We start from the raw sequence: 57671 nt of genomic DNA, 5'->3' as shown, positions 1-57671 counted from the left end.
GGTACCGTCTATAAACCATTTGCCAAAACAGATGCTTGGGTGCCGAATATCATTGCGACCGCACTATGTGTTGGGGGTTGGGGATACTTCCTATACCAGGGAGTAATCGATCCGTTAGGCGGAATCAACACGCTATGGCCGTTATTTGGTATAGCAAACCAGATGCTTGCTGGAATTGCCCTGTTGCTTGGAACGACAGTCCTGTTCAAAATGGGCAAAAAAGCTTATACATGGATCACTCTTCTGCCTACAACATTTATTTTAATCGCAACCATGACTGCTGGATGGCAAAAATTATTCCATGAAAATCCAAGAGTTGGTTTCTTATCCCATGCACAAGTTTTCAAGGATTCGATCGACAAGGGAGAGGTCCTAGCTCCAGCAGCAAACATGGGCCAAATGAAGCAAGTGTTATTTAATGATTATGTGGATGCAGCCCTTTGTGCTTTCTTCATGATAGTTGTTATTACCGTCTTCATATCGGCTGTCCGACTTTGGATAAAAATCTTCAAGAAACAGGAAGTAACGCTGCATGAAACACCATATGTATCCCGTACTTAACTGGAGGGAAATCATGATAAAAAAAATATCCGAAATATTAAGCTATCGAAAACAATTTATCAGCCTGCTGGTTGGTGTGCCGTCTTATGAAACCTATATGGATCATATGCAAGCGCATCACCCTAGTGAGCCCGTAAAGAGTCGTAAAGAATTTTTCTGTGAAGCACAGGAAGAAAGATTTAACGCAAAAGGCGGTAAAATTTCCCGATGTTGTTAAAATAATAATAAAGAAAGGGTTCCCATTTGTGACGGGAACCCTTTTTTTGGTGGAATGGATTTTGTTGAATTGCTTTCTCTATAGCAGGCAGAACAATGAAATGGCTATTATTTAACCCTTTATAGTTGAATCCCTTTTTTAATAAGTGTAAGGTGTATTATGAAGGCCGACAAATTCCTGTCGTTCAGGGATTTGTTGTGAGCCTGTTTTTTTATTTCTTCGGCATTAACCTACTGCAAGTATGCGGTCTGCTCCGCCCTTCAAATTAATAACTCTCGAAAATCGGCATGCCGTGCCATAAAGGAATAAAAACTTCCACTTTGAAAAACCCTTTTAATAAGAAAATCCCGATTTTCCATTTCGATGAATAAGTTGTTTCAATGAATTGATGAATAATTAATGGGGCTAAAAACTATCTGGGGGGAAAATAATGAAACCTAATGTAATCGTAAAGGATGTTACAAAGATCTTTGGGAAATCGCCAAAGGCTGCAATTGAATTATTGAAAAAAGGATATTCTAAGAAGGACATTTTAAAAGAAACTGGACAGACTGTTGGTGTGAATAAAGCTAATTTTGAGATTTACCCAGGAGAAATTTTTGTGATCATGGGGCTGTCAGGTAGCGGTAAATCTACTTTAATCCGTATGTTTAATCGACTGATCGCACCGACCTCAGGTGAGATTTTAATTGACGGGGAAGACCTGGTCAAAATGAATCCGGCCCGTTTGCGGGAAACCCGAAGAAAAAAAATCAGCATGGTCTTTCAGAATTTCGCTCTTTTTCCACATAGAACGATTCTGGAAAACACAGAGTACGGCCTTGAAGTCCAAAAACTGCCTGAAAATGAACGGAGAGAAAAGGCTCTTAAGTCTTTGGAAGTAGTAGGTTTGAAGGGTTATGAAAATCAATTTCCCTCTCAGTTGAGCGGTGGAATGCAACAACGGGTCGGACTTGCCAGGGCGCTTGCCAGTGATACGGACATTGTATTGATGGATGAAGCTTTCAGTGCTCTTGATCCGCTCATTCGAAAAGATATGCAAGATGAGTTGCTGGAAATCCAGGAGAACTTTAAAAAAACAATTATTTTCATTACTCATGATTTAGATGAAGCATTAAGAATAGGAGACAGGATCGCCTTGATGAAGGACGGCAGCATCATTCAACTGGGCACACCTGAAGAAATCATGATGAGTCCCGCAAATGAATACGTAGAACGATTCGTCGAGGATGTCGACCTATCAAGAGTGCTCACTGCTTCTCATGTTATGAAAAGAGCGGAGAGAATCTCGGTGGATAGAGGCCCGCGTGTGGCTCTGCAAATCATGAGAGAGCAAGGTTATTCCATGATATTCGTTGTGGACAGGAAGAAAAAGCTGCTTGGGGCTTTGACGGCTGAACAAGCATCAGACGCCATAAAAAATAACCAAACCATTGCTGAAGCGATGACAACAGATATCCCTACTGTCGGTGAGAACGTTATTATTTCTGAACTATTAGATGAAATTGCTACCTCGAATTTGCCGCTGTCAGTGGTAGACGATGAAAACAGACTAAAAGGAATCATTATTAGAGGTGCGGTTATTGGCGCTCTTGCTGGCAATAAGGTTTCTTTAAACGAAATGGGAAGTGATTAAATGAATTTACCAAAAATACCTCTTGGTTCCTGGATTGACAGGCTTGTCGATTGGATAACGGTGGCGTTCGGCGGTTTTTTTGACTTTTTAACAAATGCAATCGAGTGGACTTTGGATATCCTCGTTAAGGTTCTAGGAGCGGGACCGCCACTCATCCTGATCATCATTTTAACCCTTTTAACCTTATATACAAGCAGGTGGACACTGGGACTATTTACATTAATATCATTACTATTAATAGAAAATCTCGGTTATTGGGACGCGACAATAGACACGCTTGCGTTGGTGCTCTCATCGGGAATCATTACGATTTTGATCGGTATTCCGATCGGCATTTGGATATCCCAAAGTGATACAGCAAAGAAAATCGTCATGCCGATTCTGGACTTTATGCAGACCATGCCAGCGTTTGTGTACTTGATTCCGTCTATTTTATTCTTTGGAATCGGTGTCGTTCCGGGTATTATTGCTTCTGTTATTTTTGCAGTAGCGCCGACCATAAGACTAACCAACTTAGGGATTCGGGAGGTGCCGGGTGATTTAATTGAGGCTACCGAGGCTTTTGGATCGACAACAGGGCAAAGGCTCATCAAGGTTCAAATTCCATTGGCAGCACCGACCATTCTCGCAGGTGTTAACCAGAGCATTATGCTTTCCCTTTCCATGGTTGTTATTGCCTCTCTAGTAGGTGCTCCGGGATTGGGAGCAGAAGTGTATCGGGCGGTTACTCAAATTCAAGTCGGGCAAGGTTTTGAAGCAGGCTTATCCATCGTTATCATCGCGATTATCTTAGACCGTATCTCACAAAATCTAAGAAAACCAGCATATGCTGAAAAGGTCAGTCGAAAAATTGTTTTCGGAATAGTGGGGGCTGTTTTTATAGCTGCTTTCGTTTACTTTGGTATCGTAGAGGCAGATGCAGATACTGACAAAGCTTCTTCTGAAAATGTCGGTGATGCAGTTAATTATGAAATTACCGGAATAGACCCGGGCGCAGGGCTGATGAAAGCAACTGAAAAGGCCATGGAGGATTATGAATTATCTGATTGGACATTGAGGGAAGGTTCTTCAACTGCGATGACAGCTGAACTCCAGAAAGCGTACGAAGATAAAGAACCGATTATCATTACTGGCTGGACACCTCATTGGATGTACCAAAAATACGATTTGAAATATCTGGAGGATCCAAAAGGTTCCTATGGTGAAGATGAAGATATTCATACGGTTGTAAGAAAAGATTTTGAGGAAGAAACACCCGGTGCATATAAGGTGTTAGACCAGTTTTATTGGAAACCAAGCGATATGGAAGAAGTAATGGTGGATACCCAAGAAGGAATGGATCCAAAAGAGGCTGCAAAGAAATGGATAAAATCCCATTCCAAAGAGGTTCAGCAGTGGACAAAAGGAGCTGAGAGAGGGAACGGACAGGAAATTGTACTTGTCTATGTTGCCTGGGAATCTGAGATTGCCAGTACGAACGTCATCAGCGAAGCTTTGGAGCAGTACGGCTACAAAGTCAATATGAAACAAGTTGAGGCCGGCCCAATGTTTGCAGGGATAGCTGACGGAAGTGCTGATGCAATGGTTGCCGCCTGGCTTCCGACCACACATGCTGATTATTTCGAAAGATATAAAGATGAATTGGTCGACCTTGGAGCGAATCTGGAGGGGACCAAGCTGGGATTGAGTGTTCCTGAATATATGGAGATCGATTCTATAGAAGATCTAAAAAAATAATTTCTAAAAGGTACCCATTGTGGGTACCTTTTTATTTTGATGTAAGGAAAAGTAACATTATTTTTAATTTATTAAATATTTTACTTGAATTTTTACTTTTCAGAATATATGATAGTTTTAATAACATTTTTATGTTAGGAAATATAACATATTAAAATAACAGAAGGGTGGAATAAAGATGCAGATGGGTGATTCAGTTTTTATGTTTCTTGCAACATTATTGGTATGGCTAATGACACCGGGAATTGCATTATTTTACGGGGGGATGGTTAAAAGTAAAAATGTGCTGAGTACAGCCATGCACAGCTATATGCCGATGGCACTTGTCTCGATTCTTTGGGTTCTTGTAGGCTATTCACTTTCCTTCTCGACAGGAGGTAATGCTTTTATCGGAAATCTGGATTGGGCTGGGTTAAAAGGGGTTGGCTTTGAACCTAACGCTGACTACAGTGCGACCATTCCTCATAACATGTTCATGATGTTCCAAATGACTTTCGCTGTCTTAACTGTTGCGATCATCTCAGGCGGATTTGCCGAGCGGATGCGTTTTTCAGCCTTTATTATTTTTATTATCGCATGGTCCTTGCTCGCATATGCTCCGGTAGCGCACTGGGTATGGGGAGTTGGCGGCTGGTTAAGAGAGCTTGGTGCCCTGGATTTCGCGGGAGGCAATGTTGTGCATATCTCCTCCGGTGTGACAGGGTTGGTGCTGGCCATTATGTTAGGAAAACGAAAGGATATTGAATCCAGTTCTCCACATAATCTGCCACTGACGTTTTTAGGGGCAACACTGATTTGGTTCGGCTGGTATGGCTTTAACGTCGGAAGTGCCTTGACGATTAACGAAGTTGCGATGACGGTTTTTGTTAACACGGCCGTTGCTGCCTCTGCAGGTATTCTTGGCTGGTTGCTGGTCGAGTACTCAGTTAATAAAAAACCGACCATGCTTGGTGGTCTTTCAGGAGCGATATCAGGCCTGGTCGCCATCACACCGGCATGCGGATTTGTCACTCCTGCTTCATCCATTATTATCGGTCTTGTTGGAGGCATCGTATGCTTCTGGGGCGTCACGTTTTTAAAGAAAAAACTTGGGTACGACGATGCATTGGACGCATTCGGACTTCATGGTATCGGTGGTACATGGGGTGGAATTGCTACAGGTCTGTTTGCGACAACCTCTGTTAACTCAGCTGGTGCGGATGGTCTCATCTCAGGCGATTTCAGCTTATTATGGAAGCAAATTGTTGCCATTGTAGCTACTTTTATCTTTGTCGCGGTAATCACGTACGTCATTGCAAAAGTAATTAATCTATTCGTGCCGATTCGGGTCGATGAAGAACAAGAGTCATTGGGACTTGATATTACGCTTCATGGCGAAAAAGCATACCATGAAACGAACTTTTAAGGGGGAATCCACATGGGAGAGGTGTTAACAAAAATAGAAATCGTAACACGTCCGAATAAATTCGACCAATTTAAACAGGAGCTTGCTAAAATCGGAGTGAGCGGCATAACGGTTTCTGATGTAAAAGGAACCGGCCTTCAAAAAGGATTTGTTGAAACGTACAGAGGAGTAAAAAGAGAGATCTCCCTGCATGACCGGATTAAGATTGAGATAGTGGTCTGTGAAGTTCCTGTACAGGAAGTTGTCGATGTTGCCAGAAAATTTTTCAACACCGGAAAGCCGGGGGACGGGAAGATATTCATTTATGAATTATCCAATGTCATAAAAATCAGAACCGGGGAAGAAGGGCATGCTGCCTTAAAGAATGATAAGTAAGCATGATCCAGGGCGAATAGAGAATACGGAGGGGGACCATGGGGAAATTAGTGAAGCTGGTCTACGCGAAAAGACAAAAAATCATTAATACGCTCATCAGTGAAAAAATCTATCAGCCCGACGATCAAAATTATTTGAATAACCTGCCTTTGAAAGATCTGGAAGAACTTTTGAAATGCCGGGAAAAATCTATATAAAAAAGAAGAAAGTATAAAATTTTCAATATGTATTGATGTCTAGCTCCAGCGCCCAGCCCCTCGAGGTCATAAGTCACCCCTCTCCGGAGGGCAGGCCCTCCTACGAGGTCCGCCTTATGCTTGTCGGACTTGCCCAGGATGGGCTGGCGTCGACGTTTGCCACACGATGTGGCAGGTATTAGTCGACGTTCATTACTTGCAGGGCGCTTGCGCTTTTCTTATTGAAATCACAATGGAATTACTTTACAATATAAATTAAACAGTGGTCAATAAAAGGAGAAATTATTCATGACACCAAGAAAAGCCGTTGATAAAGAACTCTCCAGAGAAATAATTTTGGATACAGCAAGAAACCTCTTTGCAAAAGAAGGATATCAGAACGTCTCAATGAGAAAGATTGCAAAAGAACTCAATTATACACATGGTGCGATTTATTATCATTTTGAGAATAAAGCTGAACTTTTTTATGCATTGGTTAAAGAAGACTTTTCCCTTTTAGATGGAGTACTTGAAAAAATCATCGAGCAAGACATAGGGGACAGGGAAAAAATTATGCAAATTTTACTTGGCTTCATTAAGTTCGGGCTTACCTATCCCAATCATTATGAAATCATGTTCTTAATAAGGGATGAAGAAGTACAAATGCATCTTCAAAATGAACCTAATCTTAGCTATGAACGATTCGCGAAAGCTGTTTATGAACTAAGCGCGATGAAGGCAAACACTAAGATTATCTGGTCAATTTTTTTAAGCATTCATGGTTTTGTAGCCATTTATTGCAGAACAGGTCAAACTTATGAAGATGTAAAGGATATTGCGGAATCGCATGTCATGTTGCTTTTGAAGGCGATTGATATGTGAAAAATTTTTTAATTTTTTATTGACCACTGGATAATAAGAGGAGGAGCATTATGAAAAAGGCGTTGGTGTTAGGGGCATCAGGAAGTATGGGCAGTGCAATAGTAAATGAGTTGATCCAAAGAGACATTGATGTAACTGTTTTTGCAAGAAACAAAGAAAAATTGGAAAAACTTTTTAAACAGCATCCAGTCACTGTGTTTTCTGGGGATGTTTTTAATAAAAGAAATGTAGAAGAGGCTTCAAAAGGTGTCGATGTCATTTTTCATGCTATCAATATTCCTTACCAAGAATGGCGAGATAAACAGCCTAAGCTAATGAAAAATATTCTAGAAGCGGCAAAGGCATCTGGTGCAAAACTTGCTATCGTAGATAATATCTATGCTTATGGCAGGAGCAATGGTGCCCCCCCATTAAATGAGGAAGTGAGAAAGCATCCTCATACGAAAAAGGGTAAAATCCGATTGGACTTAGAAGAAATGGCTAAACAATCAGGCGTGCCGCAATTTATCGCTCACTTTCCAGACTTTTACGGACCAAACGCGGGTAATACTTTGTTAAATTATACTCTAGATAATATAGTGAAAAATAAAAAAGCAAGATTTATAGGAAATCAATCAATCGCCAGGGAATATATTTATACACCTGATGGAGCAAAAACAATGGTCGAGCTGGCTTTAAACGAAAAAGCATACGGGCACAATTGGAATATCCCGGGCGCAGGAACAATCACGGGAGAAGAAATTGTCCAACTAGCAAAGGGCATTACGGGATATAACAAAAGTGTTCCAACAGTTTCAAAGAAGATGATTCAGTTCATTGGTCTGTTTGATAAGTTTATGAAGGAATTTGTGGAGATGTATTATTTGACGGAAGAACCGGTCGTACTCGATGGTAGCAAGTATGAACGTGAAATTGGAATGCTTCCGCGCACTCCTTATCGAACTGGGATAGAACAAACGATAAATCATCTTCGAGGATAAATGGTGCAGGTGACACAGTCTTTCCATAGGTTCGGGCAGGAAGTAATACTCATGGGAATGACAATGTAAATAAAACAGATGGGAATCGGAGGTTCAACTTCGATTTCCATCTGTATTTAGCTTATTCTTTACCTTTTAATAAAAACGAATTTCCATCCTCATCTTTGAAGGTTGCAAAGGTGCCCCATTGCATTTCATTAAGCTCCCCTTCGAATACCACTCCGTTGTCTTTCATTGTTTGATATGTTTCTTTAATATCATCGGTTAAAAATACGATGGATGGCTTTAGTTCTGCCCAATTCGTCATCATGCTTTTCGGATAGATAACAAGCGCGGTCCCTGCACCCTTTGGCCCTACTTCAAGCCAGAAGCTTCCAGGGGGCCCCATTTGCTTTTCCGCGAAAATATCAAATCCGACTTTTTCAGTCCAGAAAGCCTTTGCTTTTTGCTGGTCCTCTACATAAACAGCTGTAGTTGCGATTTTCGTAATCATTATTAATAGCTCCTTCTGACAGGCATTTTTTAATTTATATAATCATGACTGAACATCATTCATTTTATCTTTTTTTTACATTATTAATCAAGCATGGTGATGTTTTCAAATTTTCAGAATGTTAAGGGTAAATATGGTACACTTTGGAGATTAAGGTGGGGAATAATATGAAAAAGGATTACTGGAATGCAAATCTATATGATGCAAAACACTCATTTGTTTCGAAGTTTGGAGAAGATGTAGTTAAAATGTTGGCACCAAGTGAAGGTGAGCATATTCTTGATCTTGGTTGCGGCACAGGAGATTTGGCCAATGCTCTTAAAAAAATGGGGGTACATATTATCGGTGTGGATAAGTCGGACAATATGATTCAACAAGCACAGATTAAGTATCCAGATATCAAGTTTGAAGTCGAGGATGCATTGAATTTAGATTATGATAATCAATTTGATGCCGTTTTTTCTAACGCTACACTCCATTGGGTGAAACCTCCTGAAAAAGCATTGGATCGTATTTATACATCCTTAAAGCAAGGTGGGCGGTTTGTTGCCGAGTTTGGTGGCAAAGGGAATGTCCAGATCATTACCGATGAGATCATCACTCAGTTTGGAAAGTTTGGGATTGGATATGATGTTGAAAAATTCCCGTGGTATTTTCCGAGTATTGGTGAATATTCATCGTTAATGGAAAATGAGGGTTTTAGAGTTAGATATGCACACCACTTTGACAGACCGACACCTTTAGAAGGGGATAACGGATTAAGAAATTGGATCGAAATGTTCGCCGACAGCATGTTTGATGGATTAGATGTTGAGACAAAGGATACAATCATTACAGAAGCTGAAAAAAGCTTAAGTGGAATTTCAAGGCGAAAAGGTGAATGGGTAGCGGATTATAAAAGAATTCAAGTGATTGGGATAAAGGAATAAAGAAAGAGAACCAGCCTGGCAAAATTGCAGGCTGGTTTTTAATTGAAAGACTACATGATTGGAACAATGAAAATGATTTAAGAGAAAACACCCTCCAATTAAGCGAAAATCCCTGTCATTTAAGCAAAACCAATTCTCAGCCCAGCAGTAAGCTGAAATTTATAATCCCAATGAAATATATTTCACTTCGAGGAATTCTTCAATCCCAAAGTGACCGCCTTCGCGACCCAACCCGCTTTGCTTGAAGCCGCCGAATGGGGCTTGCGGTGTTGATGGAAGTCCATCGTTTAAGCCGACAATTCCATATTCGAGAGCTTCAACAGTGCGAATGCCTTTTGAAATGTTTTCTGTGAAAACATAGGCGGCCAGGCCGTAAATGGAATCATTCGCACGCTGAATCGCTTCTTCGGTTGTTTTAAAAGGAGCAATCGGCATGACTGGCCCGAACGTTTCCTCATGCATGCAAAGCATACTGTCATCAATATTGGACAGAACGGTTGGTTCGACGAATAGATCTTTCGATTTGCCGCCAGCCTCGACCTTTGCCCCCAACTTGATTGCATCATCAATGTGGTTCTGTACTTTTTCTACTGCCCGTTCATTGATAAGCGGCCCGATATCGATTCCTTCTTCCAAACCGTTTCCTACTTTTAATTCTTTTACCTTTGGAATAAGACGGTCAATAAATTCCTGATAAATCGATTCATGGACATAGACTCGGTTTGAGCAAACACAGGTCTGCCCGGCGTTACGGAATTTAGAAGTGATGACTCCTTCCACGGCTTTATCCAGATCCGCATCTTCCAATACGATAACAGGGGCATGGCCACCAAGCTCAAGAGATACTTTTTTTACAGTATCAGCGGAGCCTTTCATCAACTGCTTTCCGACAGCGGTGGAACCGGTAAAGGTCAGTTTTCTTACACGATCGTCCTGAAGCCAGGCTTCCCCGATCTCCTTGGCATCCCCTGTTACAACATTGATTACTCCTTTAGGAATCCCTGCTTTTTCGGCAAGCTCGGCCATTTTTAAAGCGGTTAAAGGAGTTAATTCAGCTGGTTTGATTACGACCGTGCAGCCGGTTGCCAAGGCTGGCGCTACCTTGCGGGTAATCATCGCTGCCGGGAAATTCCATGGAGTGATGACCGCCACAACACCGACTGGCTGTTTAGAAACGAAGAGCCGTTTATTCCGTTGCGTCGCCGGAATCGTTTCGCCGTAGACCCGCTTCCCTTCCTCGGCATACCACGATAGGAACCCATTTGCATACGCCATTTCACCTTTTGCTTCTTTCAAAGGTTTTCCTTGTTCAGTAGTCATGATTTCTGCAAGTTCGTCAATGTTGTCATTGATTAAGTCGTACCATTTTCGAATAAGATCCGAGCGTTCGTACACTGAATAAGCGGACCATTCGCTAAATGCTTCATAAGCGGCATCTGCAGCTAGCTTGCCTTCACGTGAACCACCATTTGGAACCGTTGCGAAAACGTGACCTGTAGCAGGGTTTTTCACCTCGATTGTATCGAGGCCCCCGTCTGTCCACTCGCCATTAATAAACATTTTATACTGTTCCATGAAAAACCCTCCTTTATTTAATTGAAGTTATTTCCTTCTATTATAAATGATTCCTACCTGCCTCTATAAATATCTGCTTACAAAAAGAGTCCGATAGTGATCTTTTCCCTTGTTAATTAATTATATGACCGAAATTTAAAATATATGACCGAAAAATGAGATATATGCCCGAAATCTGAGATATATGCTCGGAATTTAAGATATATGCCCGAAACCGGGGATATGCCCGAAATCTAAAATATATGTCCGAAAAACGAGATATATGACCGAAATCTGAGATATATGCTCGAAATTCGAGATATATGCCCGAAACCGGTGATATGACCGTTTAAAATATATGCCCGAAAAATGAGATATATGCTCGAAATCTGAGATATATGTTCGAAATTTGAGATATATGCCCGAAACCGGTGATATGACCGAAATTTAAAATATATGCCCGAAAAATGAGATATATGCTCGAAATCTGAGATATATGCCCGAAATCGGGGATATGACCGAAATCTGAGAGATAGGCCTGCAATTTGGAATATATGCTCGAATTCCATCAATCTCAACATTTTGACAAAAATGTGTCCAAACGGAGGAAAGATAGGGGAATTTCCCCCCTCAGATGGGGAGTTTCCCCGATATGGAATTGAACGGGAATTTCATAGAATTAATTACAGATAAAGCTTACGAAACAGGGGGAAGGAAAAATGCAGGAAACAATAACCATCGATAAAAAGGCGGAACGCTCTATCAATCATGCCTTTGCGTCGCATTTTGCGAAATCAATGTTCTTGTCGGTACTGGGTCTGGCGATTCTAACGTTTATCGGTACCAGGATGCTTACTCATATTGATTTAAATTTATACGGTTATATGGTCGGGACCATCGTTTTTCTCGGAGGTTTCTTTTATCGATTCATCGCATGGGGAGAACGGCCGCCCACAAAAATAATCATAAAAAAAGGAATCAAACTCCTTTTTAGAAAATCGACGCCTAAAACGGCAACAACGCATTTGGTTACTTACAAGTTCATTTGGAATCGGGGTATTTACCGATGGGCCCAGCACGTATTGATGGGCGGGGGCTGCATGCTTGCATGCCTGGTGACTTTCCCGCTGGTCTTCGGATGGATGTATTTCACGATGGATGACAATGGGTATTACACAGTCGTGCTGCTTGGCCTGAACCTGGTTAACATCCCGGCAAACGGGATACTCGCCCAACTTTCCTACAATGCTCTTAATATATCAGCAATCATGGTCATAGCGGGTGTATCGATGGCGCTTTACCGCCGATTGAAGAATATGCAGGCCCGCGCGGAGCAAAAGTTCATTTACGATTTCTTACCGCTTTACCTGCTATTGCTGATTTCAATCACAGGTTTAATGCTGACTTTCCTGAACGTATTCTTACATGGCTGGGGACAGCCGGTGATGTCTCTGATTCATCAATACTCGGTAATCGTTACCTTGATTTACCTCCCGTTTGGGAAGCTTGCCCACATTCCTTTTAGGCCGATGAGCGTGTTTGCGAAGAACTACCGCGAGCATTACGGAGAAGCTTCAATGAAAGAATGCAAGGTTTGCGGCGAAGGTTTTGTTTCTACCGAACAAGCGGGCGATGTAATGGATGTATTAAGTGTAAATCATATGAATTTCAAAAAAGAGGATGGCTTTCATCTTGCAGAGCTTTGCCTTCCATGCCGGAGAAAATATAGAATTGCTCAATTTTCAGGAATACCTACCCACGAGATAAAAGTCAAGGAGGCTAACCAGAATGCAAAGGGATAAGTTTTTAAAAGAAATAGAGAACCTGAATCATCCAAATGAAACGCTTGTTCCAACACATTGCAGCTATTGTGCGATGCAGTGCGGAATGAACTTAAGGGTGAATACATCGACAAATAAAATCATCGGCGTTGAGCCTCGTTACGATTGGCCGGTAACGCTAGGGAAAATGTGTCCGAAAGGCGTTACCGCTTACCAGCAGACAAACCATAAAGACCGGCTTTTAAAGCCATTAATCCGCGACGATGCTTCTTTAAAAGGAACAAAAGAAGGTTTCCGTGAAGCGACTTGGGATGAGGCTTACGACCTAATCGTGAAAAGATTTAAAGAGCTTCAGCAAAACTATGGAAAAGATAGCCTCTCAGTATACGGCGGCGTTTCTATGACAAATGAAAAATGTTATTTAACAGGAAAATTTGCCCGTGTCGCGCTTCAAACGAGATACATCGATTATAACGGACGTTTTTGTATGGCTAGTGCAGCCGGCGGCATTAATCGTTCACTCGGTGTCGATAGAGGTTCAACCTTACCTTGGACTGATATTCATGAAACAGATTGCTTGTTTCTGGCTGGAAGCAATACGGCAGAATGCCATCCGACTTCGATGTTCCGTATCTGGGCTGTCCAGGAAAGAGGCGGATATTTGATTATTGCCGACCCGCGGGAAACACCGATTGCCAGAAGAGCAGATGTACATCTCGACCTAAGACCAGGGACTGATCTTGCCCTTGCTAACGGAATCTTACATTTACTTATTGAAAATGGTCATGTTGACGAAGAATTTGTAAAAAATCACACAAACGGCTTTGAAGAAACAAAGCAAGTTGTCAAAGAATTCACACCAGAATATACGAGTCAAATTACAGGCGTAGCTCCGGAAAAAATCATTCGCGCTGCTGAACTGTACGGCAAAGCGCCGAATGCCATCGTGTTGTTTGCAAGAGGAATCGAACAACAGGTGAAAGGGGTAGACAACGTTTCTGCCTATATCAATATGGCGCTCGTTACTGGTAACATTGGCCGTCCGAAAGCGGGAGTTGGTACGATCACAGGCCAAGGAAACGGACAAGGCGGGCGGGAGCACGGGCAAAAAGCTGATGCCCTGCCAGGATACCGAAAAATTACCAATCCTCAGCACGTAAAGGAAGTAGCCGAAGTGTGGGGCATCAAGCCGGAAGAAATGCCGGAAGCGGGAGTGTCCGCTTATGAAATGTTTGGCTTGATGGAGCAAAAGACGATTCGCTCTCTTTATCTTCTTTGTTCAAATCCAGTCGTTTCTGCACCTAACGCGAATTATGTGCGCAAAATGCTAAAACAGTTAGATTTCATGGTATGTGTCGACTTCTTCCTTTCTGAATCGGCTGAATATGCGGATGTAGTGCTTCCAACTACGAGTTGGGCAGAGGATGAAGGAACGACAACGAATGTAGAGGGCCGCGTCATCAAAATTAACAGGGCCCAGAAGCCGTTAGGGGAATCTAAGCCGGACTGGCAGATCCAAGTGGAACTAGCAGAACGCCTTGGCCGCGGAAAGTATTTTTCACACTTAAAAACATCCAAAGACATTTTTGATGAACTGCGAAGAGCTTCTAAAGGCGGAAATGCCGATTATTACGGAGTTACCTGGGAAAAAATCGAAAAGCAAAACGGCGTATTTTGGCCGTGTAAGAGCGAAGATGATCCAGGAACACCTCATATGTTCTTAGATAAAAAATTCTATCATCCGGACGGCAAGGCGAAAATTTTCGCCCTACCATACACACCGCCAGCTGAAGAACCAGACGAAGAGTATCCGCTCCGTCTAACAACAGGACGGGTGGTTTACCACTATCTATCAGGCAACCAGACTAGAAGAATTCAATTCTTGAATGATATGAGTCCTGAACCGTTTGTCGAAGTGCATCCGGAAACAGCGAAAAAGTATGATATTTCCCATGAAGAAAAAGTGCGGCTGTTTACCCGCAGAGGAGAAGTCATTTATAAAGTGAAAATAACAGAGGCCATTCGGAAAGATACGGTATTCGTTCCTTACCATTGGGACTTTGAGAAGGCCGCAAATATCTTGACGAACCCGGCGCTTGATCCGATCTCCAAAATGCCGGAATTCAAAGTGTGCGCGGCTGAGATCGAAAAAATAGAAATAAAGAAGGTGCAGTAGATGAAAAAGAGGCTCTATATCGAACTTGAAAATTGTATAGGCTGCCGGTCTTGTCTCGCTGCTTGCACACAGTGCGGAGGACATGAAGAGCGTAACCGTAACTATGTTTACGATGTAAATCCTCTCGTGAATACGCAAACGATGCCTCTTATGTGCCTTCACTGCGTAAACCCGGCCTGTGCAAGAAGCTGTCCGGCACAGGCGATCCAGATTCACGAAACAGGCGCCGTTTTATCCGCGCTTGTTGAAAAATGCATCGGCTGCCAGAACTGTACGATTGCTTGCCCATATGGCATTCCGAAGTTCGATACCGAACAAAACCTGATGTATAAATGTGACTTATGTATTGACCGTACGAAAGACGGAATCCCGCCAATGTGTGCCAGCGTTTGCCCGACAAACACACTGCAGTGGCTGACTGATGAAGAAATTGAAAACAAGAAACAACAATTTAACCTTGATAACGATAAATGGGTAACAAGCATGCCTTATCTGGAAAGTGAAACGAATGTAAAAGTAAATCTCCCTGGAATCTTGCAGGGAGTTACCAAACTATTTTAGGAGGGGAATCGAGTGAGTGGTGAAAACGATAAAATCCCGTTCAATGAAGATAATTACACCCATAATATCAACCGCAACAACGAAAGAAAGCTCGATCGCCGCGGCTTCATGAAAACGATGGTTGGTGCGGCCGGACTGTTTGCCGTATCGACCCTTCCTTGGGGAGGCGTTGCGGCCAAGGAATTGATGGGACTTGGCGATAAAGAATATCCGCATAAAAAGATTGCCGACGTGAAGTCGGTAAAAGTAGGAGACGCGGTTGAATTCGCGTTTCCCGGCGAGCATGACAGTGCGCTTTTAGTCAGGCTGTCAGAAAATAAATATGTCGCCTATCAAAACGCCTGTACCCATCTTCGCTGCCCGGTTTATTGGGTGAAGGAAGAAGGAGATCTGATTTGTCCTTGCCATCACGGCAAATTCGATGTAGAAACTGGTGCTCCTACGGCAGGACCACCGAGACGCCCGCTTCCTGAAATTGTCGTAAAAGTGGATAAAGATGCCATTTACGCAGTAAGGGTGAAGCGCTATGAATCCTAGATATGTAAGTGTAGCGATACTTTGTGGGATCTTGCTTCTGAATATTATTTTCACGCAATATGTCGTTCATCAATATTATCATGAAAATTATGTAAACGTCCTTATATTCTGCGGTTTGAACCTGATCTTGTTCCCGATTGCTTTCTTGATATATAAACGGGACCGAAAAAGCGAAGGTGGGAAGTAATTATGAACAATGAAACGTATCTTGATTTTTGTTTTATCAGAGGAGAAGCGGGTGGGTTTGCCGGTGAAATTGATGGCATCCTGCAGGAAGTGTTCAAAGGCAAGCGGCTAAACTGGTATCTGGAAGAGAAGATGGCCGATGGCGTGGAAATCGTGGTGGCTGAAGTAAAAGGGATGAGCAATTGGCATTCCGAGAATGAAACGCTCGGCTACCTTGAAGAGAATGCGGGAGTGCAGTTCTGGCAATACCTCCAAGGATATCAAATGTATATCTATCCCGCTAAAGGATGTGGCACACGTGGCAGTCTTTAATATCGAGGAATGGAAGCAGTTTGTTTCTCATGATGTTGAAACGGCCATTCTCGACCAGCAAGGAGAGATGGCGCCGTCTGTCAGGAAAAATATTCGAAAAGTCGAGATATGTCCTGATGGCACGCATCTTCGTCTGTATTTCGATAATGTGTATTTCCTGGCTATTCCATTAACAAGTGAAGTATCAAAAACGGGTAACAAGTGGGCGGCCTTCGATCAAGTAGCTGACCTTACTTATATTATAAAAAAGGTGGATGATTTCCATGAGTAGAATTACGCAATGGAACCCTGAAGACGAGAAGTTTTGGCAAGAAGAGGGAAAAAAGCACGCGAGAAGGAATCTTTGGATCTCTGTTCCAACATTAATGATGGCATTTATCGTATGGCAAATCTGGTCTGTTGTAGCAGTTAGGTTGAATGACGTCGGCTTTAATTTTTCAGACAGTGAATTATTTTCACTCGCAGCCATCCCGGGGCTTGTCGGAGCAACCCTGCGTTTCTTTTATACATTTGGCGTCGGTAAATTTGGAGGCAGGAACTGGGTTGTGTTTTCAACAGGTATTCTCTTAATTCCTTCCATTGGTATCGGGATGGCCGTCCAAAATCCTGACACGCCTTACTCTGTCATGGTATTGTTGGCTGCTCTTTGCGGTCTCGGCGGAGGTAACTTCTCTTCGGCTGTTGCGAATATCTCCTTCTTCTTTCCGAAAAAAGAAAAAGGAACAGCGCTCGGAATCAATGGCGGACTTGGAAACATGGGGGTTTCAGTCGTTCAGTTTGTTACTCCTTTAATCATCGCCGCAAGCACTTTCTCAATTGTAGGTGGCGGCGTTACATTAGATAATGGCCAGCAAATTTGGCTTCAAAACGCAGCGTTTATTTGGGTCATTCCGATTATCATTTTGACAATTGCCGCTTACTTCGGAATGGATAATCTTCCGGGTACAAAGCAATCAGTGTCAGATCAATTTGTCATTGTAAAACGCAAGCACACCTGGATCATGACTTGGCTGTATGTCGCGACTTTTGGTTCTTTTATCGGATATTCCGCGGCATTCCCGCTGCTTCTGAAATCTCAGTTTCCGGAACACTTAAACCTTGCTTTCTTAGGTGCGTTCCTTGCGGCGGCGGCACGTCCTGTCGGTGGCTGGATTTCTGATAAATTCGGAGGTGCCCGTATCACGAACATCGTTCTCGTAGCAATGAGTATTGGAGCACTTGGTGTCATTTACTTCTTGAATCTAGGTAACTTTGGCGGATTCCTGGCATCATTCCTTGTATTATTCATTGCCTCAGGTATGGGATCTGGATCTACTTTCCAGATGATCCCCTTCTTGTTTCCTGTAAAAGAAGCGGCGCCGGTTCTAGGCTTCACGGCAGCTTTCGCGGCTTACGGATCCTTCTTGATTCCTAAGCTTTTCGGATGGTCCGTATCTACAACAGGAACACCAGTAACGGCATTCTACTTCTTCATCGCTTTCTATGCGATTTCATTAGGATTAAACTGGTACTTCTATCAAAGAAAAACATCTGAAAAAACAGCTGAACTATATGTTCATTAAGAAAAATAACACATTTTATTAAAACTTTAGGATTCCACTTTTAAGCCACGCGCCCAAAAGTGGAATTCTATTGTTTTCTTAGACTATTGCTTTCATCAAAAAAATGAGCGCTAACAGTAAAACAAACAAAACTCTGCATGATTAACGAATGCAGTAAGGAGGATGGATATGGAACAAACAATGAAAAATAAAAATATCAGTTCATATATCATACAGTCCCAGGATGAAGAAATTAAAAGAATAGCGCTCGAGCTTCATGAAGGTGTTGGCCAGACCCTGTATAGTCTGTATACAGGGCTGCAGTTTATCGAAACAGGGATAGAGCAGCCTGCCATGAAAGCGTATATGAAGGAAATGTTCCAATTGATGGAGAAAACACTACAGGAAATACGCTTGCTGTCCCTGGAATTGCATCCGCCTACTTTGACTACATTCGGTTTATTGCCTGCGGTCAAAAGCTACTGTAAATTAATTACGTCCACATACGGTATAATGGTCCATGTAGAATCCACTGGTGAGGAAAAAGCTATCTTTGAGGCTAAGAATATTGCTATATTCAGAGTTTGCCAGGAGGCGCTTGCAAATATTGCAAAATATGCAGATGTTACAGAAGCAACGATTAGCTTTACCTGGGGACTTGATTTTGTGAAAATAATCGTTGAAGATAAAGGAAAGGGCTTTGATGTCGAAGAAAAATTGAACATCAATCATTCATCAGGACTTGAAGCGATGAAGGAAAGAATGGTTTTGGCTGGTGGGGAATGTTTGATTTCTTCTACATTAGGAATAGGGACCAGTATAGAAATATACCTGCGCACTTAATGTATGTGTGAAAAGGAGAGGTTGCTATGATTAGGATACTTCTGGTGGACGATCATGCGGTGGTAAGAATGGGCCTGACGATGCTCTTGGATGCACATCCTGATATGCAGGTGGTTGGCGAGGCTTCTGAAGGGAATGAAGGACTTCAAAAAGCGGTGGAACTGAATCCGAATGTGGTGGTGATGGATTTAAGCATGCCGCACGGCAAAGACGGCTTATCCGCAACATCTGAATTAAAAAAGCTAATGCCTGATGTACAAATATTAATCTTGACGATGCATGATGATGAAGAGTATTTATTCAGGGCCATCCAGGCAGGCGCGTCAGGCTGTATTTTAAAAAGCGCGCCGCATGATGAACTGGTGGGGGCGATCCGGTCGGTAGCAAGGGGGGAGGCTTATCTACACCCGTCAGCTACAAAGAAATTAATGGAGGAATACCTCGGCTCTGTTCAGAAAAACGGGATGGATACGTACAGCCAGCTATCAGACAGGGAACGGGAGGTTCTGACGCTGATTGCCAAGGGGTTTTCCAATAAAGAAATCGGAGAACAACTTGTTATCAGTGTAAAAACGGTCGAAACCCATAAAGGAAACCTTATGGAAAAGCTCCAAATGAGAACAAGACCTGAATTGGTCGCCTATGCTTTGAAAAAGGGGCTGCTTGGATATGGCGTATAAAGGAGTTAATCCGGCATGGCTGAATTAGGTGAAGTCCTTTCGGTTGTTGAAGCCTGTAACGAATTAATGGATACTCTTGCCTGCGATTTTGTCGGTCTGGCCTTCCAAAACAAGATTGGACCGGATATTAAATGGCATGTCGCTGTCGGGAACAGGAACGATAAGTATAAAAGAAGTACGGTGCGTTATGGAAAAGGCATAGCAGGAAAGGTAATTGCTTCGGGCAGGCCGTTAATGATCACTGATTTTCCAAATGATATTCACGGAAAAATTCTTGAACACCCGATCATGCTTGCAGAGCAGCTTGTTTCTGCCTATGCTGCTCCTATGTTTTTTAATGGTGTCCCTAAAGGGGTGCTGTTGGTCGGAAAAAGGAGCAGCTATTCATTCCCGGACAGTGAGCAGGCAATCGTCAAAAAGGCTGCAAAGAGTCTGGAAGAAATCGTAAAGTTAAGCATTACATTTTAAATCAGGAGGTCTGGGGATGAACAGGTATGATAAAGAAAAAAAACAGAATCTTAACGCTCCTGATTCTCGTAACAAAAAGATCCCACCGACTGAATCGAAAGGAACGTCTAAATTGAATGGTGATCCGTCAGTGTTGCACAATCAGATCGTCGAAAAACAAAAAAAGACCTTTGAGGAGCTGACTGATTTTAAGTTTGCTTTGGATGTCTCTTCCATTTTGGCAATCACCGACAACAAAGGGGTCATTACGTATGTAAATGATCAATTTTGTAAAATATCGAAATACACAAAGGAAGAACTGATTGGCCGGGATCACAGCATCATCAATTCCGGTTACCATTCCAAAGATTTTTTTAAAACGATGTGGAAAACGATTGGATCCGGTCAGGTGTGGAAGAGTGAAATCAGAAACAAAGCAAAAGACGGCACGATTTATTGGGTGGACACGACAATCGTTCCGTTTCTAAATGATAACGGAAAGCCTTATCAATATTTGGCGATTCGCTATGAGATAACGGAAAGAAAACGGGTTGAAGAAGAACTGAAAAAAATGATGATCCGGATTATTGATGTGCAGGAAGAAGAACGAAAGAGGTTGTCCCGGGAATTGCATGATGGGATAGGCCAAAACCTGTACAGCCACCTGATCACCATTAACCGCCTACAGGCAGAAATCACTAATCCCCTTTTGGAGCAAATGCAGCATGAAACGGCAGAGCTGATAAAAGAAGTCAGGGAGATATCATGGGAACTTCGGCCTTCCGTGCTGGATGATCTCGGTCTTGTCCCGGCGATTCGCTCGTTTCTAAGCCGCTATTCGGAATACTATAATATTAATGTGATGTTTGAATGTGTCCTGAATCGCCGGCTTGCTAACAATACCGAAATCACGATTTACCGGATCATCCAGGAAGCCTTAACAAATGTGCGGAAATATGCTGAAGTCAATGAAGCAATCGTAACAATCCGGGAGATAGATGATATCATCAGGGTCATGATTGAAGATCACGGCAAAGGATTCCTTCCAAAACAAGGTTCCGGTGGAGTAGGCTTATTTGGGATGGAAGAAAGAGCCCGCTCGGCAGGCGGATCCATTGAAATTCAATCCACCCCGGAAAAAGGGACGAAGATTATTTTGGAAGTGCCAAAGCATCAGAATGTTTAATGTACTTCATTGAATTTTATGAATGTAGATTTTCGATAAAGAATGATAATTTATGTTTGATCAAAAATCCTATTGTGTTATGTAGGATTTTTTTTGTTCAACAATGGGCCAGATTGTGGAACAACCTCTTAGATGATTGGAAATACAGATAAGATTGTGAAGGATTCTATTTAAACTACCAGCAGGTTACGGGTAAGAATAATTTTCTTCCCGTAGTCAAATATTATGGGAATCAAAGTAAATGAAGATAAACACTAGACAAAAAATGCAAAAAACTACCACCCAAGGTCGATTGTCGTTCTAAGCATATCAATTTGTTTCTAAACCGCTAATTGATACTATAGTGATATATCTTGATTAAGAAAGGAATTGAAATGACAAATATAAATATACCGGTTTCTGTCTTAAACCTTGCCCCAATTCGTCAAGGACAGGAACCTAAAGATGCGATTGATTCGATGGTTGATTTGGCACAAGCTGCGGAGGAAATGGGCTATAAACGGTATTGGATTGCAGAACATCATAATACCCCGACACTTGTAAGTTCAGCTACCTCCATTTTAATTAAACATACATTAGAGCACACCAAAACCATCCGTGTTGGATCTGGTGGGATTATGTTGCCTAATCATTCTCCATTAGTCGTGGCCGAACAATTTGGAACAATGGCAACCATTTACCCAAACCGTTTGGACTTAGGACTTGGTAGGGCACCTGGTACCGATATGATGACGGCAAGTGCGTTAAGACGTTCACAGAATGATTCTGTCTATACATTTCCTGACGACGTTAATTCCTTGCTTACTCACTTTGGACCTGAAGAAAAACAAGGTTATGTTAAGGCATATCCAGGTGTTGGTACTAATATTCCATTATATATTTTAGGGTCATCGACAGACTCCGCGTATTTAGCGGCTAAATTAGGGTTGCCGTATGTGTTTGCCTCACACTTTGCACCTAGATATATGGAGGAAGCGATCTCGATTTATCGCAATCGATTCCAACCTTCTGAATATCTGAATTCTCCATATATGATGGTTTGTTTAAATGTGGTTGCAGCGGAAACAGATGAAGAAGCGAAAAGAGAATCAACAACGATGCAACAATTTTTCCTAAATGTTGTCCGAGGTACACAATCATCATTGCAGCCTCCAGTGGATAGCATGGATAACATATGGAGCGGGCAGGAGAAAGAAATGGCTTCCTCGATGTCCAGTGTGACGTTTATGGGTAGTAAAGAGACAGTAAAAGCACAGTTAACAAATTTTCAAGAGAAGTATAATGTAGATGAAATCATGGCTGTTTCTTATATCTTTAATCCTGATATACAAAAGCGGTCTTATCAAATCTTTAAGGAAATTGTTGACGCAAAATAAATGGGTTGAGATAACAAACTTTGTAATGCAGCCAAGGTTTACCTCAGTAAAACAACATAAATGATCTTCCACAATCAGACGCATTTCTTTAAAAAGGAATGCGTCTTTTTTACAATCGGCCGGATTGTGGAACAACACCCAGAATATTAAATATTTATGTTGAAATATAGATAAGATTGTGAAGGATTCCACTTATACTAACTGGCAGGTTAGTTGAAGAGTAGAGTTTTATTTTAAATCCATGTTTGGGCCATTTAACTGAATAGCGGGTACTGCCATGGTATCTCTAAATGGTTTAGTTTTTTACATTCTCATCATGGCAATGGGGTAATTTAGGTCATCTGGTAGTACACCTTATTTAAATAATATAGATATCGATTACAAGAAATCGAACTTTCGTTATGGTGTATTACGAGATGTTGAATTTTATTAGTTGTATAACCTCGAGTAAGTATCGAAAATTGCGCCAAATGTTTAAAAGCCGGCCTAGTGACTGAATTTATCAGATAGGCTGTTTGATTACTCCCCGGCTTTCGAGTTTTATTCAGAGCTTGAATCATTTGTTCAGCGGTCCTTATACCTAATCCATGTCCAAAATACGTGCCATCTCCAAGAACTACGGCATTTTCTCCCCTCCACCAGTAGGTTTTTGGATCAAAGTCCGGATTATTAAAATAAACAACATCTCCAGGCAGGAAATGATCTGCATCAATGATATGTATCCCAAGATCAGGATCGGTATGCCAGCTGTATAAATAAAGGTTTTTGCATATTTGATTAAATAACTGTTCACCAATACTGTTTAGAACGGCATGGTAATAGATAATCACCTTTGCCGTTGCGCATTCAAACGCATACAGTGAACTGTTCCTGTAAATGTCTTGGATCGCATCAGATGGCATTACATCACGTCTCAGCAAAAATCCGCCGGCCTTTGTCAAATGCCAGTATTGGGCATTGCAACGAGATCTTGCAAAGATTTCAAACCGTGCATGACCTTGATTCATGGCCCTTGCACTTAATATAATGTTTTTGCGCAACTCGAGTTCAAACGATAATTCTTCAATGGAGTTATATGAATGAACTACCGGATCTTCTTGCATTCGTTGAATGATTACACTTTCATCACTTCCAGACGGCCACATGCCACTTTGTTGAAAAGGATTCCCCAATAGTTGTATCATACTATCCCTCATTCCAAGCTAAAGTATCTTTTGTGTTCTTGCCTAGCGTATTCAATTCTTCTGTTTAATGTGCATAAAGACAATACGCAAGGCTGTAAAGCTTCTTTTCGCAATAATGGAGCCAGATAGTTGAACACACCCAAAAGATTGGATATTTATGTTAAAATACAAATAAAAATGTGAAGGATTCTACTTAAACTAACTGGGGCAGTTTAGTTGAAGAAAATGCCGTTCCGTTTATGCTAGAATCTAATCATAAGATACTTTAAAAAGTGAGGATATACGATGGTTGCAAAAACAGAAGAAGATTTTAATGGTTTGAAGGAAATTGGCAAAATTGTTGCCTCCATTAGAGATGAATTGGTACAAAGAACAATTCCTGGCATAACGACCAAAGAACTTGATGATATAGCCGGAGAGTTTTTAGAGAAAGCAGGTGCAGTTTCAGCCCCAAAAGGTGAATATGATTTTCCTGGCTATACTTGCATTAGTGTTAATGAAGAAGTGGCACATGGTATTCCGGGTCATCGGGTTATTCATGAAGGGGATTTAGTAAATATAGATGTTTCTGGTTCCAAAAACGGGTATTTCGCAGATACAGGAATCTCGTTTGTAGTAGGCGAAGGAGAAGAAGTATTAACGAAAATATGCGACGTTGCTAAAAAGGCATTTGAAGCAGGGCTTAAGAAAGCAAAACCTGGTTCAAAAAAAAGTAGAATCGGAAAAGTAGTATTCCAAACAGCGAGAGAGAATGGATTAACTGTTATCAAAAACCTTACAGGACATGGTATTGGGCGTACAATACACGAAGCACCTGACCACATTTATAATTATAATGATACATGGGATGATGAATTATTAAAGGAGGGGATGGTTATCGCATTCGAACCATTTATCTCGACCTTTGAAGAAGAAGTATTCCAAAAAGAAGACGGCTGGACCTATGTTACAGAAAAAAGCTTTGTAGCTCAATACGAACATACGATTATTCTTACTAAAAATGGTCCGATTATTGTCACACTTTAATTCAAGCATAGACGGAAAAGACTCGTATAAATATAAGTAATTCGCTTACCGTGTAGGAAACTTAAATGGTGTAACATATAAATTCGTAACACTTTTAAAGAATGTTACTCGCATATAAAAAAAGAAGGGTTCGATTTATGTATCCCACATCAACCCACTTAAATAAGGGAGTTGATGTGGCAGCCCTTTTTCTTATGGAGCTAAAGGGGCAGTTTAGTATAAGAAGAAAACAGGTCAATCTAATTGTATAATCCTAGGTCGGAACGCATTCTAAAGGTATATTTAAACTGCCACCCATTCAATGAACATGACCGTTTAATGAAACAGGTCTGCACCAGGTAGCAGCTTACCCCTGAGAAGACAGAATTTAACGATATTGAGACTCTTTTCTCTTTAAGGGGTTTTTCCGTATAATCAGAATAAGAAATCCGTTCAAGAGATGAGGGATATATGGTGTTGATTGTAATTGAAAATGATTGGTTGCAGGTAGAGATAGTGAGCAACGGAGCAGAAGTACGTAAAGTGAAGCATAAGAAAAATGGGCTGGACTATATGTGGACAGGGGATAAAAATTACTGGGGACGCGTCTCTCCGGTCTTATTTCCGATAGTTGGCCGCTTAATGGACGATAAATATCAACACAATGGAGAAACCTACGAAATGTCACAGCATGGCTTTTTGCGTGATGCTGAATTTGATCTGGACAAGCAGACAACTACAAATGTTTCTTTTGTGGTGGAGTCTGCTGGACGCTACACTAATGTTTATCCTTATGAATTTAAAGCTTTTATTCATTATATGCTTAAAGAGGACTCACTCATTGTTCACTGGGAAATAGTGAATGAAAGCAAGGAAAAAATGTATTTTTCCATTGGTGCGCATCCTGCATTCAAGATGCCGGTGTTAGATAATGAAACAATTAAGGACTATAGTTTACACTTTACTCCCGCTGCAAATAAGAATGTGATGGAATATGAGCTAAAGGATTCTCTTATTCATGTGAAAGGAACCACTAATGATATTTCCACGATCCAACTCACTGATTCTCTATTTGCAAATGATGCTCTTGTATACAGTAATATTGATTCAATTACACTGACATCCAATAAATCGGGTCATGGTGTAGAAGTAATGCTTGAAAAATTTCCGTTTGTCGGGATTTGGTCTAAATATATGGATTCCGCTGGTACGACTGCCCCGTTTGTTTGCATTGAGCCGTGGTACGGCATCGCCGATACTTATGATTCATCAGGGAAAATGGATGAAAAACTTGGAGTGAATGCGCTTGAAATCGGAGAAACATTCCAAGCCGAGTATAAAATGAAGTTTAAATAAAAGCTTGGCAGCTTTTTTGTTTACTGCACTAACTGGCAGGTTAGTTGAACAAGGAATTCCGCATATATTCTATCCTCTGTAGTGGAGATCTAGACTGCATGGATGGATAACAGGTTCTTTAAGCTGAAGAAGAAGTTTCTGGTCTAAGAACAAAAACACAAAAAACTCGCCGAAAACTAGACGAGTTTTTTGTGTTTTTGTATACCAATTATTATTACAAACAAGAATTCTCTATAATAACCCCTAACACAAAACGATTATCCTATAGGGTGTGGTTTGGGCGGGGGTACTTTTTGTGGCAGGTCCATAGATAACAATTAGATCTCGGTTCGCTGGGTTTCTTGAAAATGACTGCCCATTTGTTAATGATAATTGAGTAAATGGAGATATATTTAATTGTAATCGTCCATCACTACTCACCAACTGACTATTAAAATAATCTACTTTTACATTCTGATTTCCGCTATCTTTCACCATAACAAGTGCTTGATATTGTGGAGGGTAAATAAGAAGGGCAGGTGCATCCCCGTCATAATATCCAGTCACGAGATCTCCTACTGTCACCAATACATGGTCTACAAAGTAAGTGGTGGGTGAAACCACGAAATTTACTATGGTTCCCAATCCGTTTTCTACAGATATTAATTTATAACAGCCTTCTCCTTCACCGTTTTGACCTGTAAAAAAATCACTAATCATAGTGACAGTCCCGTGAAAAGAATAAAAATTTGTCATACAATACCTCCATTGCTTTAAAAAGATAATGCATAAAGCAAGCTTTATATTTCGACATTAGTAAAGGCTAATTAACTTTGTTCCAAGTATGGCTGTTGCCAATCTTGTGGATATAAATTGAGTGCCATTCCATGTTAAAAGGTTTTCGACATATCCTAATGTATCCGAATTAGAAATACCAATAATTCTTTGAAAAACAAGTAAATCATAAGTCATGCCTTTTTGATTCGTAACAATTGGATTTAAAGCACCAGCAGAGAGGACCTCGCCTTGAACACGTTGTTTTAATTTTCCATTTTCATCGTAAATCTGTGATAGATAATCATAGCCTTTATAGCTAATGTCAAGGGTGAAAAGAAGGTCTAATGAAGGGCTTCCTACACTTACTTTATAAAGATCTTCATAATTGACTTTGAATGTATAGCTATTATTATATTTTTCAAAATCAAACAATAGGTGTGGAATATTATTTCTGAAGGAGTAAATATAGAAAATACCGTACCCCCCGCTTCCTCCCGATTCAATACTTACCAAAATATCCAATATATTATCTTTAGAATAATCCCCAAGGAAGAGCTTAGCATTGTATCCTGCATTATTTTGAAGAGTAATTGTTGAAAACTGATTAGAACGTCCATCTTGAATTACAAGTGTAATATGATCTGCGAAGATTTCGGTTTCAACGTTTTTTCTTCCATATAAATAGACGTAATCAACTATACCGTCACCTGTAACGTCACCTTGCTTCATGTCAAGCAACGCTGTGTTTCCAGAATAAGTATAGTTACCATACGTTTGTTCTTGAAATTGCCTGTACAAATAACTCCCCCCTATAAACATCTGGCAATTACTTGGTGTACCATATGCAGGTGAGTACTTATATGACACCATAAGGTTAAGGAAATGTTCTGTATAGAAATGTTAAGGGGATTCACAAGTGAAAAATCTGTATTGTTGATAAACCATGAAAGAGCTAACAATTTCGTAAGTTCTGCGGAGTTTTACCAAGAAATAGCTATTTTATAGGCAAATACACATTTATGAGAGTACAAGTTGATAGGTAAATGACTAAAGAATATGATGATGTAAGGTTAAAAAGTAAAGGAGTGTATTTTATGTATCCTAGTCACATACCTATGTATTATAACTATCCAAATAGTCAAGAAGCATATTTATATTCAACTCCATTCCAAGAGGAGAATTATTACCATGCAATTCCTGGTGACAGACAATTTGGTGGGTTTCCACCTCCGTCTGCACCACCCGGTCAAGGTCCAGCGGCAGGACCACCAACTTCACCACCGCCATCTTTTGTTCCTCCAGAACAAGTAGAAGCGTATGCAGTTGACCCAGGCGGTATTGCAAGATGTTTATTCAGCTACACGTATGTATGGCTGAGAGGTTTTGAAGAATTTTGGTTTTATCCAACATTTGTTGGTCGAAACTCTGTTTCAGGGTACCGTTGGACTGGATATAGATGGGTTTATTTTGGAATAGACTTACGACAAATTCAATCGTTTACTTGCTATTAACAAGAAAAGGGTTTCAACGAATCTATATTAGTTGTTTTAGAAATATGCCAAATATTGCACAATAATCTTATTTTATTAATAAGTGCGATGCTTTAAAATAAAGCATCGTCTATTTTTTTATTCAATTAACGAAACCGATTGTGAAGAATTGTACTTAAAGTAACGGGGGCGTTTATCCAAGAAGGATAACGCATCTTTTTGTGGAAGTTATTGTACTAAGGAGCAGTTTAGCCCTTATTCAATTATGAGGAAAACCAAGGGGGAAACTAATATGACAAAGAGAAATAAGGAGTTGTCACTAGAACAACGTGAAGAACTACTCAGAACTTTGAAAGCCCGTTTTGAGAAAAACATGCACCGACATAAAGGTCTCGAATGGGCTAAAGTACAAGCTAAGATCGAAGCTAATACTGAAAAACTGTGGTCGCTCAATGAAATGGAGGCAACTGGCGGAGAACCGGATGTTGTTGGCCATGATAAAAAGACGGGCGAATACATTTTTTATGATTGTTCAGCGGAAAGTCCTAAAGGTCGCAGAAGTGTTTGTTACGACCGTGAAGCTCTGGAGTCAAGAAAAAAACACAAACCAGAAAATAACGCTATTGATATGGCAACTGCCATGGGAATTGAACTTTTAACGGAAGAACAATATCGGATGCTGCAGAAACTTGAAAATTTCGATATGAAAACATCGAGCTGGGTGCAAACACCCGCTAGTATTAGAAAACTTGGCGGGGCCATCTTTTGTGATTATCGCTACGACACTGTATTTGTGTACCACAATGGAGCGGAATCCTACTATGCTGCAAGGGGTTTCCGTGGCTCGCTAAGGGTCTAAATTTTGCATAAACAGCTAAATTTGAATTTGAGAATGGATTACTTGGGGAAAGGTTTAAATGATAGTAATCCAGTCATTTTTATGAGGCATATTGATAATAACGAGGAAGTCAGTTGTATAAAGATTCTGATGGTTCTGAGCTACACAGTTCATTAAAACACTATGCAAATTATGTAATTGAAAAACAAACACCAAGTTCTTTCTTCAATACTGTTCTCTCTATTAATTGCTTTTTTGTTGAACTTCTTATTGAACAAACGGTTCAGGTTAGCTGAGGAAGAGGTTTAAATAAAACAATGTCAAATATATTTATTTGGTGAAATTAAGGAAATTGGAGGAAACATTATGAAAAAATATAAGTTTGAAAATAATATTCCAACATTGGAAGAATACAAATATTTGTGTGAGTCTGTAGGATGGACTAATTATATGAATTTTGAAGTGGCGGAAACATCATTAAGGAATTCTATTCACTGCATCACAGTCAAGGATAATGAACAAATTGTGGGAATGGGGAGAATTGTTGGCGATGGGGCTATTTATTTCTATATCCAAGATATAGTGGTTCATCCAGATTATCAGAAAAATGGTATTGGTAAGGAAATAATGAATCTTTTGGTTGAATACTTACATACGAATGCCCCAGATAAGGCGTTTGTTGGTTTGTTTGCATCACAAGGTAATGAATCGTTCTATGAAAAATATGAATTTAAAGATTTCTCACCAAACATGACAGGGATGTTTACTGTAATTTCAAAAAAATAGAAATAATTGATTGGAAATTGTAGGAGAACTAATCAATCAACATTAAAACAATTGTCTACAGGTACCTTTTTTCCTTATTAAGCTAAAGGGTGCTTTGATCCAAAAAGGATTAGGCCCTTTTTTGTTGAAGTTATTGTACAAACGGGGCAGGTTAGTTCAAAAAGCCCTATCCTTTTACGCTGCTTTAACCTAATGGAATAGGTATTCACCTATGTTTACAAAAATGAATATCTTATTGTTGAAACCATTTTAGCTACGGAGGAATCTTCATGGGATACTTTGTTACTGTAGAACCAGGTGTAAATCTATATGTTGAAGATATTAACCCAGGGGGTAACAAGACCATAGTGTTTATACATGGCTGGCCGTTGAGCCATAAACAGTTCGAATATCAGTTTGATGTTCTTCCCGCAATGGGTTACCGCTGTATTGGTATAGACTGGAGGGGCTTTGGTAATTCGGATAAACCAATGAGTGGCTACACTTTTAACAGACTGGCAGATGATTTTCGTACTGTTGTTGGTACACTTCAATTAGAAAACTTTACGCTTGTGGGCCACTCAACGGGTGGAGCAATTGCAATTCGATATATGTCTAGATACAACGGTTACGGAGTATCTAGGCTTGTCCTTGTTGACGCCGCAGCTCCCACAGGCTTTTCAGAAGAAACTGCTAATAAATTTCTCAAGCAAACATTAAATGACCGCCCTAAGATGATGAAGGAAGTAACAGATAGCTTTTTCTTTCAGTATGTAACTCGCCCATTCTCGGACTGGTTTTTTCAAATGGGATTACAGGCTGCGGGATGGTCGACCGCGGCTGTCATTGTTTTATTAAGAGATGAGAAGTTGCATGAAGATCTTCCAAAAATAGCTGCCCCCACTTTAATTATTCATGGCATTCATGACAAAGTTATTCCATTTTCACAAGCTCAGGAACTAAATCAAAAAATAAGAAATTCACAGCTAGTCCCGTTTCAATATAGTGGTCATGGTCCTTTCTGGGAAGAACGTGACAAGTTTAACCAGCTATTAACACAATTTATTTAGTTAAAAATTTAACTTATTCGAATAAACGGAGAAAGGATTGCACAATAGTCGGTCCTTTTATAGGTAGTAAAATTTTTGCTCTACTAATTAGGCTCGATTGATTGTTCAACTAAACCAGCTAATAGTTTGTCAATATTTTTCAATAAAAATTTAAAATATCTCATGCTATACTAAATTTAGTCATACCAAATAACCTTCCAATGTTCTCGTTTGGAAAGTGTTGGACTGTTTAGTTATATTTTTAAACTAGGCTAGATCTTGGAAAGCTGCTTTGCTCTTTAAAAGTGCATAAATCCAATGTAAGAGTTTATTGGCACATGCTATCACAGCTACTTTAAAGGGTTTTCCTTCTTCACGTTTTTTATCATAAAACTCTCGTAATCGCTTGTTACGAGGAATGATTTCATCTGTCGTTTTCTTCTTGCGACAATCACGAATGGCACATTTAACGGCCATATACAAGGCGTGCCGTAGTCTACTAGAGCCTCTTTTGGTAATTCGATTTAGAGTACCTTTGAATGTACCAGATTCGAAGACACTTGGATCAATTCCGGCAAATGCAACTAGTTTCTTAGGGTGATTAAACCGATCAATTTCCCTAATTTCAGAAATAATCGTTGCCGCGATTTTTTCACCGATACCGGGGATGGATTGGATAATTTTATATTCTTCAATACTTTTCGCTAAAGCATCTATCTCATCTTAAAGCTTAGATAGATGTTTTTTATATTCAAGAATCATTTCGATATACATATTTAGGCTTAGAATTAGGCTATGATATAAGTTTTCCTGAAATGGGTTTTGAGCTGCGGCAGCTAGCAGTTTTTCTGCCTGACTGTTTGCCCATGTTTGTGAACGACTTTTACATAACTCTTTTATTTTGTTAGCGATTGTTTCTTCTCCAACTTGCAAGATTTCTTCTGAAGTAGGAAAGGCTTGTAAAGTTAGTAATGAAACATCCGAATATAAGGCCCCAAAAACCCCAATGTATTCAGGGAACACTTGATCTAGAACTGCCTGAAATTGTAGTTTAGTTTGTACAAACATGCCTGTAATATTTTCATGTTGTCTTGTAAGATTACGCAGGTTTAAAAGCTGAATTCCTCTTTGTTTATAGGGCTCTAAGTCCTCTTTATAATACAGCTCGCAGAGGTGATGAGCGTCAATGATATCTGTCTTTACCTTGCGTAAACTAGAACTCTTAGCCCGATACGATATGAGAGGATTCACGATAATTAATAAATACCCTCTGTCCTCAAAATACTAGACAATTGGTGTGTGATAATGTCCAGTGGACTCTAATATAATGGGAGGCCGTTCCCCTGATACTTCTTCTACTTCTCTAATAAAACCTAGAAGACTATTTAACCCTTCAAGAGTATGTGCTACTTTAAAGCTTTTTTTGTACCGCTGCTTTTTATCCAAGAATGCTTGAACCTGACTTTCGCCTTTTGCGACATCCAGACCTATGACTGGATTCATCATGTATCTCCTCCTGAAATGCAATTAACCGGTAACCCCTAATTTCTCCTTGCAGTATCATAGCTTCGCTTGTTATACGAGATCATTATCCCAACCAGCCTCAATCATGTTTCTACAAGTAGGGGGTGAACTGTTTAGTTGACGGGTTCAAGTCCCACGGGTGCTTACGATCTACCCCGGCTACGGTTATCATATATCGATATAAAAAATGGTCAACCAGAAATATTTTCTGGCTGACCTTATAATACGAAAGGGTGCTTTTATTCAATAAAATAAACATAAACAATCTTCCAAAATCAGGAACTTTAATTGAAGAACATAAACAAAAATAATCAAACTTTAGTAACTATAGAACCTGTTTTTATCAATCATTTTTTCAAAAAACAGGCTCTTATATTTTTTTGCAAATTCGAGTTTTATAGGCTCATTTTAATTAAACTTTAATTTAAACCAACAATTAAAACCCAAATTAGGCTTATCTAATCAGGTTTTTTAAAAAATAAAATAGGCAGCTTATATTTTTTAACATATACTGGTATCAAGCTCTGATGCCTAGAACGTGACGGGTTGCCACACGGATGTGGAGGTCTTAATCGACGGTCCATACTTGCAAGGAGTTGAAACTTTTTTTATATCCGAGTAAATTAATCCGAAAACTCATTGACATTAAGTGTAGTTATGTTATTATTTTTAATAATTAAACTTATCAAGAGTGACGGAGGGAATTGGCCCGGTGATGTCCGGCAACCTGCAGACATGCAAGGTGCTAAATCCAACAAAATGGAAGTCATTTTGGAAGATAAGGTGTATGTTGATTACATGGCCTGTGATGTCTTTCCAAAGTGGGAAGACTTTTTTAATGGAAATAAATAAGCTGACTAGACAACTAGAGGCGGTATGAACAGTTCTCTGTTATACTGCCTTTTTTATGAGGGGGCAATTATGAGCAATTTATTGGTTTATAAAGATTTCGATACGTTTACCCCTGTGGATTTCCCGATTGATAATGACACAAAAGGGGCGCTGGAGGTTCTGGAGTGGGCTTATGGTCACTATGGCGATGAATTGGTATACGCCTGCAGCTTCGGAATTGAGGGTATTGTCTTAATTGACTTGATTTCGAAGGTAAATGAGCGGGCAAGGATTGTTTTCTTGGATACGGATCTCCATTTTAAAGAGACTTATGATTTGATAGATCAGGTGAAAAATCGGTATCCCCTCTTGCAAATCGAGATGAAGAAGCCGGCTCTTACGCTTGAAGAACAGGCTTTGGAGCATGGTGATTTATTGTGGGAAAGAGAACCGAATAAATGCTGTGAGATAAGAAAAGTAATTCCGCTGAATGAAGTGCTTTCCGGTCCGGCAGCCTGGTTATCAGGGTTAAGAAGGGAACAGTCTGAAACAAGAAAGAATACTCAGTTCATTAATAAAGACAACAAATTTAATTCGATAAAAGTTTGCCCGCTTATCCATTGGTCTTGGAAAGATGTTTGGCGTTATGCCCATAAGCAAGGGCTGCCTTACAACATTCTGCATGATCGCGGATATCCGAGCATCGGCTGCGAGAAGTGCACAAAACCGGTATTTAATGAAGAGGATATGAGATCCGGCCGCTGGAACGGTTCAGGGAAAACAGAATGCGGTTTGCATACTTAATAATGAGCTAATTGTATCGATATATTTTTCATACTAATAGGAGGTTTATGCAATGACTGTAAGCAAACCACACGGGGGAGAACTGATTAACCGTTGGAACCCTGAATATAATACGTATGTGATTGATAAGGAAATTGAATTGGACGGAATAGCCCTTAGCGACCTTGAATTGATCGCGACTGGAGGATATAGCCCGATTGTCGGATTTTTTACGCAAAAGGATTATAATTCCGTTGTAAACGAAATGCGACTTGCGGATGGAAATGTGTGGAGCATTCCGATTACATTGCCGGTAACTGAGGCAGAGGCGGAAAACATTTCAATCGGTGAAGAAGTACGGCTCGTGAACGATGGTAAAACATACGGTGTAATAAAGGTAGCAGATATTTATAAACCGGATAAAAAGAAGGAAGCAGAGTCTGTTTATCAGACAGACAGTGATGAACATCCGGGCGTACACAAGCTATACAGCAGAGGAGATGTCTATATTGGCGGAGAGATCCAGCTGGTGAAAAGAATTGCCCGCGAAACGTTTCAGGAATTTCATCTTGATCCAAAGGATACTAGAAGGATCTTTGAGGAAAAAGGATGGAAGACGATCGTCGGTTTCCAAACAAGAAATCCGGTTCATAGAGCCCATGAATACATCCAAAAAACAGCCCTTGAGATTGTGGATGGATTATTGTTGAACCCGCTTGTTGGAGAAACGAAGTCTGATGATATTCCAGCTGATATCCGAATGGAAAGCTACCAGGTTTTGCTTAAAAATTATTATCCTGAAGACCGGGTTTTCCTATCCGTGTTTCCTGCGGCAATGAGATACGCGGGGCCAAGGGAAGCGATTTTCCACGCAATGGTCAGAAAGAATTATGGCTGCACTCATTTTATTGTAGGCCGCGACCATGCCGGAGTTGGAAGCTATTATGGAACCTATGATGCCCAGAAAATCTTCAGCAATTTCACAGAGGATGAGTTGGGAATAAGTCTATTATTCTTTGAACATAGCTTTTACTGCAAGAAATGTGAAAACATGGCTTCGACGAAAACATGTCCGCATGGAAAAGAAGATCATGTTATTTTATCCGGAACGAAAGTCAGGGAGATGCTGCGAAATGGTGAAATCCCGCCTAGTACATTCAGCCGCAAGGAAGTAATTGAAGTCCTGATTAAAGGCATGAAACAACCGACCATAAAAGTTTAAAGGAAAAAGGGAGGACTCACATTGGCTACTGCAAGTTCTAATGTTACATGGCATGAACAATCACTCACAAAGGAATTTCGGAGGGTTCAAAATGCCCATCATAGCTTTGTCGTCTGGTTTACGGGACTTTCCGGCTCGGGAAAATCGACTGTAGCAAATGAATTGGCAAATAAGCTATATAAAGCCGGAATCAGTAATTATGTATTGGATGGCGATAATATCCGCCATGGCTTGAATGGTGACCTCGGTTTTTCAGATACAGACCGAAAAGAAAATATCCGCAGAATCGGCGAAGTTTCAAAGTTGTTTGTGGACAGCGGACAGATGGTCTTGACGGCCTTCATCTCTCCTTTCAGGGAAGATCGTAATCTAGTCAGAAGTCTCCTTGAAGAAGACGAATTCGTCGAGGTATATGTAAAATGTCCGTTGAATGAATGTGAAACTCGTGATCCTAAAGGCTTGTACCAGAAAGCACGTGATGGATTGATCAAGGATTTCACCGGCATCGACTCGCCGTACGAAGAACCTGAAAATCCAGAATTTATCCTTGAAACGGACCGCTTTTCAATTGATGAATGCGTAGAGCAGCTGATCATCTATTTAACGAAGCGCAATTTTATTTGAGCAAACGGAACGTGGGCAAGATCATCCAAATATAATGAGTTAGAGATAAGAAAACTGAAAGCAATCCCGAAAGTGCCTGCTTCGTGTGATCACATCTAGAAATAGCTTAAGCATGCGAAAGAGTGTGGAAAATGGGGAAAGTTTACTTAGTTGGTGCAGGGTCTGGAGATCAAACTAAAAGGTTTAAAAAGTATCCAACAAGCAGATGTTATATTATATGAAGTCGTAAGAATGTGGCAAAAAAGCAACTAAACATGAATGAAAGACTGTTTGTTAGCGAGGGAGTTTAATGGAAGCGATTCTTTATATATGTCATGGTAGCCGGATAAAAATAGCATGTGATGAGGCGATCTCTTTTGTAAAAATCTGTATGGAGCAAAACCCTGTTTCCATTCAGGAGTACTGCTTTCTAGAGCTTTCCGATCCAACAATCGAAGAAGCATATGAAAGGTGCGTCAAAAGAGGGGCTACAAAAATCACCGTTCTTCCCGTCCTTTTGTTGACAGCCGTCCACGCAAAAGAAGATATTCCGAACGAACTTGATAGAATTCGAAAGGGATTCCCGGAAGTAGAAATGGTATACGGCAGACCAATAGGTGTCCATCATCATATGATTGATATTTTGATGGAAAGGCTCCAGGAAACTGGGGAAGAACTGAACGGCGATTCTATGGTTCTTTTGATTGGAAGAGGGAGCAGCGATCCGGACGTAAAACGGGATTTGTCCCAAATAGCACAACTGCTGGAAGAAAAGACGGGTTTAAATAGGGTGGATACCTGTTATTTAACGGCAGTGGATCCCGATTTGGAACAAGGGCTGCAAGCTGCGAAACAGAGCCCTTATAAAAAGGTATTTATCATCCCATATTTGCTTTTTACAGGAATTTTGATGAATACCATCCAAAAGACGTTAAAAAGCGACTACGCAGAAGGTGACAAGGAATTCATCTTGTGCCATTATCTTGGTTATCATCCGTTAATTGGTGACATCTTACAGGAACGATTTACTGAACTTTCGGGAGGAAACGGCCGTGTATCCCATCATGCTTGAAATGACAGGCAAACTCTGTGTGGTCATTGGCGGCGGGAAAATTGCTTATCGTAAAGTGATTCCATTGCTCAAAGCCGGAGCAGATATTCATATCGTCAGTCCAGAAATATGTAATGAGCTAGAAAGGCTCCTGGATGACCAAAAGATAAAAGTGTTTTTTAAAAAAGCTGAAAAGTCCGATTACGAGCATGCTTTTATGGTTATTGCGGCAACAAACTCCAACGAAATAAATGAACAGATTCATAAAAATACAGGGGATCACCAGCTGGTTAATATCGCAAGTGACCATGGACGGGGCAACTTCCACATCCCCGCTTCCGCTGAAAGGGGAAGACTGATGATAAGTGTCTCGACCGGAGGTGCCAGTCCGGTCCTTGCCAAGAAAATCAGAAATGATTTACTTGAACAATTTGATGAATCCTATGAAAGCTATTTGGATTTCTTGTGGGATATGCGAAAAAAAATCAAGAACAGCGATATAGCCGATACGGAAAAATCAAATCTTTTAATCGAGATGGCAGCAGAAAAATATAAAGATTCAGAGACAGAAAGAAACAGATTCATTACCCAACTGCTGGACATTTAATCGTTCGAGAACGATGCCAAAGTGATTTGCAGGCGGGGTTTCGTATACTGTAAATCATACTAAAGCAATGGGAAAAGGAGGATTGGATGAAAAAGTTACTCGTTTTAGCTTTTATTGGTTTTCTTGCACAGCTGATTGACGGTTCATTAGGAATGGCTTATGGAGTTACCTCCTCTTCACTTCTATTGGCCTTTGGCATCGCTCCCGCTGTGGCATCAGCTTCCGTTCATTTATCAGAAGTCGTAACGACTGCCGCATCAGGAATATCACATATCAGGTTTGGAAATGTAGACAAGAAAATGGTGTTCCGTTTGATCATACCTGGTTCCATTGGAGCCTTTGCCGGTGCCGTTTTTTTAAGTAATTTGCCTGGCGATCTGGTAAAGCCATATGTATCCACATTTCTTTTGGTGTTGGGCATGTATATCATCATCCGCTTTTTGTTTCTCTTCAAACCGACTGAAGAACGGGAATCGCCGCCATTACCTTATAAACAGTCCATTCCTTTAGGATTGATTGCCGGGTTTGCGGATGCGACTGGCGGAGGCGGCTGGGGACCAATTGCAACCCCGATTCTTTTGTCCAAAAAAGGAATGACTGCTCGTAAGGTTATTGGAACAGTCGATACGACTGAATTTGCCGTAGCGGTATCAGCGACTGTAGGTTTTATGATTTCGTTAGGCTGGAATGCGGTGAATTGGATGTGGGTAGGAGCATTAATGCTTGGAGGAATCTTTGCAGCACCGATTGCGGCCTGGCTTGTCAGAATCATACCGACGCAGCCGATGGGTGTGTTTGTTGGTGGATTCATTATTTTGGTGAACATCAGGACCCTATTATCTGCCTGGCTGCCAAACTTAGCTGAATACAATTCCTTTATTTATAGCGTGATTGTCTTATTATGGGGATTAGCTTTATTTTTCTCTATTAGAAAATTAATCACTATAAACAGAAATAATTTTGAATCGTCTGTTGATAATTAAGAAAACTGAGTCCAGAACCGGACTCAGTTTTTTATCCCGCTTTAACGGGCAGTAAGACCCCCACTCAAGACTTGGATGGAAAAACAAGGATAAGTGGGGGAGCAACTGCGCGTAAAAGTCCGATTGGTTCAACTAACCATAGGTGGGGGATGAACAAAACCCCCACCTATGGAAGTTTCACTTTATAGGTTTTTTTTCAGGCAATATAATGGTTTCCCTTTAAAGTCAATTTCTTTATATATGCTGTACCCCGTTTTTCCCCAGAAGCGAATGCCAGGTTCATTGTTGACTAAGCAGCCAAGATGAACCTCTTTAATCTGTCTCTTTATCATCAATTCTTCGTATTCGGAGTAGATAGTTTCTGCATGTCCTTTGTTTTGGGCGTGTTTGTGGATGATAAACAGACCAAGCCATGGATTTTTATCTCTTGGATTGCACATCGTAAAATCGACGATAGCAATCGGGCCGCTTTCCGATGTGACGATATATCGTTCCTTTTCGATCTCGTCCTCATGCTCCTTTAAAATGTCAGCTTCAGTCAGATAAAGTTTGTCTTCTGAAATAAGATTGTATTCCGGATTGGAGTTCATTACTTCAAGCTCCTGAAGTATTGTCTTATTATTGCAAGTGTTCCAGGTAAACATTTTAAATCCTCCGATTGTTAGAAACTATTACTAATATCGACGAAGCCTCTTTCCCATTAATCTAAATTATGAATTTTCATATGGCTTAATTAATCCATAGAGTATGCTTATTACCGGAAGTGAAATTCCTTCTTTTTCTGCTAATCTTAGTGCGCCGCCTTGCAGGTGATCTAGTTCCAACGTTAATCCTTTTCTTTTATCCTGATGCATGGAAGATGTAGCTTCTTCAGGAAACGCTTGAAATTTGCTGAATGCCTGACTCACGGATTCATCCGTGATGGAAATGCCTTGTGCGCGGGCAAGAAGCTGCATTTCTACTAAAACTTTTTTTAATAAATCAGAGGTTTCCGGGTAGGAAAGTATTATGCCGATTGGCAGGTTTGAGGCGGTTGTAACGCCTGAAAATGCGGTAATGAACATATATTTATTCCATAATTCCCATAGGATTTGGCCGGATAGCCGACTGTTCATTTTAGCTTTTCCTGAAATGGTCTCAAGCTTGTTGCAAATTTCCTGCTGAGAAGGATGGAGCGGACCAAAAACAAGGTCATGCTGCTGGTTTGTATGAACGACATGACCTTTATCATCAAGTGTTGCGATGATATAAGCGCTCCCGCCAATGACTGCCTCTTCACCTAATTCCTGCTGGAGAATTGAGATTTGCTCTATTCCATTCAGTAACGGAAGAACTTTAGCTCCATTAGCTACAAGATTTTTCAAGGAAGGAATCGTCCCCTTTAGATGATAGCCTTTTACAGCAAGCACAACTAAATCTGGGGTCTTGATTTCTTCCACATTTTCAGTAAAGTCTACTTTATCAAATTGATAGTTTCCATGCGTGCTTGTTATGTATAAGCCCTGTTCTTTAAGCTGACGAGCTCTGTTCTTTCGCACTAAAAATTGCACGCTTTGTCCGGCTTCTTCCCATCTGCCTCCGTAATATGCTCCCAAAGCACCGGCACCGACAATTACAATATTCATAGACAACGCCTCACTCAGTTTTTAAAGGTATTATAACATTTGTTGGAATTGTTTGAGTATTTATCGAATCTGAAACTTAAAAGAAAACTAGCCGGTTCGGGATTTCGTAGCGAAAATTTCAATATTGTAGCGAGTTTTCTTGGGATTGTAGCCGGTATGAGGACTTTTGTAGCGAGAATTTTGATTTTGTAGCCGGTTCGGGATTTCGTAGCGGAAGATCCAATATTGTAGCCGGTTCCCTACGGATTCGGGACTTTCTTGGAAGAAAGGAAAGTATAAATTTTCCTTTCCGCAACTACGTCTAATCTCCACCTTACGGCTCGTCGATCGAAGAGTTTTCTTTAAAATTGGAGAATTCAGCGGCGTAGTTTTATTAGTCACAAAAAAACAGCCGGCATCATGCCGGCTGTTTGATTATCTATAAACTTTTACTTTTACCGTTTTGACGCCCCATTGGATTGCCTTTGATTTATTAGAGATGAATACGTCAATTTTGTTGCCGCGGACTGCGCTTCCTTTATCACCGGCGATTGCTTCTCCATAGCCTTCCACATAAACCTTTGAACCTAGTGGAATGACCTTTGGATCAACCGAGATTACTTTAGCGTTAGGGTTTTTCTTTAGGTTAATGCCTGTAGAAGTAATTCCGCTGCAGCCTTTGCAGCTTGCTGTATATGCAGTTGCTTTAACTGTGATTGTTTTATATGCAGCTTTCTTGGCTGATGATTTTGTAACTGCAGCCTTCTTAGCTGTCGTTCCTGAAAGCTTTAAGACTTGCTTAGGGTTGATTCTATCACTTTTCAGTTGATTCCAGCTTTTAATCTGGTTAACTGATACTTTATTTTTTTTAGCTATGCTCCAAAGAGTGTCGCCGCTTTTTACTTGATATGTCCCAGCAGCAGATGTCACTCCAGAAAATCCAAATAGTAGAAAGGTTACCGAACAAGCAGACAATAGAAGTTTTTTCAAAATTATAAATCTCCTTTGTTTTTACTAATGTTAGAATAACAATTAAATATAACAGGCATGTTTCATAAAATTGCTAATTATGTTACAAAATGAAGACATTAGTTTCATATTTGTAATAAAAGGGTAAAATAGTTTGATAGTTTATGAAGAAATAGAAACTGAATCGGTAGACAAGCACTTATCTTTTTTTGGCCCATATGATGTACAAAAAGATATGGGGGATAAGGATGTACTACGATTATAGTTATCCATACAGTCGGCAACCCGACAACCTGGCAGTGGATGTTCTAAAGGCCATAAATGGGGAGTTTAACGCGATTCAATGCTATAACAAACTGTTAAAAATAGTTACAACTGAAAAGGAAAAAGAGGTCATACGCGAAATCATAAACGATGAAAATAACCATTTGGAAAAATTCACACAAATTTATTACAATCTTGCTGGAAGACAGCCGGAGATCACTAGAAATAAAGATTGCCCTAAAGGAACAAAGGGAATTTTTGAATTTGCTTTCGAGGATGAACAGGAGACGACCGATTTTTATTTGGAAATCGCAGATCAATTTGATGATCCAAAAATGAAAGAAGTGTTCACTAGAGCTTCAGCAGACGAACAAAACCATGCTGTCTGGTTTTTATATTTTCTAACAAAACCTAGATTATAAATTTTCAGGGAAGAAGGCTCCCGTTTAACGACAGGAGCCTTCTTTTTCTTAATATTATTTTGTATTAAGAAATTCTTGAGCAAAATCAATCAGCATCTTTTGATAGGTTGAGACCGATTCGAGCTCGACATATTCCCTGTCGCCATGCCAGTTTGCGCCGCTTGGGCCAAATTCAATGGCGGGTATGCCTAAGGCAGCGAAATAAACAGTGTCGGCTGAGCCATGCTGTCCAAAAATGACAGCATCATTTTTCGTATGGCTTTTAATCACCGGCCGAAGCATGGTGATGTAGGGATCATCGACCCTAGTGTTTACCGGCTGGCTGAACATTTTTTCTATTACCGTTCCATCGGTAATCTCTTCGATTTGTCGGATGATTTCATCCTTATTCTGAGTAGGTAGATAGCGGATATCAAAGCTCATCATACATTTATCAGGCACTTTATTATATACTTCACCCGCTCTTATCTTTGCGAGATTAATGGAAGGGGATGCATAGAATTCTGTTTTTTCTTCAGTAAACGGGAGACTCCGTATTTTCTGGTATACATCATAAGCTTTTTCAATTGCATTGATTCCTTCCCAAGGCCGGCTGCCATGGGAAGGGCTCCCGGTTATTTCGATATCCGCCTGTACTATTCCTTTTGCCTGAAGAGCGATGCCCATTTGCGTCGGCTCAGAGCAAATAACAAAGTCCCCCAGATAGCCTTGTTTCGCTAGGTACCCGGAACAATTAAAGCCGCCTGTCTCCTCGTCAGACACGATCTGCAGCTGGATCTTCAGGCCGAGGTCATCGTGTTGCAGTTCTGAGATGGCACACATCATAGCGGCGACGCCTGCTTTCATATCAGCCGCTCCTCTTCCATATAATTTTCCCTCTTCAACAACCGGGATAAATTGATCCGGTTTTCCGCTTACAACGTCTACGTGTCCATTAAAAATTAACGTTTTATCTCCATTGCCAATTTCACACACAAGCATTTTATACCCGTTATTTTCAATCAGACTTATAGGCAATCCTTGATTAGCAAGCCACTTTGAGCAATAGTCCACCGCTTTATTTGCTCCTTCTTTTGTAGAACTATCGATAGCGACTAAATCCTTTATTAATTCAACAAGCATTGTAAAAAGAAACCTCCTTGCCAATTCTTCATTCGACAAACTTCTACATAATTCTTTATACCCTGAAATAACAAAAATATGAATCTTATTCTTGTTAGTTCTGTGTGTGGTAATTGGGAAAAATAGGCTGTAGCTATTTTTTCTTGACTAATATGCATATACAATTTAAAGTGAGAAATATATCATGTATATACAAGTTGCTTATATGCTTATTTTTTGCGTGTGAAATGAAAACGTTCCCAAAGGGTGGGTATTGCTTCAATTGCCTTATGACACTATATGTACCACTTTGGCATCGTGTTTCCCACGTGGTCAGCAAATCATTTAAATAGTGGAATTAATGATGAATGTGTTTAATAACGAATAGGAAGAAAAATATAGCTAATCAAGAGAGGAAATGGCGGTGGATATCCATGAAAGAATGGTGGAGAAAATCAACAGTCTATCAAATTTACCCGAAAAGCTTTAATGATACAACCGGAAGTGGGACAGGCGATATCAAGGGGATCATTGAAAAGCTTGACTACTTAAAAGAACTTGGAATCGATGTTATCTGGCTTACACCTGTTTATAAATCTCCTCAAAGAGATAATGGCTACGATATCAGTGACTATTATTCCATTCAGGAAGAATACGGAACAATGGAAGACTTTAGCCGGCTGCTCACGGAAGCCCATGACAGAGGCATTAAAATTATCATGGACCTCGTCGTTAACCATACATCAACCGAGCATGAATGGTTTAAAAAAGCAAGCGAATCAAAAGATAACCCGTACCGGGATTATTATATTTGGAAAGATCCCGTCGGTGGGAAAGAACCAAACAATTGGATTTCCAAATTCGGCGGGTCCGCATGGAAAATCGACGAAAAGACGGGACAGTATTATTTGCATTTGTTTGACGTGACACAGGCTGACTTAAACTGGGAAAATGAAACGGTCAGAAAAGAAGTGTATGATATGATGCACTTCTGGTTTGAAAAGGGAATTGATGGTTTTAGGCTTGATGTTATTAATTTGATCTCCAAGGACCAGGATTTCCCGAATGATGACGGTTCTATACCTCCGGGGGACGGCCGGAAATTCTACACGGACGGCCCGCGGGTGCATGAGTTGCTTCATGAAATGAACGAAGAGGTCCTTTCTAAGTATGACAGCATCACTGTCGGGGAAATGTCTTCCACGACCATTGAAGATTGCATCGGATATTCCAATCCGGACAGCAAAGAACTGAGCATGACGTTTAACTTCCATCATTTGAAGGTCGATTATCCAAATGGGGAAAAGTGGGCAATCGGCGATATGGATTTTTCCGCACTTAAAAGCATTTTATCAAAATGGCAGGTTGAAATGAATAAAGGCGGAGGCTGGAATGCCTTATTCTGGTGCAATCACGACCAGCCGCGCATTGTCACCCGATACGGTAATGACGGTGAGTACCATAAAGAATCAGCGAAAATGCTGGCAACAACAATCCATATGATGCAGGGAACCCCGTATATTTACCAAGGTGAAGAATTTGGGATGACTAATCCGAAGTTTGACAGCATCGAACAATACCGTGACGTGGAAACGTTAAACTATTATGACATTATGAAAAAAGAAGGCAGACCTGAACAGGAAATCATGAAAATCATCAAACAAAAATCCCGGGATAATTCCCGCACACCAGTTCAATGGAACACAACCGAACAGGCTGGGTTTACAACAAGCACTCCTTGGATAGATGTGGCCGACAACTACCCAGAAATCAATGCGGAAAAAGCGTTAACCGATAAAGATTCCATCTTCTATCATTACCAAAAACTGATAGCGCTCCGTAAGGAATACGACATTATCACATTTGGGAATTATGAATTACTATCTGCTGATCATGAATCCTTGTTTGTATATAAAAGAGAGATTGATGATGAAATATTGCTTTCCATCAATAATTTCTATGAGAAAGAAGCACAAATTAATCTAACGGAGCTCTTAAATATGGACGACTATGAAATAAATGTGCTCATTTCCAATTACTCCGATCATCCGGAATTAGGCGATCAAATGCCATTTAGGCCTTATGAGTCTATCGTTTATCATTTAAAAAAGAAATAAAAAAAGCTGATCCATGTTAGTCCTCAGCCTAGTTCGGGTATATGTATAGTGCGCCACAATCATTATTCGACAGGAGGATGATTAAGATGGAAAAACGCGTAATTGGAGTTTATGACAATGGAGAAGAAGCGGTTCGCGCCATTGAGGAATTGAAGGCCCAGGGGTATGACCGTGATGATATTTCTGTAGTTGCGAAAGACCAGGATGAAGTAGATGTAGTAAAAGGACAAACAGGATCGAATGCAGAGGATGGCCTCACGGCGGGTGCCGCTACAGGAGGAGTGCTTGGCGGAACTGCCGGTTTATTGGCAGGCATAGGAGCCTTGGCGATTCCGGGAATTGGCCCGATACTGGCAGCAGGCCCAATTGCGGCTACCTTAACTGGGGCAGCACTGGGCGCCGGAGCCGGCGGACTTGCAGGTGCATTGATTGGCATGGGAATTCCGGAAGATGAAGCGGATCGTTATGAAAGAGACGTTAAGGATGGAAAGCTTCTCGTGTTATTGGATCCGGGAGCCAGGAAAACAAATAATGCAGAGAATACAGGAAATGCATATACAGACATGCGTGAGGAAAGTGTCTTGACTGATAAGGATTCTGTGCGCAGATATTAATGTTAAAACGGGACAGAGGCAAGGCCGATTCGCTGTCGAATCGGCCTTGTTTTTTATTCCTTTTATTTTAAACCTTAACAGCATCTACCCGTCCAGAGAAGAAGGTGGCTCCGCCGCCCATATCGGCGATGCGATCGGGTGTCAGCACATTTACAAGTTGCTTCGTTCCAGGCATGTCAGCCCAGAGTCCTTGGCTGACAAGTACTCCCGGCAGAACGTTCTCTCCGACTGCCGCCTTTAATTCACATTCACCCCGCTGATTATGGATCCGTACCATGTCGCCATCTTCAATACCTAAACGATGCGCGTCCATCTGATTCATATGCAATCTTGGTTCTTTTTCAAGAGCGATATGCCGCGTGTTATTCGAGAAAGTCGAGTTAAGGAAATTGTGATTAGGCGCAGGAACGAACAGGAATGGAAGATCCTCGTCATCCACGATAGGATGAAAGACCGGGAGCGGATCATATCCATCCCTTAGCATCCGTTCCGAGTAAAGCTCTATTTTTCCGCTCGGCGTTTCCAGCTTGCCGGGAAGAAGCGGAGTAATTTTTGCTTTTACAAACTGTTTGTCTAAGAGGCTTCGTAATGAAATCTCATCTAGATAAGGATTAGCGGGATTATCCAAAGCCTGCTCAATCATGTCCTCTTCTGAATCCTTAAAGGCCTGTTCATCGAATCCCATACCGCCTGCGAGCCATTTGAAAACATCCGTATTGGATTTTGATTCTCCATATGCTTCGACAACCGGCTGCTGGATTTGCATAAAGTTATGCCAGTAGGATGCCAAGAAATCGGTCGTTTCAAAAGAAGAAGACGCAGGGAGAACAATATCTGCGTAAGCCGCCGTCTCTGTTAAAAACAAATCATGGACGACTGTGAATAAATCTTCGCGCATCAGGCCGTCTCGAACCTTGTTGGCCTCTGGTGCAACCACGGCCGGATTGGAATTATAGACATATAAGGAACGAACGGGATTCTCAAGCTCCAGCAAAGCTTTCCCGATTTCGTTCATGTTAATGCTGCGCGTCGCTTTGTTTTCCAGCAAATCAGGCCGCTGAAGAGCACGGGCATTGTGGGAAAGATATCCGGAATTCCCTTTGGTGGCCCCGCCGCCTTTCACAAGCCATTGTCCGGTTATTGCCGGGAGACAGGAAATGGTCCGGACGCACATCCCTCCGTTGTCATGGTGTTGCAGTCCATTCCCAATCCTGATGTAGGCAGGGGAGGTTTTCCCGTACATGCGTGCAAGCTTATAAATATCTTCAACGGGAACGCCGGTGATTGCGGATACGGTATGCGGATCATATTGAACGACATGCTGGCGCAATTCCTCGGCGCCCACTGTATAATTCCTTAGAAACTCGTTATCTTCCATATTCTCCGCAAATAAAATATGCATAATCCCAAGAGCAAGGGCGCTGTCTGTACCGGGCAGTATCGGAATGAACCAGTCAGCCCAGCGTCCTGTCTGGTTTTTATGCACATCGATCACGACGATTTTGGCGCCGTTTTTCCGCGCTTGTTGGGCGATCGTGACATGGTGCATATTTGTGCTGACTGCATTGATTCCCCAGAAAATAAAAAGCTTCGAATGAATCGTATCTTCAGGATCAGTACCAAAGGAGCCGCCCATTGTGTACTTGTATCCTTGTGAACCTGCCGAGTTGCATATCGAACGGATGAGCCGGCTTGCGCCAAGCCGGTTGAAAAAACGCCGATCCATCCCCTCCGCGCTGAGATTGCCCATATTTCCATAGAAGCTGTAAGGAAGTATGCTCTCAGGACCGTGCTGTGAGATGAGGCTCTTCCACTTAACTGTTATCGTATCAATCGCTTCTTCCCAGCTGATTCTTTCGAATTTTCCTTCCCCTTTGGCTCCAGTTCTTTTCAATGGATATTGCAGCCGTTTCGGGTCATACAGCCTCGCGGTCATATTCCGGACTTTATTGCAGATGTTTCCCTTTGTTACAGGATGGTTTGGATCGCCTTCGACTTTAATAATCTTGCCATCCTTCTTATGCAGAAGAAGTCCGCACTGATCGGGACAATCCAGTGAGCAAACAGAAGGGAATATTCCATCAGGCTGGTTTATATATGAGTTCATATTTGTTCTCCTATGTAGAATGAAGTTATCATTCTAGTTAACTTGTAACATTTTTTCTTTCAATAATAGAATATTTATGGACTTACATCAATAGAAGTGTTCGAGAACCTGTTTTAGTTATCCGAAAATTGTTAACACTTTTAGAAATTTCTGATAATCTACTCATTAGGGGGTCCGATCTAGCAACTAAATGTGAAGGGGGATTTTTATGGAGTATGGGGTTATTATTTCAATCGCAATTTATATGATTGGAATGCTTATGATTGGATATGTTGCCTACAGACGTACGGCAAACCTGACCGATTACATGCTGGGCGGACGCAATTTAGGTCCGGCGGTGACCGCTTTAAGCGCAGGAGCATCGGATATGAGCGGCTGGCTGTTAATGGGCCTGCCTGGTGCGATGTACATAAGTGGGTTGAGCAGCGGCTGGATTGTTGTTGGTCTTTGTTTGGGTTCGTATTTAAACTGGCTTTATGTGGCGCCTCGTCTAAGGACGTATACAGAGGTAGCCAATAATTCGATTACGATTCCCGACTTTTTTGAAAACCGTTTTAAAGACAATTCACGGATCTTGCGAATTACTTCTGCATTAGTCATTTTAATATTTTTTACATTTTATACGTCTTCAGGAATGGTTTCTGGAGGACAGCTTTTCGAAAATGCTTTTAACATGGATTATATGACCGGTGTCTGGCTCACCGCGAGTGTTGTAATCCTTTATACATTATTTGGCGGATTCCTTGCGGTGAGCTGGACTGACTTCGTCCAAGGGACTATTATGTTTATCGCTCTGATATTGGTGCCTATTGTAACTGTTGTAAATATCGGCAGTATGGATAGAACCCTCGATGAAATACGTTCGATTGATCCAACACTACTGCAGGCATTCGAAGGAACGACAACGATTGGAGTTATCTCCTTATTGGCGTGGGGTCTTGGTTACTTTGGCCAGCCGCATATCATCGTCCGTTTTATGGCGATCACTTCTGTAAAGGAAATGAAAAGTGCTCGAAGAATCGGGATGAGCTGGATGATTTTTTCGATTGTCGGGGCGATGATTACCGGGTTATTCGGAATCGCTTATTTCAATCTTACTGATGCACCGCTTGCGAAGGGTAAGCATGAAACGGTGTTTATCCAACTGGCTCAGGAATTATTTCCTTCCCTTATTACGGGTTTCTTGCTCGCGGCCATCCTCGCAGCTATCATGAGTACGATTGCCGCGCAGCTATTGGTAACTTCCAGTGCTTTGACAGAAGACTTTTACAAAGCATTCATCAGACGTTCTGCTTCAGATAAAGAATTGGTGCTGGTCGGACGGCTTGCTGTGCTGGCGGTCTCACTGATTGCCTTGGTTCTCGCCCTCAATCCGAATGAAACCATCTTGAATCTTGTCGGATATGCCTGGGCAGGATTTGGTGCCGCTTTCGGACCGGTCGTGCTTCTAAGTCTCTACTGGAAGCGGATGACGAAAATGGGGGCATTCGCGGGAATAATCGTCGGTGCGGTAACGGTCATTGTCTGGGAGCAAATTGAGAAATTTGCAGAAGTATATGAAATCATTCCAGGCTTTATTGCCTGTACGATTGCGATTATCGTTGTCAGCTTATTAACTGCCAAACCTTCGAGTGAGGTGGAAGCTGAGTTTAATGAAGCTGTGAAAAGACTGACTTAATAAGTAGGCAAACCCCTTTGCCCTCTGCTAAAATGTAGCGGGAGAGCAAAGGGGTTTTTATTTTCATATGGCTATTGAAACTCCACGATTAGGAAATAGTAAGATGAATAATGCATTCGGATGAACGAATATGAGATAATTGTGATACAGCAAGTAACCTATGGGACTTGAATCAATTAAAAGGAGATTCTTATGACTGAAACACCACCATTTATCTCGAACATGAAACCATTTATACAAAAATCCTGGGAAAAAGCAGGATTTGAGCAAGGGATGTCAATCCAGCTCAAGGCGATTCCCTTCATCTCAGAGGGAAAGGATCTTATTGCCGAATCGCCGACTGGGACAGGCAAAACATTGGCTTATCTGCTTCCGTTGCTTGAAAAAATCGATACCGAAAAAAAATCAATCCAGGCAGTCGTACTCGCATCATCCCGTGAACTGGTGATGCAAATTTCCGAGGAAATCAGAATTTGGACTGAAGGAAGCGATATAGGCAGTGGGGCCTTTATTGGCGGGGCTAATCCAAAAAGACAGCTCGAAAAATTGAAGAAGCGTCCGCAGATTATTGCAGGGACTCCCGGTCGCATTTACGAACTGATTGCCCAGAAAAAAATCAAGATGCATGAAGTAAAAACGATTGTGTTGGACGAAGGCGATCAATTGCTAGTCCCTGAGCATATAGGCACAATCAGCAACATTATAAAGTCAACGCTTAAAGATCGGCAGGTGCTTATGTTTTCCGCGACCCTACCGGCACAGACTGAAAACTTAGCTTTAGAATTGGCGAACGAGCCGGAAATAATTAGGATCGGAAGAAGTGAAAACATCCCATCCAAGGTAGACCATATTTATTTTGTATGTGAAAAAAGAGATAAAATCAGGATCCTTGAGAAAATTTACCGAATGGAGAACTTAAAGGGGCTCGCTTTCGTAAAAGACATTGCTCAAATAACCGTGATCAGTGAAAAGCTTGACTATAAAGGAATTGAATTAGGTGTCCTGCACGGTGAGTCCAATAAGATGGAACGTGAGAAATCGTTGAGGAAACTCCGTTCGGGGGAATACCCTTTGCTGCTGGCAACGGATGTGGCTGCAAGAGGCCTTGATATTAAAGGACTGACTACAGTGATCCATGTTGACCTTCCCGAAAGTACAGATCAATACGTGCACCGCTCCGGAAGAACGGGCCGCGCCGGTGCAAGCGGAACGGTCATGTCGATTGTAACGGAAAGAGAAGAGCGGGAATTGAAGAAACTCACCCGTGAGTTGGGAATCACGCCGAGTAAAAAAGGTTTTTATAAAGGTGAAATCGTTGATGAACGATGAGAAAAGGGGCCTTCGCGGCTCCTTTTTTTATGTAAACAGAAAATCATATGTTTTAAAGTACTGGATATTCACGGCTAATTCCTTACCTGTAAAATTTGTGCTCGATAATCCGAATTTGTGCTCGATGAATGAGATTTGTGCTCGATAATCGGAATTTATGCTCGATGAATGAGATTTGTGCTCGATGAACGGAATTTGTGCTCGATGATCGAAATTTGTGCTCGATGAATGAGATTTGTGCTCGATGAACGGAATTTGTGCTCGATAATCCGAATTTGTGCTCGATAATCCGAATTTGTGCTCGATGATTGAGATTTGTGCTCGATAATCGGAATTTGTGCTCGATGATTGAGATTTGTGCTCGATAATCGGAATTTGTGCTCGATGAATGAGATTTGTGCTCGATGAACGGAATTTGTGCTCGATAATACGAATTTGTGCTCGATGATCGAAATTTGTGCTCGATAATCGGAATTTGTGCTCGATGATCGAAATTTGTGCTCGATAATCCGAATTTGTGCTCGATGATTGAGATTTGTGCTCGATGATCGAAATTTGTGCTCGATGATTGAGATTTGTGCTCGATAATCGGAATTTGTGCTCGATCGCAGAAATTTCTGTCCGATCATTCAGATAAGGCTTAATTGCAAAAAATTCTGCCCGTTAAACGAATTGATGACTGGAAAAACTTTGTTACTAATATTTCATTATGGAAACGCTCCATCTTCTTCCTACATACTATAGAAATAGATAAAAAATTCAGGAGGGAAACGATGGGAGAGAAATACAAACACATTGAAACTGCGGTCATTCATGAGGGGTATGATTCGAAAGACCATATGGGGAGCCTGGTTACACCTATCTATCAGACTTCTACTTTCACATTTGATTCAGCTGAGCAAGGGGAAAGGCGTTTTGCGGGACAGGAAGATGGATACATTTATTCGCGTCTTGGCAATCCGACGGTGAAGGTGTTAGAGGAGAGAATCGCTACTTTAGAGGGTGGTGAAGCAGGACTTGCCTTTGCTTCGGGAATGGCTGCCGTTTCAGCTGTACTTATATCTTTGACAAAAGCTAACGACCATATCATTTGTTCTCAGGGACTGTATGGTTGTACGTTTGGTTTATTACAGTTAATGAAAAACAAATATAACATCAACCACGATTTCTGTACTATGGAGACACCGGAAAAGCTAAAGGCGCTGATCCGTCCTGAGACAGCTTGCATCTATTTAGAGACACCGATTAATCCAACGATGAAAATGCTGGATTTACAGATGATTGCCAGTGTTGCAGAGAACTATAACATACCGGTCGTGGTCGATAACACATTCTCCACTCCTTACCTTCAGAAACCGCTTGAGCTGGGCTGTGATATTGTCCTTCACAGCGCGACAAAATATATTTGTGGACACGGGGATGTTTTGGCAGGACTGGTAGTCGGGAAAAAGGAGTTTATCTCAAGTGTCTCAATGACTACGCAAAAGGATATTGGCGGCATAATTTCTCCCTTTGATGCATGGCTGCTGTTGCGTGGACTAAAAACAATGCCTGTCCGGATGGATCGCCACTCAGAAAATGCGCTGAAGATTTTCCGCGAGCTTAAAAACCATCCCGTAATTGATAGCGTATATTACCCGGATGATCGTAATCATCCAGACTATCCCATTACAAAAAGGCAGATGAAACAGGGAGGCGGCCTTATTTCTTTTGAAATAAAAGGAACCAAACAAGACGCACAAAAGCTGCTTAACCAACTCTCACTTATCAAAATTGCTGTAAGTCTCGGTGATGCAGAAAGCCTGATTCAGCACCCGGCAACAATGACACACGCGGTCGTCCCTGAAGAATCCAGGCGAAATATGGGCATCTCCGACCGGTTAGTCCGCCTTTCCGTGGGCCTGGAAGCGTGGGAAGACATTTGGGATGACCTAAAACAGGCATTGGATACATCAGCTGAATAGGCCGTTTAAAATACAAGAAGCCCTAAGTAGGGCTTCTTGTATTTTGGGCGATCAATCATCCAGCTTTCGAATTTGGATATCATCGGTTATTTTATCTTCTTTCTCGTTCTTAAGAGCCAGTATGACCGCCTTGCCGTCACTCGGGCTGCCATCGGCAAAATACATAGGGAATAACGAAAAAAATAAAATATAAAAAGAAAAATAGATGAATTGGTACCAGAAAACGGAGACCTCCAAAATCTGCTGCCTGATTAAGAAATTTACGATAAAAATGCTCGCCAGGTTGAATATGGAGCCTCCCAGATAAATAAGGGAGTTGGTGAAACGATTATCATATTTTAGCGTTTCAAATTCACATGCTCCATTCCAAAAATAATATTTCCTGATCTCAATTTTCCCAACAGAAAATAATTTTGTCCCGTTGCCAATGACAATCCGCCGCTTGGTGCCGCCAAAAATCGAGACGAAAAAAATATGGCCAGCCAAATGGATAAACGTCACAATCGGTAAAATAAGAAAAAAGGAAACTAAGAATTTCAAAACATCTGACAGATCAAACATGGGTAAAGCCTCCTGACATAGAAGTGATACTTAAGAAGTAGAGACTCTATATCCTTACCCGGCACAGCTAGGGGATAACATGTTATATTTTTCATGGAGCTATGAAATATTGCCATAAGTCGGGTTTATTTACATGACAGGATCATAGATGACGCTCTGCCATGGCAACAATACCAGGAATATGCCATGCGTTATCCAATTGAATAAGAAACACATTGACTCACTTAGTGTTTTTCTGTGTCTTTCAGGATCGTCATAACTTCTATTCAAAATAAAAACCACCGAAACCTTGTGATATCAGGGATTTAGGCAGTTTTTTATAATATGTTATCTAGATTAGTAAGGTATTGGTAGGAAAACTTAAATAATCATTCCTCATTTTAAAATTTTTAACAACTTTAGCAAATAAATCAAGGCAGGTACTGGTTTCCCATATACGGATATATCGCATTGGGACTATTATATCCTTGTTGCTGAGGACTTGAAATCTGCTGATTAGCAAATCGATTTGGAAGTGGTTGTTCTTCAGAAACCATGGGGGTAAAGACTCGTTGTTCATATCTTCGGTTCGCCTCAAAAAACTGATCTTCTAGAAATTCTGCTTGTTCATGGGTGAGCTCTAAAACAATTTCATTATTACTGTGGTCATATGCGGTCAACAGAACATAACTTTCATTGTTTCGGCTTACATTTCCCACTTTAAGATAAAGGTTTTTTATTTCAAATCGCACTCTCATTCCATCCATTTTAAGCACCTCCGATCATGTATAACATTACTGTTAACTGCATAATAGAGAAATATGTAAATAAATACGCAATAAAAATGAGTAGAATATCGGGTATATGGAAATCTTAGAATGAGAATTCTATAGGAGGCTTGCAATTATGAATGATGAAAAAAGTAAAATTAAATATGATGCCAGAGGGAATGTTATTCCTAGTAATGAGAAGCAGAATAAAGCTGAACTCGATTCAAAACGTGGAATATTAGATGAAAAAAATCCTGATGACTTTGAATAACAAAGTAGGCGAAAAAGGACAAAAATAATTGGTCCTTTGAGGTTGTATAAGATATCAATAATAGCATCTTTTAATTGATTTGATGGAAAAGACCAGGAGCAAGGAGGTTAAACTCTTTGCTTTTTTTATTTGCAAATGATAAAATTCAACCAACCAAAAGTAGATATTATCAGTGGGTAACGGTAGGTTTTTGGTAGGATACTTGTGATATTTAAGAGTTAAGAAATCATTTAAGAAGAATACAAAAATTAGTTATACCGTTTGAATATTGATAATAAAGCACTTTTGAGTATATCAGAAACTTTCTGAATACTAGTTAATTGAATATCGTCCTTCGGGGTCGGGTGCAAGTCCCAACCGGCGGTGATGAAGCAATTCTAAGCCCGCGAGCCAAAACCTGGCAGGATTTGGTGAGATTCCAAAGCCGACAGTACAGTCTGGATGGGAGAAGGACAGACGGAAATATATAAGAAAAAGTCTACCTGAAAAATTCATGTTTTTTCATAGGCTTATTTGTTGTATTTTTTACCGATGCATCCTCCTAAAAAAGACCCTTCAGATTCTGAAGGGTTTATTTTTTTGTAAGGAGGGCCAATCATGGACAGGAAAAAGACAGTTTGCTGAACAAATTTATAATCAGGAAACAAGGTGGAATTATGTTTACAGGAATCATTGAAGATATTGGAACGGTTTCATCGATAAACAGCAGTGGAAGCAGCATGGTGCTTACGATTTCCTCGGAAAAAATTGTCGAGGATGTTAAGATGGGCGACAGTATTTCTGTCAACGGGGTGTGTTTGACGGTTACAGCGTTTACCAGTCAGACATTTACAGTCGATGTGATGCCTGAAACGATTAAAGACACTTCCCTCGGAGTCTTAAAGGCAGGCTCCCCCGTCAATTTAGAGCGCGCCATGAGTCCAAATGGCCGATTTGGCGGACATTTTGTTTCCGGCCATATTGACGGTACAGGAACGATCGTCAAAAAAGAGAATAAAGATAACGCTGTTTATTACATCATAAAATTGGACGATTCTCTTGCTACATATTGCATATCGAAGGGATCTATAGCGATTGACGGGACAAGTTTAACGATATTTGGGATTGAGGCCAATTTGCTCACGGTCTCCCTCATTCCGCTCACTCATCAAGAAACGGTACTAGGGCGGAAAAATGCGGGGGATATCGTTAATATCGAGAATGATATGATCGGAAAATACATCGTCCATCAAGTGGAAGGAAAGAAACGAAAAAAAGAAATGACGATGGATTTTTTAGCTGAAAATGGATTTTATTAAAGGGGGTGGAAGCAATTGTTTAATACGATCGAAGAAGCAATAGAAGACCTAAAAGCTGGCAAGGCGATTATCGTCGTCGATGATGAAGATCGTGAAAATGAAGGCGACTTTGTTGTTCTTGCCGAGAAAGCGACACCTGAAGCGATTAATTTTATGGCTACATATGGGCGTGGTTTGATTTGCGTGACAATTACCGGGGAAACTGCCTTTAAATTGGGCCTTCATCCAATGGTTGAAGACAATACCGATAATCACGGAACCGCTTTTACGGTAAGCATCGACCATATAAATACTTCGACGGGAATCAGCGCTTTTGAACGGTCGGCGACCATTCTTGAAATGCTGAATGAACAATCTATTTCAACGGACTTTAGAAGACCGGGACATATTTTTCCGATTGTAGCAAAAGAAGGCGGCGTGTTAAGACGGGCAGGGCATACGGAAGCATCGGTCGATTTAGCAAAGCTTTCCGGCGCGCTACCAGCGGGTGTCATTTGCGAAATTATGAAAGAGGATGGAACGATGGCACGCGTTCCTGATTTGATGATAATCGCAGAAAAGCACAATCTCAAGCTGATAACGATTGCCGAATTAATCCGTTTCCGGAATAAGCAAGAAAAACAAGCGGAGCAGGAGTTAAACAATATTTAATAGTGATAAATCTAAGGAGGAAATATATTATGGGCAAAGTTTTTGAAGGGAATTTAATCGGTACAGGCTTAAGAATAGGAATCGTGGTGGGGAGGTTTAACGAGTTTATCACGAGTAAGCTGCTTAGCGGTGCAATAGATGGATTAAAACGGCACGGGGTTGATGAAGGGGATATTGATGTTGCCTGGACACCCGGTGCCTATGAGGTTCCAATGATCGCAAAAAAGTTGGTCAACACACAAAAATACGATGCGGTAATCGGGCTTGGGACCGTCATTAGAGGAGCAACAACCCATTATGATTATGTTTCTAATGAATCGGCTAAAGGGATTGCCGCTGTTTCTCTGGAAACAGGGGTGCCGGTCATTTTTGGCGTATTGACTACGGAAAATATTGAACAAGCGATAGAACGCGCCGGAACGAAAGCTGGTAACAAAGGGTATGAAGCAGCTGTTTCCGCCATTGAAATGGCTAACCTTGGAAAAGCAATCGGGTAAATGTAATGAATAAAAAGCGGGACAGGTGGAAAAATACTTTTTGTATTATTTTCGCTTATTACGCTTCTACCTCCTTGTGGATAGGTTATAAAAGAGTTATAATATTGTTATTATTACGAATTTAAAGGAGGTGTAAGAGATGAGTCGTTCTGTTATTTTGCGCGAGCAATGGTTGGATTTTATGTATATTTGCCGTGCGATTTTTCATGGTGCATTTGTTCAATGGGGGAGTCTGCCCATTTTTAACAATTGCATAATGGAAACAGAATGATAAGAAGTCTCTTCACCCACTTTTATAAGAAATGGTAAAAGAGAGCCTTATTTGGCTCTTTTTTTGTTGCCTTATTATATAACCGCGGCGGAAGCTCTGCTTCTTTGCCGTGGTTTTTTTATATATTTTGAGAGGAGTATGATTATGATCGTCTGTACTATACAACAAGTAGCGAAAATGTTTGGCGGGCATCTGATTTTTGATAATCTTTCGTTTGAGATTCATGAAAAGGACAGAATCGGTTTGGTCGGCCGTAATGGAGGCGGAAAGACGACAATTATGAAAATCATCGCGGGTGCGGAATCCGCAGATACGGGGAAAATTCATTTGAAGAAAGGGACAAGGGTCGGGTACCTCGCCCAGATACCATCTTTTCCACAGAGGGCGACAGGACGGGAAGTATTGATGTCCGCTTTCTCTGAGGCTTTGTCTATTTCAAAAAGGCTTAGTGAATATGAGGAGAGAATGTCTCGTACACATGATGAAAAAGAAATGGCAAAAATCCTGGATGAATACGGTATTCTTCAAGAGAAATTCGCGCTTCTGGATGGTTATGAAATCGAAGCGAAGATTATGAAGGTGGCAA

58 protein-coding genes, 2 pseudogenes and 2 riboswitches (2 of these 62 cut by a window edge) are annotated in these 57671 nt (G+C 41.0%); of the genes and pseudogenes, 46 read left to right on the top strand and 14 right to left on the bottom strand.

What is annotated here, in order from left to right; genetic code table 11:
- The 9 genes from LQ216_RS07540 to LQ216_RS07495 all read left to right on the top strand — a co-directional run.
- A protein-coding gene (locus LQ216_RS07540) for a carbon starvation CstA family protein (RefSeq protein WP_230128508.1) crosses the window boundary here: on the top strand, positions 1–561 show its 3' end. 1491 nt of this gene lie to the left of the window's left edge; 561 of the gene's 2052 nt are visible here — the last part of the coding sequence; the start codon falls outside the window, past its left edge; the stop codon is at positions 559–561.
- 13 nt (positions 562–574) lie between these two features.
- Positions 575–778 (top strand): YbdD/YjiX family protein, encoded by a 204-nt coding sequence (locus LQ216_RS07535; protein WP_230128506.1) that lies wholly within the window; start codon positions 575–577, stop codon positions 776–778.
- Between the two features lie 430 nt (positions 779–1208).
- Positions 1209–2414 (top strand): glycine betaine/L-proline ABC transporter ATP-binding protein, encoded by a 1206-nt coding sequence (locus tag LQ216_RS07530; RefSeq protein ID WP_230128504.1) that lies wholly within the window; start codon positions 1209–1211, stop codon positions 2412–2414.
- Positions 2415–4151 (top strand): glycine betaine ABC transporter substrate-binding protein, encoded by a 1737-nt coding sequence (locus LQ216_RS20345; protein ID WP_290369244.1) that lies wholly within the window; start codon positions 2415–2417, stop codon positions 4149–4151.
- 178 nt (positions 4152–4329) lie between these two features.
- Positions 4330–5556, top strand: a complete 1227-nt coding sequence (locus tag LQ216_RS07515) for an ammonium transporter (RefSeq protein ID WP_230128502.1) — start codon at positions 4330–4332, stop codon at positions 5554–5556.
- Positions 5557–5568: 12 nt separating this feature from the next.
- Positions 5569–5931 carry a P-II family nitrogen regulator gene (locus LQ216_RS07510; RefSeq protein ID WP_230128500.1) on the top strand — a complete coding sequence of 121 codons (363 nt, stop codon included), beginning with the start codon at positions 5569–5571 and terminating at the stop codon, positions 5929–5931.
- Between the two features lie 38 nt (positions 5932–5969).
- Positions 5970–6128, top strand: coding sequence for a hypothetical protein (locus tag LQ216_RS07505; protein ID WP_230128497.1), 159 nt, complete (start codon positions 5970–5972; stop codon positions 6126–6128).
- A gap of 288 nt (positions 6129–6416) precedes the next feature.
- The gene (locus LQ216_RS07500; RefSeq protein WP_230128495.1) at positions 6417–6989 is read left to right on the top strand and encodes a TetR/AcrR family transcriptional regulator; all 573 of its coding nucleotides are present in this window, start codon (positions 6417–6419) and stop codon (positions 6987–6989) included.
- 50 nt (positions 6990–7039) lie between these two features.
- Positions 7040–7969, top strand: a complete 930-nt coding sequence (locus tag LQ216_RS07495; protein WP_230128493.1) for an SDR family NAD(P)-dependent oxidoreductase — start codon at positions 7040–7042, stop codon at positions 7967–7969.
- A 121-nt stretch (positions 7970–8090) separates the two neighbouring features.
- Here LQ216_RS07495 and LQ216_RS07490 read toward each other — a convergent pair whose 3' ends face one another.
- Positions 8091–8462 carry a VOC family protein gene (locus LQ216_RS07490; RefSeq protein ID WP_230128491.1) on the bottom strand — a complete coding sequence of 124 codons (372 nt, stop codon included), beginning with the start codon at positions 8460–8462 and terminating at the stop codon, positions 8091–8093.
- A 167-nt stretch (positions 8463–8629) separates the two neighbouring features.
- Here LQ216_RS07490 and LQ216_RS07485 point away from each other — a divergent pair, with 167 nt between their 5' ends.
- Positions 8630–9391, top strand: coding sequence for a class I SAM-dependent methyltransferase (locus tag LQ216_RS07485; RefSeq protein WP_230128489.1), 762 nt, complete (start codon positions 8630–8632; stop codon positions 9389–9391).
- Positions 9392–9550: 159 nt separating this feature from the next.
- Here LQ216_RS07485 and LQ216_RS07480 read toward each other — a convergent pair whose 3' ends face one another.
- Positions 9551–10966 (bottom strand): NAD-dependent succinate-semialdehyde dehydrogenase, encoded by a 1416-nt coding sequence (locus tag LQ216_RS07480; protein ID WP_230128487.1) that lies wholly within the window; start codon positions 10964–10966, stop codon positions 9551–9553.
- Between the two features lie 698 nt (positions 10967–11664).
- Here LQ216_RS07480 and LQ216_RS07475 point away from each other — a divergent pair.
- From LQ216_RS07475 to LQ216_RS07415, 13 genes are all read left to right on the top strand, one after another.
- On the top strand, positions 11665–12747 hold the full coding sequence (locus LQ216_RS07475; protein WP_230128485.1) for a hypothetical protein: 1083 nt from the start codon (positions 11665–11667) through the stop codon (positions 12745–12747).
- Entirely contained in the window at positions 12734–14902 is a 2169-nt protein-coding gene (fdhF, locus tag LQ216_RS07470; protein WP_230128484.1) for a formate dehydrogenase subunit alpha, read from the top strand. Before LQ216_RS07475 ends, fdhF begins: the two co-directional genes overlap by 14 nt.
- Positions 14903–15463 (top strand): 4Fe-4S dicluster domain-containing protein, encoded by a 561-nt coding sequence (locus LQ216_RS07465; RefSeq protein ID WP_117304645.1) that lies wholly within the window; start codon positions 14903–14905, stop codon positions 15461–15463.
- 12 nt (positions 15464–15475) lie between these two features.
- Positions 15476–16000, top strand: coding sequence for a Rieske (2Fe-2S) protein (locus tag LQ216_RS07460; RefSeq protein WP_230128483.1), 525 nt, complete (start codon positions 15476–15478; stop codon positions 15998–16000).
- The gene (locus LQ216_RS07455) at positions 15990–16187 is read left to right on the top strand and encodes a hypothetical protein (RefSeq protein WP_230128482.1); all 198 of its coding nucleotides are present in this window, start codon (positions 15990–15992) and stop codon (positions 16185–16187) included. The genes LQ216_RS07460 and LQ216_RS07455 overlap by 11 nt, the downstream gene beginning before the upstream one ends.
- A 2-nt stretch (positions 16188–16189) precedes the next feature.
- The gene (locus LQ216_RS07450) at positions 16190–16498 is read left to right on the top strand and encodes a hypothetical protein (RefSeq protein WP_230128481.1); all 309 of its coding nucleotides are present in this window, start codon (positions 16190–16192) and stop codon (positions 16496–16498) included.
- The gene (locus tag LQ216_RS07445; RefSeq protein ID WP_230128480.1) at positions 16485–16769 is read left to right on the top strand and encodes a hypothetical protein; all 285 of its coding nucleotides are present in this window, start codon (positions 16485–16487) and stop codon (positions 16767–16769) included. Before LQ216_RS07450 ends, LQ216_RS07445 begins: the two co-directional genes overlap by 14 nt.
- Positions 16762–18060 carry a NarK family nitrate/nitrite MFS transporter gene (locus LQ216_RS07440; protein WP_230128478.1) on the top strand — a complete coding sequence of 433 codons (1299 nt, stop codon included), beginning with the start codon at positions 16762–16764 and terminating at the stop codon, positions 18058–18060. Before LQ216_RS07445 ends, LQ216_RS07440 begins: the two co-directional genes overlap by 8 nt.
- Before the next feature lie 168 nt (positions 18061–18228).
- Complete coding sequence (locus LQ216_RS07435) at positions 18229–18882, top strand: histidine kinase (RefSeq protein ID WP_230128476.1); 654 nt, start codon at positions 18229–18231, stop codon at positions 18880–18882.
- A 26-nt stretch (positions 18883–18908) separates the two neighbouring features.
- Positions 18909–19562 carry a response regulator transcription factor gene (locus tag LQ216_RS07430; protein ID WP_230128474.1) on the top strand — a complete coding sequence of 218 codons (654 nt, stop codon included), beginning with the start codon at positions 18909–18911 and terminating at the stop codon, positions 19560–19562.
- Positions 19563–19577: 15 nt separating this feature from the next.
- Positions 19578–20030, top strand: coding sequence for a GAF domain-containing protein (locus tag LQ216_RS07425; RefSeq protein WP_230128472.1), 453 nt, complete (start codon positions 19578–19580; stop codon positions 20028–20030).
- A 16-nt stretch (positions 20031–20046) separates the two neighbouring features.
- A complete protein-coding gene (locus tag LQ216_RS07420) occupies positions 20047–21195 on the top strand; it encodes a PAS domain S-box protein (RefSeq protein WP_230128469.1) in 1149 nt (382 codons plus the stop codon).
- Positions 21196–21569: 374 nt separating this feature from the next.
- The gene (locus LQ216_RS07415; protein WP_230128467.1) at positions 21570–22571 is read left to right on the top strand and encodes an LLM class flavin-dependent oxidoreductase; all 1002 of its coding nucleotides are present in this window, start codon (positions 21570–21572) and stop codon (positions 22569–22571) included.
- Positions 22572–22903: 332 nt separating this feature from the next.
- On the opposite strand, the gene LQ216_RS07410 is transcribed toward LQ216_RS07415, so the two are convergent.
- Positions 22904–23755: a protein-glutamine gamma-glutamyltransferase gene (locus LQ216_RS07410; protein WP_230128464.1), complete on the bottom strand. Its 852-nt coding sequence runs from the start codon at positions 23753–23755 to the stop codon at positions 22904–22906.
- Positions 23756–24040: 285 nt separating this feature from the next.
- Between LQ216_RS07410 and map the strand changes: the two genes are divergently transcribed.
- Positions 24041–24781 (top strand): type I methionyl aminopeptidase, encoded by a 741-nt coding sequence (gene map / locus LQ216_RS07405; RefSeq protein ID WP_230128461.1) that lies wholly within the window; start codon positions 24041–24043, stop codon positions 24779–24781.
- Between the two features lie 450 nt (positions 24782–25231).
- Positions 25232–26116 (top strand): aldose 1-epimerase family protein, encoded by an 885-nt coding sequence (locus LQ216_RS07400; protein WP_230128458.1) that lies wholly within the window; start codon positions 25232–25234, stop codon positions 26114–26116.
- A gap of 243 nt (positions 26117–26359) precedes the next feature.
- Here the strand turns inward: LQ216_RS07400 and LQ216_RS07395 are convergent, their stop codons facing one another.
- The 3 genes from LQ216_RS07395 to LQ216_RS20485 all read right to left on the bottom strand — a co-directional run bounded on the left by LQ216_RS07395 (position 26360) and on the right by LQ216_RS20485 (position 28159).
- A complete protein-coding gene (locus LQ216_RS07395; protein WP_230128455.1) occupies positions 26360–26851 on the bottom strand; it encodes a hypothetical protein in 492 nt (163 codons plus the stop codon).
- Between the two features lie 57 nt (positions 26852–26908).
- Entirely contained in the window at positions 26909–27670 is a 762-nt protein-coding gene (locus LQ216_RS07390) for a VCBS repeat-containing protein (protein ID WP_230128453.1), read from the bottom strand.
- Between the two features lie 315 nt (positions 27671–27985).
- Positions 27986–28159 carry a hypothetical protein gene (locus LQ216_RS20485; RefSeq protein ID WP_354958650.1) on the bottom strand — a complete coding sequence of 58 codons (174 nt, stop codon included), beginning with the start codon at positions 28157–28159 and terminating at the stop codon, positions 27986–27988.
- A gap of 495 nt (positions 28160–28654) precedes the next feature.
- Between LQ216_RS20485 and LQ216_RS07380 the strand changes: the two genes are divergently transcribed.
- The 3 genes from LQ216_RS07380 to LQ216_RS07370 all read left to right on the top strand — a co-directional run bounded on the left by LQ216_RS07380 (position 28655) and on the right by LQ216_RS07370 (position 31035).
- On the top strand, positions 28655–29221 hold the full coding sequence (locus LQ216_RS07380; RefSeq protein WP_230128450.1) for a DUF4256 domain-containing protein: 567 nt from the start codon (positions 28655–28657) through the stop codon (positions 29219–29221).
- A 345-nt stretch (positions 29222–29566) separates the two neighbouring features.
- On the top strand, positions 29567–29986 hold the full coding sequence (locus LQ216_RS07375; protein WP_230128447.1) for a GNAT family N-acetyltransferase: 420 nt from the start codon (positions 29567–29569) through the stop codon (positions 29984–29986).
- Between the two features lie 269 nt (positions 29987–30255).
- On the top strand, positions 30256–31035 hold the full coding sequence (locus LQ216_RS07370) for an alpha/beta hydrolase (RefSeq protein WP_230128444.1): 780 nt from the start codon (positions 30256–30258) through the stop codon (positions 31033–31035).
- A 246-nt stretch (positions 31036–31281) separates the two neighbouring features.
- Here LQ216_RS07370 and LQ216_RS07365 read toward each other — a convergent pair.
- Positions 31282–32517: pseudogene (locus LQ216_RS07365) on the bottom strand (IS110 family transposase).
- Positions 32518–33217: 700 nt separating this feature from the next.
- Positions 33218–33323, top strand: a riboswitch (SAM riboswitch).
- A 136-nt stretch (positions 33324–33459) separates the two neighbouring features.
- Between LQ216_RS07365 and LQ216_RS07360 the strand changes: the two are divergent.
- The 6 genes from LQ216_RS07360 (at position 33460) to LQ216_RS07335 (ending at position 38618) form a co-directional block, all read left to right on the top strand.
- Entirely contained in the window at positions 33460–34173 is a 714-nt protein-coding gene (locus LQ216_RS07360; RefSeq protein WP_230128442.1) for a phosphoadenylyl-sulfate reductase, read from the top strand.
- Positions 34174–34225: 52 nt separating this feature from the next.
- On the top strand, positions 34226–35374 hold the full coding sequence (gene sat / locus LQ216_RS07355; protein WP_230128439.1) for a sulfate adenylyltransferase: 1149 nt from the start codon (positions 34226–34228) through the stop codon (positions 35372–35374).
- Positions 35375–35395: 21 nt separating this feature from the next.
- On the top strand, positions 35396–35998 hold the full coding sequence (cysC, locus tag LQ216_RS07350; RefSeq protein ID WP_230128437.1) for an adenylyl-sulfate kinase: 603 nt from the start codon (positions 35396–35398) through the stop codon (positions 35996–35998).
- Between the two features lie 289 nt (positions 35999–36287).
- Positions 36288–37049 (top strand): sirohydrochlorin chelatase, encoded by a 762-nt coding sequence (locus LQ216_RS07345; RefSeq protein WP_230128435.1) that lies wholly within the window; start codon positions 36288–36290, stop codon positions 37047–37049.
- Positions 37030–37635 carry an NAD(P)-binding protein gene (locus LQ216_RS07340; RefSeq protein WP_230128433.1) on the top strand — a complete coding sequence of 202 codons (606 nt, stop codon included), beginning with the start codon at positions 37030–37032 and terminating at the stop codon, positions 37633–37635. Before LQ216_RS07345 ends, LQ216_RS07340 begins: the two co-directional genes overlap by 20 nt.
- A gap of 86 nt (positions 37636–37721) precedes the next feature.
- The gene (locus tag LQ216_RS07335; RefSeq protein WP_230128431.1) at positions 37722–38618 is read left to right on the top strand and encodes a sulfite exporter TauE/SafE family protein; all 897 of its coding nucleotides are present in this window, start codon (positions 37722–37724) and stop codon (positions 38616–38618) included.
- Between the two features lie 182 nt (positions 38619–38800).
- On the opposite strand, the gene LQ216_RS07330 is transcribed toward LQ216_RS07335, so the two are convergent.
- The 3 genes from LQ216_RS07330 to LQ216_RS07320 all read right to left on the bottom strand — a co-directional run bounded on the left by LQ216_RS07330 (position 38801) and on the right by LQ216_RS07320 (position 41212).
- Positions 38801–39262 carry a GNAT family N-acetyltransferase gene (locus tag LQ216_RS07330; protein WP_230128430.1) on the bottom strand — a complete coding sequence of 154 codons (462 nt, stop codon included), beginning with the start codon at positions 39260–39262 and terminating at the stop codon, positions 38801–38803.
- Positions 39263–39328: 66 nt separating this feature from the next.
- On the bottom strand, positions 39329–40243 hold the full coding sequence (locus LQ216_RS07325; RefSeq protein ID WP_230128429.1) for a 2-dehydropantoate 2-reductase: 915 nt from the start codon (positions 40241–40243) through the stop codon (positions 39329–39331).
- A 414-nt stretch (positions 40244–40657) separates the two neighbouring features.
- Positions 40658–41212, bottom strand: coding sequence for a 3D domain-containing protein (locus tag LQ216_RS07320; RefSeq protein ID WP_230128428.1), 555 nt, complete (start codon positions 41210–41212; stop codon positions 40658–40660).
- Positions 41213–41439: 227 nt separating this feature from the next.
- Here LQ216_RS07320 and LQ216_RS07315 point away from each other — a divergent pair, with 227 nt between their 5' ends.
- The gene (locus tag LQ216_RS07315) at positions 41440–41877 is read left to right on the top strand and encodes a ferritin-like domain-containing protein (RefSeq protein ID WP_230128427.1); all 438 of its coding nucleotides are present in this window, start codon (positions 41440–41442) and stop codon (positions 41875–41877) included.
- Positions 41878–41931: 54 nt separating this feature from the next.
- Here LQ216_RS07315 and LQ216_RS07310 read toward each other — a convergent pair whose 3' ends face one another.
- Positions 41932–42999: a M20/M25/M40 family metallo-hydrolase gene (locus tag LQ216_RS07310; RefSeq protein WP_230128424.1), complete on the bottom strand. Its 1068-nt coding sequence runs from the start codon at positions 42997–42999 to the stop codon at positions 41932–41934.
- A gap of 413 nt (positions 43000–43412) precedes the next feature.
- Between LQ216_RS07310 and treC the strand changes: the two genes are divergently transcribed.
- Together treC and LQ216_RS07300 are read left to right on the top strand one after the other, a co-directional pair.
- On the top strand, positions 43413–45095 hold the full coding sequence (gene treC, locus LQ216_RS07305) for an alpha,alpha-phosphotrehalase (protein ID WP_230128421.1): 1683 nt from the start codon (positions 43413–43415) through the stop codon (positions 45093–45095).
- An 86-nt stretch (positions 45096–45181) separates the two neighbouring features.
- Entirely contained in the window at positions 45182–45709 is a 528-nt protein-coding gene (locus tag LQ216_RS07300) for a general stress protein (protein ID WP_230128419.1), read from the top strand.
- Positions 45710–45776: 67 nt separating this feature from the next.
- Here the strand turns inward: LQ216_RS07300 and LQ216_RS07295 are convergent, their stop codons facing one another.
- Positions 45777–47816: a molybdopterin oxidoreductase family protein gene (locus tag LQ216_RS07295; protein WP_230128416.1), complete on the bottom strand. Its 2040-nt coding sequence runs from the start codon at positions 47814–47816 to the stop codon at positions 45777–45779.
- Between the two features lie 208 nt (positions 47817–48024).
- On the opposite strand from LQ216_RS07295, the gene putP reads away from it, so the two are divergent.
- The 3 genes from putP to megL all read left to right on the top strand — a co-directional run bounded on the left by putP (position 48025) and on the right by megL (position 52787).
- Positions 48025–49494 carry a sodium/proline symporter PutP gene (putP, locus tag LQ216_RS07290; RefSeq protein ID WP_230128414.1) on the top strand — a complete coding sequence of 490 codons (1470 nt, stop codon included), beginning with the start codon at positions 48025–48027 and terminating at the stop codon, positions 49492–49494.
- 192 nt (positions 49495–49686) lie between these two features.
- Positions 49687–50823 carry a DEAD/DEAH box helicase gene (locus tag LQ216_RS07285; protein WP_230128413.1) on the top strand — a complete coding sequence of 379 codons (1137 nt, stop codon included), beginning with the start codon at positions 49687–49689 and terminating at the stop codon, positions 50821–50823.
- Between the two features lie 773 nt (positions 50824–51596).
- Entirely contained in the window at positions 51597–52787 is a 1191-nt protein-coding gene (gene megL / locus LQ216_RS07280) for a methionine gamma-lyase (protein WP_230128412.1), read from the top strand.
- A 51-nt stretch (positions 52788–52838) separates the two neighbouring features.
- Here the strand turns inward: megL and LQ216_RS07275 are convergent, their stop codons facing one another.
- Together LQ216_RS07275 and LQ216_RS07270 are read right to left on the bottom strand one after the other, a co-directional pair.
- On the bottom strand, positions 52839–53348 hold the full coding sequence (locus LQ216_RS07275) for a hypothetical protein (protein ID WP_230128411.1): 510 nt from the start codon (positions 53346–53348) through the stop codon (positions 52839–52841).
- A gap of 410 nt (positions 53349–53758) precedes the next feature.
- Complete coding sequence (locus LQ216_RS07270) at positions 53759–54094, bottom strand: hypothetical protein (RefSeq protein WP_230128410.1); 336 nt, start codon at positions 54092–54094, stop codon at positions 53759–53761.
- Between the two features lie 139 nt (positions 54095–54233).
- On the opposite strand from LQ216_RS07270, the gene LQ216_RS20340 reads away from it, so the two are divergent.
- The 6 genes and pseudogenes from LQ216_RS20340 to abc-f all read left to right on the top strand — a co-directional run.
- Positions 54234–54368, top strand: coding sequence for a hypothetical protein (locus LQ216_RS20340; RefSeq protein ID WP_290369243.1), 135 nt, complete (start codon positions 54234–54236; stop codon positions 54366–54368).
- Positions 54369–54694: 326 nt separating this feature from the next.
- Positions 54695–54825: riboswitch (FMN riboswitch) on the top strand.
- Positions 54826–55024: 199 nt separating this feature from the next.
- Positions 55025–55666 (top strand): riboflavin synthase, encoded by a 642-nt coding sequence (ribE, locus tag LQ216_RS07265; protein ID WP_230128409.1) that lies wholly within the window; start codon positions 55025–55027, stop codon positions 55664–55666.
- Between the two features lie 15 nt (positions 55667–55681).
- A pseudogene (gene ribB, locus LQ216_RS07260) lies at positions 55682–56302 on the top strand (3,4-dihydroxy-2-butanone-4-phosphate synthase); the annotation flags it as partial.
- Positions 56303–56346: 44 nt separating this feature from the next.
- Entirely contained in the window at positions 56347–56814 is a 468-nt protein-coding gene (gene ribE, locus LQ216_RS07255) for a 6,7-dimethyl-8-ribityllumazine synthase (RefSeq protein WP_230128408.1), read from the top strand.
- Between the two features lie 139 nt (positions 56815–56953).
- Positions 56954–57085, top strand: coding sequence for an RAxF-45 family protein (locus tag LQ216_RS20335; RefSeq protein WP_290369242.1), 132 nt, complete (start codon positions 56954–56956; stop codon positions 57083–57085).
- Between the two features lie 144 nt (positions 57086–57229).
- On the top strand, positions 57230–57671 hold the 5' portion of the coding sequence (gene abc-f / locus LQ216_RS07250) for a ribosomal protection-like ABC-F family protein (protein WP_230128406.1). 1445 nt of this gene lie beyond the right edge of the window; 442 of the gene's 1887 nt are visible here — the first part of the coding sequence; the start codon lies at positions 57230–57232; its stop codon lies off the right edge, out of view.

This window comes from Bacillus sp. CECT 9360 (assembly GCF_918741275.1).
Taxonomy (GTDB): domain Bacteria; phylum Bacillota; class Bacilli; order Bacillales; family DSM-1321; genus Peribacillus.
The sequence above is the reverse complement of the archived record's forward strand: the minus strand, read 5'-3'. Positions and strand labels throughout refer to the sequence as shown.

What these genes read in the sequence shown, in the direction of transcription:
- LQ216_RS07325 (WP_230128429.1), bottom strand. Translation starts at nt 40,243, where the DNA reads ATGAATATTGTAATTGTCGGTGCCGGTGCTTTGGGAGCATATTACGGA.
- LQ216_RS07330 (WP_230128430.1), bottom strand. Translation starts at nt 39,262, where the DNA reads ATGTTTACCTGGAACACTTGCAATAATAAGACAATACTTCAGGAGCTT.
- fdhF (WP_230128484.1), top strand. Translation starts at nt 12,734, where the DNA reads ATGCAAAGGGATAAGTTTTTAAAAGAAATAGAGAACCTGAATCATCCA.
- LQ216_RS07480 (WP_230128487.1), bottom strand. Translation starts at nt 10,966, where the DNA reads ATGGAACAGTATAAAATGTTTATTAATGGCGAGTGGACAGACGGGGGC.
- LQ216_RS07515 (WP_230128502.1), top strand. Translation starts at nt 4,330, where the DNA reads ATGCAGATGGGTGATTCAGTTTTTATGTTTCTTGCAACATTATTGGTA.
- LQ216_RS07490 (WP_230128491.1), bottom strand. Translation starts at nt 8,462, where the DNA reads ATGATTACGAAAATCGCAACTACAGCTGTTTATGTAGAGGACCAGCAA.
- LQ216_RS07360 (WP_230128442.1), top strand. Translation starts at nt 33,460, where the DNA reads ATGAGCAATTTATTGGTTTATAAAGATTTCGATACGTTTACCCCTGTG.
- LQ216_RS07295 (WP_230128416.1), bottom strand. Translation starts at nt 47,816, where the DNA reads ATGAACTCATATATAAACCAGCCTGATGGAATATTCCCTTCTGTTTGC.
- treC (WP_230128421.1), top strand. Translation starts at nt 43,413, where the DNA reads ATGAAAGAATGGTGGAGAAAATCAACAGTCTATCAAATTTACCCGAAA.
- ribE (WP_230128409.1), top strand. Translation starts at nt 55,025, where the DNA reads ATGTTTACAGGAATCATTGAAGATATTGGAACGGTTTCATCGATAAAC.
- LQ216_RS07530 (WP_230128504.1), top strand. Translation starts at nt 1,209, where the DNA reads ATGAAACCTAATGTAATCGTAAAGGATGTTACAAAGATCTTTGGGAAA.
- LQ216_RS07410 (WP_230128464.1), bottom strand. Translation starts at nt 23,755, where the DNA reads ATGATACAACTATTGGGGAATCCTTTTCAACAAAGTGGCATGTGGCCG.
- LQ216_RS07535 (WP_230128506.1), top strand. Translation starts at nt 575, where the DNA reads ATGATAAAAAAAATATCCGAAATATTAAGCTATCGAAAACAATTTATC.
- LQ216_RS07455 (WP_230128482.1), top strand. Translation starts at nt 15,990, where the DNA reads ATGAATCCTAGATATGTAAGTGTAGCGATACTTTGTGGGATCTTGCTT.
- LQ216_RS07485 (WP_230128489.1), top strand. Translation starts at nt 8,630, where the DNA reads ATGAAAAAGGATTACTGGAATGCAAATCTATATGATGCAAAACACTCA.
- LQ216_RS07270 (WP_230128410.1), bottom strand. Translation starts at nt 54,094, where the DNA reads ATGGATGGAATGAGAGTGCGATTTGAAATAAAAAACCTTTATCTTAAA.
- megL (WP_230128412.1), top strand. Translation starts at nt 51,597, where the DNA reads ATGGGAGAGAAATACAAACACATTGAAACTGCGGTCATTCATGAGGGG.
- LQ216_RS07375 (WP_230128447.1), top strand. Translation starts at nt 29,567, where the DNA reads ATGAAAAAATATAAGTTTGAAAATAATATTCCAACATTGGAAGAATAC.
- LQ216_RS07370 (WP_230128444.1), top strand. Translation starts at nt 30,256, where the DNA reads ATGGGATACTTTGTTACTGTAGAACCAGGTGTAAATCTATATGTTGAA.
- LQ216_RS07425 (WP_230128472.1), top strand. Translation starts at nt 19,578, where the DNA reads ATGGCTGAATTAGGTGAAGTCCTTTCGGTTGTTGAAGCCTGTAACGAA.
- LQ216_RS07395 (WP_230128455.1), bottom strand. Translation starts at nt 26,851, where the DNA reads ATGACAAATTTTTATTCTTTTCACGGGACTGTCACTATGATTAGTGAT.
- LQ216_RS07440 (WP_230128478.1), top strand. Translation starts at nt 16,762, where the DNA reads ATGAGTAGAATTACGCAATGGAACCCTGAAGACGAGAAGTTTTGGCAA.
- LQ216_RS07415 (WP_230128467.1), top strand. Translation starts at nt 21,570, where the DNA reads ATGACAAATATAAATATACCGGTTTCTGTCTTAAACCTTGCCCCAATT.
- LQ216_RS07420 (WP_230128469.1), top strand. Translation starts at nt 20,047, where the DNA reads ATGAACAGGTATGATAAAGAAAAAAAACAGAATCTTAACGCTCCTGAT.
- LQ216_RS07510 (WP_230128500.1), top strand. Translation starts at nt 5,569, where the DNA reads ATGGGAGAGGTGTTAACAAAAATAGAAATCGTAACACGTCCGAATAAA.
- LQ216_RS07505 (WP_230128497.1), top strand. Translation starts at nt 5,970, where the DNA reads ATGGGGAAATTAGTGAAGCTGGTCTACGCGAAAAGACAAAAAATCATT.
- LQ216_RS07475 (WP_230128485.1), top strand. Translation starts at nt 11,665, where the DNA reads ATGCAGGAAACAATAACCATCGATAAAAAGGCGGAACGCTCTATCAAT.
- LQ216_RS07275 (WP_230128411.1), bottom strand. Translation starts at nt 53,348, where the DNA reads ATGTTTGATCTGTCAGATGTTTTGAAATTCTTAGTTTCCTTTTTTCTT.
- LQ216_RS07465 (WP_117304645.1), top strand. Translation starts at nt 14,903, where the DNA reads ATGAAAAAGAGGCTCTATATCGAACTTGAAAATTGTATAGGCTGCCGG.
- LQ216_RS07300 (WP_230128419.1), top strand. Translation starts at nt 45,182, where the DNA reads ATGGAAAAACGCGTAATTGGAGTTTATGACAATGGAGAAGAAGCGGTT.
- sat (WP_230128439.1), top strand. Translation starts at nt 34,226, where the DNA reads ATGACTGTAAGCAAACCACACGGGGGAGAACTGATTAACCGTTGGAAC.
- LQ216_RS07430 (WP_230128474.1), top strand. Translation starts at nt 18,909, where the DNA reads ATGATTAGGATACTTCTGGTGGACGATCATGCGGTGGTAAGAATGGGC.
- LQ216_RS07500 (WP_230128495.1), top strand. Translation starts at nt 6,417, where the DNA reads ATGACACCAAGAAAAGCCGTTGATAAAGAACTCTCCAGAGAAATAATT.
- LQ216_RS07495 (WP_230128493.1), top strand. Translation starts at nt 7,040, where the DNA reads ATGAAAAAGGCGTTGGTGTTAGGGGCATCAGGAAGTATGGGCAGTGCA.
- LQ216_RS07400 (WP_230128458.1), top strand. Translation starts at nt 25,232, where the DNA reads ATGGTGTTGATTGTAATTGAAAATGATTGGTTGCAGGTAGAGATAGTG.
- putP (WP_230128414.1), top strand. Translation starts at nt 48,025, where the DNA reads ATGGAGTATGGGGTTATTATTTCAATCGCAATTTATATGATTGGAATG.
- LQ216_RS07310 (WP_230128424.1), bottom strand. Translation starts at nt 42,999, where the DNA reads ATGCTTGTTGAATTAATAAAGGATTTAGTCGCTATCGATAGTTCTACA.
- LQ216_RS07345 (WP_230128435.1), top strand. Translation starts at nt 36,288, where the DNA reads ATGGAAGCGATTCTTTATATATGTCATGGTAGCCGGATAAAAATAGCA.
- LQ216_RS07285 (WP_230128413.1), top strand. Translation starts at nt 49,687, where the DNA reads ATGACTGAAACACCACCATTTATCTCGAACATGAAACCATTTATACAA.
- ribE (WP_230128408.1), top strand. Translation starts at nt 56,347, where the DNA reads ATGGGCAAAGTTTTTGAAGGGAATTTAATCGGTACAGGCTTAAGAATA.
- LQ216_RS07380 (WP_230128450.1), top strand. Translation starts at nt 28,655, where the DNA reads ATGACAAAGAGAAATAAGGAGTTGTCACTAGAACAACGTGAAGAACTA.
- LQ216_RS20345 (WP_290369244.1), top strand. Translation starts at nt 2,415, where the DNA reads ATGAATTTACCAAAAATACCTCTTGGTTCCTGGATTGACAGGCTTGTC.
- LQ216_RS20335 (WP_290369242.1), top strand. Translation starts at nt 56,954, where the DNA reads ATGAGTCGTTCTGTTATTTTGCGCGAGCAATGGTTGGATTTTATGTAT.
- LQ216_RS07335 (WP_230128431.1), top strand. Translation starts at nt 37,722, where the DNA reads ATGAAAAAGTTACTCGTTTTAGCTTTTATTGGTTTTCTTGCACAGCTG.
- map (WP_230128461.1), top strand. Translation starts at nt 24,041, where the DNA reads ATGGTTGCAAAAACAGAAGAAGATTTTAATGGTTTGAAGGAAATTGGC.
- LQ216_RS07435 (WP_230128476.1), top strand. Translation starts at nt 18,229, where the DNA reads ATGGAACAAACAATGAAAAATAAAAATATCAGTTCATATATCATACAG.
- LQ216_RS20485 (WP_354958650.1), bottom strand. Translation starts at nt 28,159, where the DNA reads ATGGCGGTGGTGAAGTTGGTGGTCCTGCCGCTGGACCTTGACCGGGTG.
- LQ216_RS07450 (WP_230128481.1), top strand. Translation starts at nt 16,190, where the DNA reads ATGAACAATGAAACGTATCTTGATTTTTGTTTTATCAGAGGAGAAGCG.
- LQ216_RS07315 (WP_230128427.1), top strand. Translation starts at nt 41,440, where the DNA reads ATGTACTACGATTATAGTTATCCATACAGTCGGCAACCCGACAACCTG.
- LQ216_RS20340 (WP_290369243.1), top strand. Translation starts at nt 54,234, where the DNA reads ATGAATGATGAAAAAAGTAAAATTAAATATGATGCCAGAGGGAATGTT.